A 55,680-nucleotide genomic window follows, 5' to 3' on the forward strand; every position below is an offset into this window, starting at 1 on the left:
AAGCTAGTAAGATCCCTGAAAGATGATCAGGTTGATAGGTTCGAGGTGGAAGCATGGTGACATGTGGAGCTGACGAATACTAATAGATCGAGGACTTAACCATATAATATGAAGCAATGTTATCTAGTTTTGAAAGAATATGCCTTCATAGTTTGGTGATGATGGCAGAGAGGTCACACCCGTTCCCATACCGAACACGGAAGTTAAGCTCTCTAGCGCCGATGGTAGTTGGGACCTTGTCCCTGTGAGAGTAGGACGTCGCCAAGCAACTAAACACGAGTCAAATGACTCGTGTTTTTTCGTGTTTTCTTTTATAATCCATAGTAATTAAAAAAATGTGCTTAAATAATTACTATTTTGATTAAATGCAGGGGAATGTGGCTAGGATAGTGAATAAGCAAAAGAGTTGCAAATTTTATTAATACGTATATAATTAAAGTCAAAGATAGTCAAAGTCAATAAAGGTGGCGGATAAATGAGAAATATATCTGATATCATTGAGCAATATCTAAAGCAAGTTATTGACTTAAGTAATAATAATGTGATTGAAATCAAAAGAAATGAGATTGCGGATCGATTCGAGTGCGTACCATCTCAAATCAATTATGTAATCAATACCCGTTTTACATTAGAAAGAGGATTTGTAGTAGAAAGTAAACGTGGTGGAGGAGGTTACATTCGCATTATAAAAGTCAAACTGCATGATGATATAGACATTATTGATCAAATGCTTCATATGATTGATCATAGCGTTGCACAAGGGAATGCAGAGAGTATGATTATACGTTTATTAGAAGAGGGAATCATAACAGGCCGTGAAGCAAAACTAATGTTAAGTGTACTAGATCGTTCTGTATTATCAATGGATATTCCTTCTCGAGATGAACTTAGGGCTCGAATATTATGCGCAATGTTAAGAACACTGAAATATAAATAAATACAGCTTTTGTAAAAGAATGATAATTAAGATAGGGCAGTTAAATATTGTAGAAGTTTTGAAAAAGAGCATGTACTTTTATCTAAATGGATTAAGGAAAGAGGACAATCTAGTAATGTATGAAAAGTATCATGAGGTAGATCGTTCCTGTTGTAAAGGTGGGGATATTGATGACTTGTCAAAACTGTAATATAAGACCAGCAACTTTACATTATACAAAAGTAATCAACGAGAAGAAGGCGGAAGTTCATCTTTGTGAGCAATGTGCAGAGCAAAGTGGCTATACGTCTTTCTTTCAATCATCACAGTCTAACTTTTCATTTCATGATGTATTTGCTGGTTTATTACACGGTGAATCAACAATGTTTGGAGAAGGAAAAAACGGGTTTTCAAATACAAATACAATAAGATGTCCAGGTTGTAAGATGACATACGAACATTTTACAAAGGTGGGACGCCTTGGTTGTGCTTCTTGTTACGATACATTTAAAGGACACTTAAACCCATTGTTAAAACGACTTCATGGTGGACATACAGAACATTGTGGAAAAATTCCGGAACGAATGGAAGGAAATATCCACTTAAAGAAAGAATTAGATGAACTAAAACTTATTCTGAAACAATATGTACAGAATGAGGAGTTTGAGAAAGCTGCTGAGGTAAGAGATGAAATTCGAGGGCTTGAAACTCAGCTTAGTGAGCATAGAGAGGGGGAGTAGTTCTATGTCACTGGACAAAATTATGAATGAAGCGATTAGTCCATGGATGAAGGGGGATGGCCCTGATTCTGATATTGTTTTAAGTAGTCGAATTCGTTTGGCTCGTAATTTTAAGCAATATCAATTTTCTACTATGCAAAACGAAGAGGAAGCTCAAAAGGTTCAAGAATTATTTAAAAAGAAATTTATAAATAAAGCGGTAGAGCCCTTTGGGAAGTTTGGACTATTAAAAATGAATGAATTAACGCCTCTTCAAAGGAGAGTTTTAGTCGAAAAGCATTTAATTAGTCCAAATCTAGCAGGGACTGAATATGGAGCATGTCTGTTATCAGAAAGCGAACACATTAGTGTGATGCTTAATGAGGAAGACCACATTAGGATTCAGTGCCTATTTCCAGGACTACAGTTATCAAAGGCGCTTCAAAGCGCCAATCAAATAGATAATTGGATTGAGAAAGAGGTTGAATATGCTTTTGATGAATCACTTGGATATATTACGAGTTGTCCTACTAACGTTGGTACAGGATTAAGAGCTTCTGTAATGATTCATTTACCAGGGCTGGTTTTAACAAAAAGAATTAGCCGTATTATACAAGTAATTCAAAAATTAGGTTTAGTAGTAAGAGGAATATACGGTGAAGGTAGCGAAGCGTTAGGTAATATATTTCAAGTATCAAATCAAATGACGCTAGGGAAATCCGAAGAAGATATTATTGCAGATTTAAAGAGTGTCATGCAGCAAATTATACAACAAGAAAAATTGGCCAGAGAATTAATTGTACAAAATTCGAGTATTGAGCTTGAAGATAAGGTTTATCGTTCTTACGGTATACTAGCAAATAGTCGTTTAATTCAATCTGCAGAAGCGGCAACTTGCTTATCGGATGTACGACTTGGTATTGATCTAGGATATATAAAAGGTATATCGAGAAATATTTTGACTGAGCTAATGGTTCTTACGCAACCAGGTATTTTACAACAATACGCAGGAGGACCTTTAGGACCAGAAGAAAGAGATTATCGAAGAGCAACCTTAATCCGTGAGCGATTACGTATTGAAAAAAACTAAGCGCAAGTAGGAGGCGATTTCTATGATGTTTGGAAGATTTACAGAAAGAGCACAGAAAGTATTAGCTTTATCTCAAGAGGAAGCAATTCGCATTGGGCATAATAATATTGGAACAGAACATATTTTACTTGGGCTTGTACGCGAAGGTGAAGGAATTGCAGCAAAAGCGTTAATTGCTCTTGGATTGAGCCCGGAGAAAGTGCAAAAAGAGGTAGAAGCGTTAATTGGACGTGGAACAGAAGCTTCTCAAACTGTACATTATACACCTCGTGCTAAAAAAGTTATTGAATTGTCTATGGATGAAGCGCGTAAGCTAGGACATTCTTACGTTGGAACAGAACATATTTTACTTGGCTTAATCCGTGAAGGTGAAGGTGTAGCGGCACGTGTTTTAAATAATTTAGGCGTCAGCCTTAACAAAGCAAGACAACAAGTGTTACAACTTCTTGGAAGTAACGAGGCAAGTTCAGGTCACCAAGGTGGTTCATCGACAAATGCCAATACACCGACACTAGACAGTTTAGCGCGCGACTTAACAGTTGTTGCACGTGAGAATCGTTTGGATCCTGTTATTGGACGTAGTAAAGAAATTCAACGTGTAATTGAAGTGTTAAGCCGTAGAACAAAAAACAATCCAGTGTTAATTGGAGAGCCTGGTGTAGGTAAAACAGCAATTGCTGAAGGGTTAGCACAGCAAATCGTAAATAATGAAGTTCCTGAAACGTTAAGAGATAAGCGTGTTATGACACTAGATATGGGAACAGTGGTAGCTGGGACGAAATATCGTGGTGAGTTTGAAGATCGTTTAAAGAAAGTAATGGATGAAATACGTCAAGCAGGGAATATTATTCTATTTATTGATGAACTTCATACATTAATCGGTGCAGGTGGAGCAGAAGGTGCAATCGATGCATCAAATATTTTAAAACCATCTTTAGCACGCGGAGAATTACAATGTATTGGTGCGACAACTTTAGATGAGTATCGTAAATATATTGAAAAGGATGCAGCTTTAGAGAGACGTTTCCAGCCAATTCATGTTGATGAGCCGAGTCTAGAAGAATCAACTCAAATCTTGAAAGGTTTACGCGATCGTTATGAGGCCCATCACCGTGTGTCTATTACAGATGATGCAATTGATGCAGCTGTGAAACTTTCCGATCGTTATATTACGGATCGTTTCTTACCAGATAAAGCAATTGATTTAATTGATGAAGCTGCTTCAAAGGTTCGCTTACGTTCTTATACAACACCACCAAACTTAAAAGAGCTTGAAGTGAATCTTGAGGAAATTCGAAAAGAAAAAGATGCGGCTGTACAAAGTCAAGAGTTTGAAAAGGCTGCTTCCTTACGTGATATGGAACAACGCTTACGTGAGAAATTGGAAGATACAAAGCGTCAGTGGAAAGAACAACAAGGAAAAGAAAATTCAGAGGTTACGGTAGAAGATATTGCAAATGTCGTTTCTACATGGACACGTATCCCTGTTTCTAAACTTGCACAAACAGAGACTGATAAATTATTAAACTTAGAATCCATTCTTCATGATCGTGTCATCGGCCAGGATGAAGCGGTAGTGGCTGTAGCGAAAGCTGTTCGTCGTGCAAGAGCAGGACTGAAAGATCCGAAACGTCCAATTGGTTCATTTATTTTCTTAGGACCAACAGGTGTAGGTAAAACAGAATTAGCAAGAGCATTGGCAGAATCTATGTTCGGTGATGAGGATGCAATGATTCGCATTGATATGTCTGAGTATATGGAGAAACATTCAACTTCTCGCTTAGTTGGTTCTCCTCCAGGATATGTTGGGTATGAAGAAGGCGGACAATTAACAGAGAAGGTTCGTCGTAAGCCGTATTCAGTTGTCCTATTAGATGAAGTAGAGAAGGCGCATCCTGATGTATTTAATATTTTACTACAGGTATTGGAAGATGGTCGTTTAACTGATTCTAAAGGACGTACAGTTGACTTCCGTAATACGATTGTTATTATGACGTCTAACGTTGGTGCTGAGGCGTTAAAACGTAACAAACATCTTGGATTTAACGTACAAGATGAAAGTCGTGATTATTCGGATATGAAAGGTAAAGTAATGGATGAGCTGAAAAAGGCATTTCGTCCAGAATTCTTAAACCGTATTGATGAAATTATCGTATTCCATATGCTTGAGAAAAAACATATTCAAGAAATTGTGACTCTTATGGTAAATCAGTTAGTGAATCGCTTAAAAGAACAAGAAATTGAATTGCAATTAACAGAAGGGGCGATTGCAGCTATTGCTGATAAAGGGTTTGATCGTGAATATGGTGCTCGTCCACTACGTAGAGCAATTCAGAAGCATGTAGAAGATAGACTATCGGAAGAACTTTTAAAAGGTGCTATTGAGAAAGGACAAAAAGTTATCTTTGATGTAGAAGGGGAAACATTTGTCATTCATAGTGCTGAAAAGGTAAAATAAGTATAGACAAACTAAGAGGGCTACGAGATAGCCCTCTTTCTTGTACGAGAAGGTCAAATGTTTATAGATGAAAGCGAAGTGAAATATAAAAAGATATGGCTAAAAAGAAAACAAAATTCACATGTCAAGAGTGTGGTTATCAATCACCAAAATATATGGGTAAATGTCCAGGGTGTGGTCAATGGAATTCGCTTGTTGAAGAGATGGAACCCGTTGTATCATCCAGACGCCTAAATTATGCAAATGCAATTCAAACAGAAGTAACAAAACCAAGACGTCTTACAGAAGTAGAAACAAAGTCTGAGGCACGTATTGAAACAAAATTTCAGGAGTTTAACCGTGTACTAGGTGGCGGAATTGTAGATGGATCTTTAGTACTTATTGGTGGGGACCCTGGGATTGGAAAATCAACGTTATTATTACAGATTTCCTCGCAATTAGCAGATGCTTCATATGATGTATTGTATATATCAGGTGAGGAGTCAGCAAAGCAGATTAAACTTCGTGCAGATCGTTTACATGTAAATGGTAGTAATCTATTTGTTGTATCAGAGACAGATTTACAGCGTATTGCAGCACATATTGAAGAGATGAATCCTGCTTTTGTTGTTATTGATTCTATTCAAACGATACATTTACCTGAGGTGACATCAGCTCCTGGTAGCGTGGCGCAAGTACGTGAATGTACAGCAGAATTAATGAAACTTGCAAAAACAAAGGGAATCCCAATTTTCATCGTAGGACATGTGACAAAAGAAGGTGCAATTGCGGGGCCGCGTATGTTAGAACATATGGTCGATGCAGTTCTTTACTTTGAAGGAGATCGACACCATACATATCGTATTTTACGAGCTGTAAAGAATCGTTTTGGTTCTACGAATGAAATGGGTATCTTTGAAATGAAAGAACTTGGCCTTGCAGAAGTCTTAAATCCTTCTGAAATTTTCCTTGAGGAAAGACCAGTTGGAGTTGCAGGTTCAACAGTAGTTGCCTCAATGGAAGGAACAAGACCAGTTTTAGTAGAAATACAGGCATTAATTTCCCCTACTAGTTTTGGAAATCCTCGAAGAATGGCGACAGGAATTGATCATAATCGTGTCTCGCTTATTATGGCGGTACTAGAGAAAAGAACAGGTTTACTATTACAAAATCAAGATGCGTATTTAAAAGTAGCTGGTGGTTTGAAATTAGATGAACCGGCAATTGATTTAGCTGTTGCCTTAAGTATAGCTTCAAGTTTTAGAGATAAATCTACGGCACCAACTGATGCGGTAATAGGAGAAGTTGGATTAACTGGAGAAATAAGAAGAGTATCAAGAATCGAACAACGTGTACAAGAAGCAGCTAAATTAGGATTTCAACGTGCTATCATTCCTAGAAAAAATTTAGGGGGGTGGACAATTCCAGAGGGGATTGAGGTTGTAGGTGTTTCTAATTTAGGAGAAGCGCTTCGTTTGACATTAGGAGGCTAGGCTATGGAAGAAAATAAGCAACGTGTCAAAAGTATAATTAATATTTTACAGCTCGTGGCCCCGGGAACACCACTGCGCGAAGGGATAGATAATGTACTTCGTGCACAAACAGGGGGACTAATTGTTCTTGGGTATAATGAGCAGATTAAAAGCATTGTTGATGGTGGTTTTCATATTAATTGCGCATTCTCTCCTGCTAGTTTATATGAATTAGCAAAAATGGATGGAGCACTTATTTTAAATGAAACTGGAAGTAAAATTTTAATTGCAAACGCACAGTTAGTTCCGGATTCATCTATTGATTCTATTGAAACAGGTATGCGTCACCGAACAGCAGAGCGTGTAGCAAAGCAGACGGGCAGCCTTGTTGTGGCCATTTCACAAAGACGTAATGTAATTACGCTATATCAAGGGAACTTACGTTATACACTAAAAGATATAGGTGTCATTTTAACGAAGGCAAATCAAGCAATTCAAACGCTAGAAAAATATAAGGCTGTATGGAATGACGGCATTACGAATTTGGGTATTCTAGAATTTGAAGAGGTCGTTACAATGTCCGAGGTGGTTCACGTTTTACATAGTGTTGAAATGGTGCTGCGTATAAAAAATGAAATATTGAGCTATATTCATGAGCTAGGAACAGAAGGTAGGTTAATTCGTTTACAGCTTACAGAATTACTAGCTGATTTAGAGGCAGAGGCAGCATTGTTAATTAAAGATTATCACCAGGAGAAAACACAAGACCATCATCAAATCTTGAAAAAGTTACAAGATCTTGCAAATACACAACTTTTAGAGGATAGTGATTTAGTTAAATTACTTGGGTATCCAGGACAAACAAGTTTAGAAGAAAGTGTGACACCTAGAGGGTACCGAATCACAAGCAAGATTTCTCGTGTTCCGCCACTTATTATCGAGAATTTAATTAATCGATTTAAAACATTGCAAGGTGTTTGCCGAGCAACTATTAATGAATTGGATGATGTGGAAGGAATTGGAGAAGTGAGAGCGAAGAAAATACGAGAAGGTCTAAAAAGAATTCAAGAGCATCTCTATATGAGTAGACACAATTAAGAATATTACATTGATTCTATAATATAACGACACTAGAACATTTTTGGTATATGATATGATATATTGGTAAATAAAACTATTTACAAAAAAACACGTCCGCTTTTGCATTCGGCGTTTTGATTAGCGAAACAATGGTTAATAATGAGTAGGAGGTGGTTGGATGTTAAAACGGATTGTACAGCTCTTCTTTTTAGTGATCGGGGGAGCGTTAGGGATTTACTTAATCCCAAAAATTATTAATGTATTAGATATCGGTGCGGTTCCTTTGTTGGAAGGATCGTATGTTCGTGCAATTATTGGTGCAATTATTTTATTTTTAACAACATTTTGGCTTGTAGATTATATTGTTCAACTTATTAAGCATATTGAAGAGGCTCTTGTAAAGGCGCCTGTAGCAGATGTTTTATTTGGTACATTAGGATTAATCTCTGGTCTTATTGTTGCATATTTAATTTTGATACCAATTCGTGAATTTACAATTCCAGTTATTAGTACGGTGTTGCAAGTGTTCTTCACCCTTTTACTTGGATATTTAGGATTCCAAGTAGGATTTAAAAAGAGGAATGAATTGCTAGGATTATTTACATTACCCCAACGCGGAGGTAAGAAGAAAAACAATAGTGAGAATGAAGAGGTAGAGGTCGAAGCAGAAAAATCTACGACTCATTGGAAAATTCTCGATACGAGTGTAATTATTGACGGACGTATTGCAGATATTTGCCAAACAAAGTTTTTAGAAGGAACAATTGTCATTCCGCAATTCGTATTAGAAGAGCTTCAGCATATTGCCGATTCTTCAGATGCTTTAAAGCGTAATCGTGGCCGCAGAGGGCTAGACATTTTAAATCGTATTCAAAAGGAGATGCCAATTCCGGTAGAAATTTATGAAGGCGATTTCGATGATATCCAAGAAGTAGATAGCAAGCTTGTAAAGTTGGCAAAAATCACTGGTGGAACTGTAGTAACAAACGATTTCAATTTAAACAAAGTTTCTGAATTACAAGGGGTTACGGTGTTAAACATTAATGATTTAGCTAATGCGATTAAACCAGTCGTACTCCCTGGTGAAGAATTAAGTGTTTATGTTGTGAAAGATGGTAAAGAACAAAATCAAGGTGTTGCATACTTAGATGATGGTACGATGATTGTAGTAGAAGATGGTAGAGAGTATGTGGGTTCACAACTTGACGTACTTGTTACTAGCGTATTACAAACATCGGCTGGTCGTATGATTTTTGCAAAACGTAAATTGCTAGAAAAAGCATTATAAGTAGAGGATTATTAATATGTATACATTAATTATTCCGGCAGCGGGCCAAGGAAAACGAATGGGTGCTGGTAAAAATAAGTTATTTTTACTTATAGATGAAGTACCAATTATTGTGCACACATTGCGTGCTTTTGAAAAAGATAAAGCGTGCAAAAGTATTATTATGGCAATTAACGAAGAAGAACGCCCGTATTTTGAAGAGTTAATGCAGAAGTACCAGATTGAAAAGCACGTACAATTTATTCAGGGTGGAGCCGAAAGACAAGATAGCGTATATAACGCACTTCAGTATGCGAGTGGTGTCGAATATGTTCTTGTGCATGACGGGGCGCGCCCGTTCGTAACGAATAAAGTGATTCGCGATGTATTAATTGCAGCAGAAAAATATGGAGCTTCCATTTGTGCAGTGCCAGTAAAAGATACTGTTAAGAAAGTAGAGCAGGGTGTTGTTGTAGAAACGGTAGAGCGATCTCAACTTAACGCTGTACAAACACCACAAGGATTCTCTGTTTCTCTTTTGCTAGAAGCTCATAGAAGCGCAAAGCAAAGTTGTTTTCTTGGCACAGATGATGCAAGTCTCGTAGAACGTGTTGGGAAGCAAGTAGGTGTAGTAGAGGGGAGTTACTATAATATTAAAGTGACGACTCCGGAAGATCTATTAATTGCTGAAAGTTTCCTTCGTGTTCAGAAGAAATAACGTTGATGATGTGTTAATAAAGAAAAGCTCGGCAACAGCCGGGCTTTTCTTTATAAGGATAGCGATATAATATAGAGTCATAAAGCTCAGTAGTTTAGCTTAAGGAGGAAGTAAGGATGTTTCGAATTGGACAAGGTTTTGATGTACATGAATTTGCGGAAGGGCGTCCGTTGATTATCGGTGGAATTACAATTCCACACGAGAAAGGATTAATTGGTCATTCAGATGCAGATGTATTGTTACATACGATTGCTGATGCATGTTTAGGTGCGATTGCAGCAGGAGATATCGGAAAGCATTTTCCTGATACAGACCCAGCTTTTAAAGATGCAGATTCAGCTGTATTGTTACAAAAAGTTTGGGAATTTGTGCGTGAACAAGGTTACGAGTTAGGAAATTTAGATTGTACAATTATTGCTCAAAAACCAAAAATGGCACCACATATTGAGAGCATGCGTAAGCGCATTAGTGAACTGTTAGAAACGTCTATCGATAACATTAATGTAAAGGCAACAACAACAGAAAAATTAGGATTTACAGGTAGAGAAGAAGGGATTGCTTCTCAAGCGGTTGTTTTATTACAGAAAAAATAATGGTTTTTAATTCGTAAGATGGATAATCACATTTTTTTGGTGTACAATTATAGAATGTGTTGACATTAAGAATGGAAGGTGTACCAATTATGGAAAAGCAAGTGAGAGTGCGCTACGCGCCAAGTCCAACAGGACACTTACATATCGGAAATGCGCGTACGGCATTATTTAATTATTTATTTGCTCGTCATTTAGATGGCAAATTTATTATTCGTATTGAAGATACTGATGTAAAACGTAACGTGGCTGGTGGAGAAGAAAGCCAATTAAAATACTTGAAATGGCTCGGTATGGACTGGGATGAAGGTGTTGATGTTGGTGGTGAATTTGGACCATATCGCCAAACAGAGCGTTTAGATATTTATAAAAAATTATATGAAGATTTATTAGAGCGTGGTCTAGCTTATAAATGTTATATGACAGAAGAAGAGCTAGAAGCAGAGCGTGAAGGACAAATCGCTCGCGGTGAAACACCTCGTTACGCAGGTAACCACCGTGAATTAACTGAAGAACAAGTGAAAGAATTTGAAGCTGAGGGACGTATTCCAAGTATTCGTTTCCGTGTACCAGCTGATCGTGACTACACATTCAAAGATATTGTAAAAGATGAAGTTGCGTTCCATTCAAATGATTTCGGTGATTTTGTTATTGTGAAAAAAGATGGAATTCCAACTTATAACTTTGCAGTAGCAGTAGATGATCATCTAATGGAAATTACACATGTACTTCGTGGTGATGATCATATTTCAAATACACCGAAACAAATGATGATTTATGAAGCTTTCGGCTGGGATATTCCACAATTCGGTCATATGACTCTAATTGTTAATGAAAGTCGTAAAAAGTTAAGTAAGCGTGATGAATCTATTATTCAATTTATTGAGCAATATAAAGAGCTTGGGTATCTTCCAGAAGCAATCTTTAACTTTATTGCACTACTAGGTTGGTCTCCGGTAGGAGAAGAAGAAATCTTCTCTAAAGATGAGTTTATCAAAATGTTCGATGCAGCTCGTTTATCAAAATCACCTGCATTATTTGATTCTCAAAAACTAAAATGGATGAACAACCAGTATATGAAAAAGCAAGATTTAGATACGGTTGTAGAGTTAAGCTTACCGCATTTAGTGAAAGCTGGACGTGTGGGAGAAACTTTAAGCGAACAAGACCAAGCTTGGATTCGTGATGTAATTGCTTTATACCATGAACAAATGAGTTTTGGAGCTGAAATTGTAGAGCTTTCTGAAATGTTCTTTAAAGATCATGTTGATTATGAAGAAGAAGGACAAGAAGTATTAAATGGTGAACAAGTACCTGAAGTACTTCGTGCATTTGCTGGTCAAATAGAAGCTCTAGAAGCAATGGAGCCAGCAGCAATTAAGGCAGCGATTAAAGCAGTTCAAAAGGAAACAGGACATAAAGGTAAAAATTTATTTATGCCAATCCGTGTTGCAACTACAGGACAAACGCATGGTCCAGAGCTTCCGAATGCTATTGCACTTCTTGGAAAAGAAAAAGTTTTAAATCGTCTTCAAAAAGTAATTGGTTAACATTTTCTAGGTTTAGAAATATAATAAGTATACCTAAAACCTAATAAGGAAAAGCGACGAGAAGGAGAAGTAGAAAATCAGGCTTTTTACAGAGAGAACCACCTTTAGGCTGGGAGTGGTTTATAAGCGGATTTTTGAAATGCCCCTTCGAGTCTTCTGCTGAACAGCGAATTGCTTCGTGGGATGTCTTAGGCCGCAAAGTAAGCAGAAGCGGTGTACACCGTTATCATGGATGAGTTTGAGGCTTTTTTAAGCCTAAACAGAGTGGAACCGCGCTTAAAAGGCGTCTCTGTCAATATGACAGAGACGCCTTTTTTTTTATACCGTGTAAATAGGTATGAATATAGAATTTATCTCCTTATATAAAGAATTAGGGGAGAAGTGATGAGTTAGGGGAGTTAGTTCGTTCGACAAAAAAGCAGCCCATAAAGGGGAGGGAACACCGATGTTTAAGAGGCTTCGGGAAGATATTGAAGTCGTTTTTGAACAGGATCCAGCGGCAAGAGGTTATTTCGAAGTCATTTTAACTTACTCTGGATTACATGCAGTTTGGGCCCATCGAATTGCACATGCTTTTTATAAAAGAAATTTTTTCTTTCTTGCACGTTTTGTTTCACAAGTGAGCCGCTTTTTTACTGGCATTGAGATCCATCCAGGAGCAACTATTGGTCGACGCTTTTTTATAGATCATGGAATGGGAGTTGTAATTGGAGAAACTTGTGAAATTGGTGATAATGTAACGATTTATCAAGGGGTTACATTAGGTGGTACAGGAAAAGAAAAAGGGAAGAGGCACCCAACAATTCAGGATAATGTATTAATTGCGACGGGTGCTAAAGTTCTTGGGTCTATTACTGTGGGAGAGAATTCTAAAATCGGAGCAGGGTCTGTCGTATTAAAAGAAGTTCCTGCACATTCTACAGTTGTAGGTATACCTGGCCGTGTCGTTATTCAAAATGGAGTAAAGATTGGTCAAGAATTAAATCACTCTGACCTTCCAGATCCGATTTTTGATAAATTAAAGGCTATGGAAGTAGAACTTGATAAATTGAAGAAACAATTGGAATTAAAGGTAGAAAGGAAGGATAAAAATGACTATTCACATTTATAATACGTTAACACGTCAAAAAGAAGAGTTTGTTCCATTAGAAGAAAATAAGGTAAAGATGTATGTATGCGGACCTACAGTTTATAACTACATTCATATTGGGAATGCAAGACCTCCTATGGTATTCGATACAGTGCGTCGTTATTTAGAATACAAAGGATACGATGTGCAATATGTATCTAACTTTACGGACGTAGATGATAAATTAATTAAAGCGGCAAATGAATTAGGTGAAGATGTACCAACGATTGCTGATCGTTTTGTTGAAGCGTACTTTGAAGATGTAACAGCACTAGGTTGCAAACACGCAACAGTTCATCCTCGTGTAACAGAAAATATGGATATCATTATTGAATTTATTCAAGAACTTGTGAATAAAGGGTATGCATATGAATCAGAGGGTGATGTGTACTTTAAGACGAAGGAATTCGAAGGTTACGGTAAATTATCACATCAACCAATCGCAGATTTACGTCACGGTGCTCGTATTGAGGTAGGGGAAAAGAAACAAGACCCTCTTGATTTTGCTTTATGGAAAGCTGCGAAAGAAGGAGAAATCTTCTGGGAAAGCCCTTGGGGGCAAGGACGTCCAGGATGGCATATTGAATGCTCAGCAATGGCGCGTAAGTATTTAGGGGATACAATTGACATTCATGCTGGTGGGCAAGACTTGGCGTTCCCGCATCATGAAAATGAAATTGCGCAGTCAGAGGCATTGACTGGAAAAACGTTTGCACGTTACTGGATGCATAATGGATATATTAATATTAACAATGAGAAGATGTCTAAATCGCTGGGTAACTTTATTTTAGTTCACGATATTATTAAGCAATACGACCCGCAGTTAATTAGATTCTTTATGTTATCAGTACACTATCGTCACCCGATTAACTTTAGTGAAGAGTTATTACAAAGTACGAATAATGGACTGGAAAGAATTAAAACAGCTTATGGAAACTTAAAGCATCGTATGGAGAGTAGTACGGATTTAACGGACCATAATGAGAAATGGTTAGCTGAAATAGAGAAATTCCAGACTGCATTTGAAGAGGCAATGAATGATGACTTTAACACTGCAAATGCAATTACCGAATTATACAACGTAGCAAATCATGCAAATCAATATTTACTTGAAGAGCATACATCTAAAGTTGTGATTGAAGCATACGTAAAACAACTGGAAACGTTATTTGATATTTTAGGATTAGAATTATCAAAAGAAGAATTACTGGATGAAGAAATTGAAGAGCTTATCCAAAAGCGCATTGAAGCTCGTAAAAATCGCGATTTCGCATTGTCTGATCAAATTCGTGACGATTTAAAAGAACGTAATATTATTTTAGAAGATACCGCTCAAGGTACAAGATGGAAAAGAGGATAAGGATGATTGATGCAAAGCAATTAAACAGCTTGGCGTTAGCGTATATGGGTGATGCGGTATATGAACAATATATCCGCTATCACCTCCTTCAAAAAGGAAAAGTTCGCCCTAATCAATTACATCGCTTAGGGACGAGCTTTGTTTCAGCAAAAGCACAGGCGAAAGTTGTTTATCATTTATTAGAGACGGCATTTTTGACAGAGGAAGAAGAGGCGGTATTAAGAAGAGGGCGTAATGCAAATTCAGGTACAGTTCCGAAAAATACGGATGTACAAACATATCGACATAGTACAGCCTTTGAAGCACTAATTGGTTATCATCATTTATTAAATAATCGTGAAAGATTAGACGAAATTGTATATAAGGCAATTGCAGTTTTAGAAGAAAAGGAAGGGGGCACATCATCATGACTAGTGAATATATTATCGGACGTAACCCTGTAATTGAAGCGTTAAGATCAGGGAGAGATATTAATAAAATTTGGATCGCAGAAGGTGCTGCCAAAGGACAAGTACAAATTGTACTAGCGTTAGCGAAAGAAAATAAGATTATTTTACAACATGCACCAAAGAAAAAGTTAGATCAATTAGTTGAGGGTAATCATCAAGGTGTAATTGCTCAAGTAGCTGCATATCAGTATGCAGAGTTAGAAGATTTATTCAAAGTGGCAGAAAAACGTAATGAAGATCCGTTCTTCTTGATTTTAGATGAGATTGAAGATCCGCATAATCTAGGTTCTATTATGCGTACTGCTGATGCAACAGGAGCTCATGGAATTATTATTCCGAAGAGAAGAGCTGTGGGACTTACCGCATCAGTTGCGAAAGCATCAACAGGAGCGATTGAATACATTCCTGTTGCGCGCGTAACAAACTTATCTCGTACAATTGATGAATTAAAAGAGCGTGGACTTTGGATTGCTGGTACAGATGCCAAAGGGAAAACGGATTACCGTAATTTAGATGGTACAATGCCGATTGGATTAGTAATTGGTAGTGAAGGAAAAGGTATGAGTCGTATTATTGGTGAAAAGTGTGATTTCTTAATCACTCTACCGATGGTTGGTAAAGTTACATCCTTAAATGCTTCAGTAGCCGCAAGTTTGTTAATGTATGAGGTATATCGTAAACGTCACGAAATTGGTAAATAAAAAATGAACGATATTTTAATCGTTGACGGCTACAACATTATCGGAGCTTGGGGAGATTTGAAGAAACTGCGGGATGTAGATTTACAATCATCAAGAGATGCGCTTATTGATAAGATGGCGGATTATCAAGGTTATACAGGCACAAAAGTGATGATAGTCTTTGATGCCTATACAGTCCATGGTATTGAAAAAAAGATGAAACAATCTCGTGTAGAAGTAATATTCACACGAAAGAATCAAACTGCAGACGAAAAGATAGAGCAACTTGCGATAGAGCTTAGAAATATAAATACACAAATATATGTTGCGACTTCTGATTATACAGAACAATGGGTTATATTTGGGCAAGGTGCCCTTCGAAAATCTGCGCGTGAATTAGAGTTGGAAGTACAAGCGATGGAACAACAAGTAAGAAGGCGTACAAAAGACACGAAAGAACAGCAGCCCGCCATGCGAAAGATATTTAGTAAGGATATTACAGAAAAATTAGAAAAATTAAGAAGAGGAGAGCGTTGAAGCATTGACGCTCTTTATCTTTTTACTGTATAATATTGCTAAATAAATAGCGGTCGGAGGGATCAAGGTGGAAGCAGGCTTCGTAAGTATAGGCGACGTTACATTTCGTGATTTAGAGGATGAGGCAATCGTTGAGTTAGTTCGAAAAGGTAATACTGACGCTCTAGAATATTTAATTCACAAGTATAAGAACTTTGTTCGTGCGAAATCAAGATCTTACTTTTTAGTGGGTGCCGATCGAGAAGACATTGTTCAAGAAGGTATGATAGGGTTGTTTAAAGCAATTCGTGATTATAAAGAGGACAAGCTGTCTTCATTCAAAGCATTTGCTGAACTATGTATCACTCGACAAATTATTACCGCTATTAAAACGGCAACAAGACAAAAACATATTCCTTTAAATTCGTATGTGTCTTTAGATAAGCCGATTTACGATGAGGAATCTGATCGAACGTTATTGGATGTTATTTCTGAAGCGAAGGTGACTGATCCTGAAGAGATGATCATTAGCCAGGAAGAATATACAGACATAGAATCAAAAATATCTGAATTATTAAGCGATTTAGAAAGGAAAGTGCTTTCTTTATATTTAGATGGTCGTTCTTATCAAGAGATTTCAGAACAGTTAAACAGGCATGTGAAATCTATTGATAACGCTTTACAAAGAGTAAAGAGGAAATTGGAACGATATATGGAAATGAGAGAAAGTACAACTTTAAATTCATAAGAAGTAACAAGTGCTGCAGGTGTAAAATAAATCACCTGTTTTCTTTTGTAGAAAGTACAAAATGCATGTCATTGACATTGTCTTTTATTGTATGATACATTTTTAGGGACATAATGTTACAAGGTTGGTGTAACTAATGAGGAAAAAAGTTGTACTCTCATGTGAAGAGTGTAAAAATCGAAACTACTCTACTATGAAAGATACGAGCTCAATAGAGCGACTTGAAATAAAAAAGTTTTGTAAAACATGCAATCAGCATACAGTTCACAAGGAAACAAAATAAATAATTGAAATAATACACTGGAGGTCCCGCAGATGCGTTTAACGAACTTTTTCGGCGATGTAGGTCGCGAAATGAAAAAAGTAAGTTGGCCTAAAAAAGATGAATTACTCCGCTCAACAGCGACTGTTGTTGCTACAGTTGTGTTCTTTGCGATTTTCTTCGCAGTAGTTGATATGGGCATTTCTTCTTTAATTCGGTTAATTCTTGGTTAATTCTTGAATAAGAAGCACTTATCCATGATATAATGTTATTTATAAGAACTGTGTAAAAGCCCGGTGAACGGGTTTTTTCATTTGCGCAAAAAAATGTACGTCAGGGAGGGAAGGACGCTCGTCCTAAATGAATGGAAAAAAGTTGGTATGTTGTCCATACTTATTCTGGATATGAAAATAAAGTAAAAGCAAACCTAGAGAAACGTGTAGAATCAATGGGTATGCAAGATAAAATTTTCCGTGTTGTTGTCCCGGAAGAAGTAGAAGTAGAAATGAAAAACGGAAAAGAAAAATTAATGAAAAGAAAAGTGTTCCCAGGTTATGTATTAGTAGAATTAATCATGACTGATGACTCTTGGTATGTTGTACGTAACACGCCGGGTGTAACTGGGTTCGTTGGTTCTTCTGGTTCTGGATCTAAACCATCACCTCTATTAGAAGAGGAAGTTGTTACCATTATGAAACATATGGGAATGGACAACGAAGTGGTTGATTTCGACTTTGAACTTCATGAGACAGTACGTGTAAATGAGGGGCCATTCGCAGATTATACAGGTGCTATTGAAGAAATTGATGTGGAGAAGAAAAAGGTTAGCGTGCTTGTGGATATGTTTGGTCGCGAGACTCCAGTTGAACTTGACTTCCATCAAATTGAAAAATTATAAAATGAAACTTGAAATGAATTGTAAAAAGTGATAATATCTTTTAAGTCAGTACGTCTTCGTTATCGGAGACGTTTTTTGAAAGATTTTATCCTTACAGATAAAATATGACGTGGGAGGGCAAATCACTGTCCAATTGACCACATCACGGACTTAAGGAGGTGTGTCTCGTGGCTAAAAAGGTAATTAAAATGGTAAAGCTTCAAATTCCTGCAGGTAAAGCTAACCCAGCTCCACCAGTTGGTCCAGCATTAGGACAAGCAGGTGTTAACATCATGGGCTTCTGCAAAGAGTTTAACGCTCGTACAGCAGATCAAGCTGGTCTTATCATCCCTGTTGAAATTACGGTATTTGAGGACCGTTCATTCACTTTCATTACTAAAACTCCTCCTGCTGCTGTTCTTCTTAAGAAAGTAGCTGGTATTGAGTCTGGTTCTGGTGAACCAAACCGTAATAAAGTGGCAACTGTTAAGCGTGATAAAGTACGCGAAATCGCTGAAACTAAAATGCCTGACCTAAACGCTGCTAGCGTAGAAGCTGCAATGCGTATGGTTGAAGGTACTGCACGCAGTATGGGCATCGTTATCGAAGACTAATTCGATTTGTTTTTAAAAAAGGTTGCGGGTCTGGAATTCCAATTCGCAACCTTTATTATCGTAAATGATTATCGTTTTTAAATAAATGGATGGCGCTCATCCTCAGGTTATACCTGAAAACAGGCGTAAACGTGGGAGGTTATTCCGCTAAAACCACATTCGAGGAGGAAATAAAAATGGCTAAAAGAGGTAAAAAGTACGTAGAAGCTGCAAAGCTTGTTGATCGTGCAGCTGCTTACTCTGCAACAGAAGCAGTAGAATTAGTAAAGAAAACAAACACAGCTAAATTTGATGCAACTGTAGAAGCTGCATTCCGTTTAGGTGTTGACCCTAAGAAAGCTGACCAACAAATCCGTGGTGCAGTTGTTCTTCCACACGGTACTGGTAAAGTACAACGTGTATTAGTATTTGCTAAAGGTGAAAAAGCTAAAGAAGCTGAAGCTGCTGGAGCTGACTTCGTAGGCGATACTGATTACATCGGTAAAATCCAACAAGGTTGGTTCGATTTCGATGTAGTAGTAGCAACTCCTGACATGATGGGTGAAGTTGGTAAACTTGGTCGCGTATTAGGACCTAAAGGTTTAATGCCAAACCCTAAAACTGGAACAGTTACTTTCGATGTAACTAAAGCTGTTAACGAAATCAAAGCTGGTAAAGTTGAATACCGCGTTGATAAAGCTGGTAACATCCACGTTCCAATCGGTAAAGTATCTTTCGAAGATGCTAAATTAGTAGAAAACTTCAAAACAATTGCTGACACTTTACAAAAAGTTAAGCCAGCTGCTGCAAAAGGTACTTACATGAAGAACGTAACAGTTGCTTCTACAATGGGACCTGGCGTACGTGTAGACGTTTCTACATTAGCGTAAATTTTGGAAGTTGACTTCATAAAGAAGTTTTAATATAATCATTTATGTTGTGAATTTAATTAGTGTACCGTAGACAGTAGGTGTCAATAGACTTAATTTCCTACCTAGGTGTTAATATACGAAGCGGAATCTTTTTTCTGTGACTATATGCCTCCATGTCTACAAGTTGGGCATGGAGGTTTTTAGTGCACTTTCGGTACATCTTCTATATAATCTACAGGAGGTGTAATAACATGAGCAAAGTAATCGAAACTAAACAACAAGTTGTAACTGAAATCGCGGACAAACTTCGCGCTAGTAAATCTACAATCGTTGTTGACTACCGTGGTTTAACAGTTTCTGAAGCAACAGAATTACGTAAGCAATTACGTGAAGCTGGCGTTGAGTTCAAAGTTTACAAAAACTCTCTAACTCGTCGTGCTGCAGAATCTGCTGAAATGGCTGAGTTAAATGAATTCTTAACAGGACCAAACGCAATCGCGTTCAGTAACGAGGATGTAGTTGCTCCTGCGAAAGTATTAAACGACTTCGCTAAAGATCATGAAGCTTTAGAAATTAAAGCGGGCGTAATCGAAGGTAAACTTGTAACACTTGATGAGGTTAAAGCAATCGCTACTCTTCCATCACGTGAAGGCTTACTTTCTATGCTTCTTAGCGTTCTTCAAGCTCCAATCCGTAACCTTGCACTTGCTACTAAAGCAGTTGCAGACCAAAAGGAAGAGCAAGGCGCTTAATTTTTTAAAAGATAATTACGTATTATCGATAAAACAATACAAACCTATTTAAGGGAGGATATTTACAATGACTAAAGAACAAATCATTGAAGCAGTTAAATCTATGACTGTATTAGAACTTAACGACTTAGTAAAAGCTATCGAGGAAGAATTCGGCGTAACTGCTGCTGCTCCTGTAGCTGTTGCTGGTGGCGCTGGAGAAGCTGCTGCTGAGAAAACTGAATTTGATGTGGAACTAACTAGCGCTGGTGCACAAAAAATCAAAGTTATCAAAGTTGTTCGTGAAATCACTGGTCTTGGCTTAAAAGAAGCTAAAGAATTAGTTGACAACACTCCAAAAGTAATCAAAGAAGCTGCTGCTAAAGAAGAAGCTGAAGAAATCAAAGCTAAACTTGAAGAAGTTGGCGCTGCTGTAGAAGTTAAGTAATTAACTTTTGATGCTTTAAAAAAAGCTCGCTCTCATGCGAGCTTTTTTTTTAACTGTAAAGAAAAGAGGTGGCCATATGGCAGACCATTATTTTTCTAACGACCCTTCTAGTAAAAGTGATCGTAAGCGATGGGAGTTTGCCCTTCGTGGATCTCGATTCACTTTCTTATCTGACCATGGGGTGTTCTCGAAAAACGAAGTGGACTTTGGTTCCCGTCTTTTAATTGAAGCGTTTCAAATGCCAGATATTAAAGGTGATATATTAGACGTAGGTTGCGGATACGGTCCTATTGGTTTGTCGTTAGCGAAAGAGTTTCAAGGTCGTGAAGTTCACATGGTGGATGTGAACGAGAGGGCACTTGGGCTTGCGAAAGAAAACGCCGCTAATAACAAAATCGAGAATATACGTATTTTTCAAAGTAGCGTCTATGAAAATGTAGATGGTAAGTATGCTGCTATTCTATCTAACCCTCCAATTCGTGCGGGTAAAGATATCGTACATGAGATTTTAGAAAAAGCTGTGGAGTATTTAGTTCCAGATGGAGAGCTTTGGATTGTTATTCAAAAGAAACAAGGTGCACCGTCTGCGCTAAAAAAACTAGAAGAAGTATTTTCTGAAGTTGAGGTTGTAGAAAAGAAAAAAGGATATTATATCATAAAATCAAAAAAACGTTGACGGTTATTTTTGGCTATGTTAACATTATACAATGCCAATATATGATTTTCTGCGTTGAGAAAGATGTATATTTTTGTTTCTCTTGGAAAAGATAGTAAAATCAGCAGATTATGAAACAGAATGATGGTTTTCTTATAGAAGCCATTTTTCTTTTTTGAGCAGGTAGAAAGACTCAACGTATTTATCTTTAAGAGAAAGAGACTACGCTAATAGCAGTAGTTGTATTTATTTGTGATTTTGCACAAATTTTTTTGTGCATTTATAATACTCATGATTTGAGGGGTGAAGCAGTTGACAGGTCAACTAGTTCAATACGGACGCCACCGCCAACGAAGAAGTTATGCCCGTATTAGTGAAGTATTAGAGTTACCAAATCTTATCGAAATTCAAACCTCTTCTTATCAGTGGTTTCTTGATGAGGGTTTGCGAGAAATGTTCCAAGACATTTCTCCGATTGAAGACTTTACGGGAAATCTATCGCTTGAATTTATCGACTACAGCTTAGGTGAACCTAAATACTCTGTAGACGAATGCAAAGAGCGTGATGTGACGTATGCAGCACCACTTCGTGTAAAAGTGCGTCTAATCAACAAGGAAACTGGTGAAGTAAAAGAACAAGATGTGTTCATGGGAGATTTCCCACTCATGACAGAGACTGGAACATTCGTAATTAACGGTGCAGAACGTGTTATCGTTTCCCAGTTAGTTCGCTCTCCAAGCGTATACTATAGTGGCAAAGTGGATAAAAACGGAAAACGTGGTTTTACTGCTACTGTAATTCCAAACCGCGGAGCTTGGTTAGAGTATGAGACAGATGCTAAGGATGTTGTATATGTGCGTATTGACCGTACGCGTAAACTTCCTGTAACTGTTTTGTTACGCGCATTAGGGTTTGGCTCTGATCAAGAAATCACCGAGCTTTTAGGTGATAACGAATACTTAAGCAACACATTAGAAAAAGACAACACAGATAGCACAGAAAAAGCATTGCTTGAAATTTATGAGCGTCTACGTCCTGGTGAACCACCAACAGTAGAAAATGCTAAGAGCTTACTTGTGTCTCGTTTCTTCGATCCAAAGCGCTACGATTTAGCAAATGTAGGTCGCTATAAGATCAACAAGAAGTTACACATTAAAAACAGATTGTTTAATCAACGTTTAGCTGAAACATTAGTGGATCCAGAAACTGGTGAAATTTTAGCGGCAGAAGGAACAATCTTAGATCGTCGTACACTTGATCGCATTTTACCTTACTTAGAGAAAAACATTGGATTCAAAACAGCGAAACCAATGGGTGGAGTGGTAGAAGGCGATGTTGAGCTGCAATCTATTAAGATTTATGCTCCTGAGTCGGAAGGCGAACGCGTAATTAATGTAATTGGTAATGCAAACATTACTCGTGATGTGAAACACATCACACCAGGTGATATCCTTGCTTCTATCAGTTACTTCTTCAACCTACTATACAAAGTAGGGGATACAGATGATATTGACCATTTAGGAAACCGTCGTCTGCGTTCTGTTGGAGAACTATTACAAAATCAATTCCGTATCGGTCTTTCTCGTATGGAACGTGTTGTTCGTGAGAGAATGTCGATCCAAGATACAAATGCGATTACACCACAGGCACTAATTAATATTCGTCCTGTTATTGCATCTATTAAAGAGTTCTTCGGAAGTTCTCAGTTATCTCAGTTTATGGACCAAACAAATCCATTAGCAGAGTTAACTCACAAACGAAGACTATCTGCATTAGGACCTGGTGGTTTAACGCGTGAGCGCGCAGGCTTTGAAGTGCGTGACGTTCATTACTCTCACTACGGTCGTATGTGTCCGATTGAAACACCAGAGGGACCAAACATCGGTTTGATTAACTCATTATCTTCGTTCGCGAAAGTAAATGAGTTTGGTTTCATTGAAACACCATACCGTCGTGTTGACCCAGAAACTGGTCTTGTAACAGGGCATGTTGATTACTTAACAGCAGATGAAGAAGATAATTATGTTGTAGCCCAAGCGAATATGAAATTATCTGACGAAGGTGAATTCCTAAGTGAAGATATCGTAGCTCGTTTCCGTGGTGAAAACATTGTCACAAATAGAGAACGCATCGACTACATGGATGTATCTCCAAAACAAGTAGTGTCGGCAGCGACAGCTTGTATTCCGTTCTTAGAAAACGATGACTCTAACCGCGCACTTATGGGAGCGAACATGCAACGTCAGGCGGTTCCGTTAATGAATCCGGAATCTCCGATTGTAGGTACAGGTATGGAGTACGTATCAGCAAAAGACTCAGGTGCTGCAGTAATCTGTAAACATCCTGGTGTTGTTGAGCGCGTAGAAGCACGTGAAGTTTGGGTACGTCGCTATGTAGAAGTTGACGGTCAAACAGTAAAAGGCGACTTAGATCGCTACAAAATGCAAAAATTCATTCGTTCTAACCAAGGAACTTGTTACAACCAACGTCCAATCGTAAGTGTTGGAAATGAAGTTGTAAAAGGTGAAATCCTTGCGGATGGTCCTTCTATGGAATTAGGTGAACTAGCACTTGGACGTAACGTGCTTGTTGGCTTCATGACTTGGGACGGTTATAACTACGAGGATGCGATCATCATGAGTGAGCGCCTTGTAAAAGATGATGTGTACACTTCTATTCATATTGAAGAATATGAATCAGAAGCTCGTGATACGAAACTTGGACCAGAAGAAATTACACGTGACATTCCAAACGTTGGGGAAGACGCATTACGTAACCTTGACGAGCGCGGTATCATTCGCGTTGGTGCTGAAGTAAAAGATGGAGATTTACTTGTTGGTAAAGTAACACCTAAAGGTGTAACAGAATTAACAGCTGAAGAACGTCTATTACATGCTATCTTTGGAGAAAAAGCGCGTGAAGTACGTGATACATCACTACGTGTACCACACGGTGGTGGCGGTATTATCTTAGACGTAAAAGTATTCAACCGTGAAGATGGCGATGAATTGCCACCAGGCGTGAATCAACTTGTACGTGCATATATCGTTCAAAAACGTAAAATTTCTGAAGGTGACAAGATGGCCGGACGTCACGGTAACAAAGGTGTTATTTCTCGTATTTTACCAGAAGAAGATATGCCTTACTTACCAGACGGTACGCCAATCGATATCATGTTAAACCCATTAGGGGTACCATCTCGTATGAATATCGGTCAGGTATTAGAGCTTCATCTTGGTATGGCAGCAAGATACCTTGGCATTCACATTGCAACACCAGTATTCGATGGTGCTCGTGAGGAAGATGTTTGGGGCACAATTGAAGAAGCTGGTATGGCAAATGACGCGAAAACAATCCTGTATGACGGACGTACTGGTGAACCATTCGATAACCGCGTATCTGTTGGTGTCATGTATATGATTAAACTTGCGCACATGGTTGACGATAAACTTCATGCTCGTTCTACTGGACCATACTCACTTGTAACGCAGCAACCTCTTGGAGGTAAAGCTCAGTTCGGTGGACAGCGTTTCGGTGAGATGGAGGTTTGGGCACTTGAAGCTTACGGTGCTGCTTATACTCTTCAAGAAATCTTAACAGTGAAGTCTGATGATGTTGTTGGACGTGTTAAGACTTATGAAGCAATTGTTAAAGGCGAAAATGTTCCAGAACCAGGCGTTCCTGAATCATTCAAAGTATTGATTAAAGAGCTGCAAAGTTTAGGTATGGACGTTAAAATGATGTCTAGCGACGATACAGAAATTGAAATGCGTGATACAGAAGATGACGATGATCATCAATCAGCAGATAAATTGAATGTCGAAGTTGAGACAACTAAGGAATAATTGGGATAACCTGTAGACTAAAAGGGAGGTAGGCCCCTTGATAGATGTAAATAACTTTGAATATATGAAGATTGGACTTGCTTCACCTGACAAGATTCGTTCTTGGTCATACGGTGAAGTTAAGAAACCAGAAACTATTAACTATCGTACGTTAAAGCCTGAAAAAGATGGCTTGTTCTGTGAGCGTATTTTCGGACCACAAAAGGACTGGGAATGTCATTGCGGAAAATACAAACGTGTACGTTATAAAGGTGTAGTTTGTGATCGATGTGGCGTTGAAGTAACGCGTGCAAAAGTACGTCGTGAACGTATGGGTCATATCGAATTAGCTGCTCCTGTATCTCATATTTGGTATTTCAAAGGTATCCCGAGCCGCATGGGACTTGTCTTAGACATGTCCCCTCGCGCGCTTGAAGAAGTAATTTATTTCGCTTCTTATGTTGTAACAGAAAGTGGAGATACACCACTTGATAAGAAGCAATTACTTTCTGAAAAAGAATACCGTGCATATCGTGATCGATATGGTAGCACATTCCAAGCTGCTATGGGTGCAGAAGCAATTAAAAAGCTACTACAAGACATCGATTTAGATAAAGAAGTAGACTTCTTAAAAGAAGAATTAAAAACAGCACAAGGACAACGCCGTACTCGTGCTATTAAACGTCTAGAAGTATTAGAAGCATTCCGTAACTCTGGAAATGAACCGTCTTGGATGATCTTAGATGTTCTACCAGTAATTCCGCCAGAACTACGCCCAATGGTACAGTTAGACGGTGGACGTTTTGCTACTTCTGACTTAAACGACTTATACCGTCGTGTAATTAACCGTAACAATCGTTTAAAACGTCTATTGGACTTAGGTGCACCAAGCATCATCGTTCAAAACGAAAAACGTATGTTACAAGAAGCTGTAGACGCATTAATCGATAATGGTCGTCGTGGCCGTCCAGTTACTGGACCAGGTAACCGTCCATTAAAATCACTATCTCACATGCTTAAAGGTAAACAAGGACGTTTCCGTCAAAACTTATTAGGTAAACGTGTTGACTACTCTGGTCGTTCTGTAATCGTTGTAGGACCGAACTTAAAGATGTATCAATGTGGATTACCAAAAGAAATGGCGCTTGAACTGTTCAAACCTTTCGTAATGAAAGAGTTAGTTGAAAAAGGATTAGCACATAACATTAAGAGTGCGAAACGTAAAATCGAGCGTGTACAACCTGAAGTTTGGGACGTTTTAGAGTCTGTGATTAAAGAACATCCAGTACTTCTAAACCGCGCACCAACACTTCACCGTCTTGGTATCCAGGCGTTTGAACCTACATTAGTAGAAGGTCGCGCAATCCGTCTTCACCCACTTGTATGTACTGCATACAACGCGGACTTTGACGGTGACCAAATGGCCGTTCACGTACCTTTATCATCAGAAGCTCAAGCTGAAGCTCGTCTTCTTATGTTAGCGGCACAAAACATCTTGAACCCGAAAGACGGTAAACCAGTTGTTACTCCATCTCAGGATATGGTATTAGGTAACTATTACTTAACACTTGAGCGTGAAGGTGCAATCGGTGAAGGTATGGTCTTCAAAGATGCAAACGAAGCATTGCTTGCATATCAAAATGGATATGTTCATCTTCATACACGTGTTGCAGTAGCTGCAAGTGCAGTAAACAACGCAACATTTACTGAAGAGCAAAAGAGTATGCTTCTATTAACAACAGTTGGTAAATTAATATTTAACGAAATCTTACCAGAGTCGTTCCCTTATATTAATGAACCAACAAATTCAAACCTTGAAAAAGAAACACCAGCGAAATATTTCGTTGAAAAAGGTGCGAACATTAAAGAAATTATTGCTAGTCGCGAAGAAGTGGCGCCATTTAGCAAGAAAATCCTTGGTAACATCATTGCGGAAGTATTCAAACGTTTCCAAATTACAGAAACGTCTCGCATGCTTGACCGTATGAAAAACTTAGGATTCAAGTACTCTACAAAAGCTGGTATTACAGTTGGGGTATCTGACATTCTTGTATTAGGCGAAAAAGATGAAATTCTCCACGAAGCACAAGCAAAAGTAGATAATGTAATTAAACAATTCCGTCGCGGTTTAATCACGGAAGAAGAACGTTACGATCGCGTTATCTCTATTTGGAGTAATGCAAAAGATGTTATCCAAGGAAAACTGATGAAATCCTTGAATAAACGCAACCCAATCTTCATGATGAGTGACTCAGGTGCCCGTGGTAACGCATCTAACTTTACTCAGCTTGCTGGTATGCGTGGTCTTATGGCCAATCCATCTGGTCGTATCATCGAACTTCCAATCAAATCGAGTTTCCGTGAAGGTTTAACAGTACTTGAGTACTTCATCTCTACGCACGGTGCGCGTAAAGGTCTTGCTGATACAGCACTTAAAACTGCCGATTCTGGTTACTTAACACGTCGTCTTGTTGACGTTGCACAAGATGTAATCGTTCGTGAAGATGATTGTGGAACAGATCGCGGTTTATTAATCGGTGCGATTAAAGAGGGTAATGAAGTTATCGAGTCATTATATGATCGTCTTGTTGGACGTTTTGCAAGAAAAACTGTAAAACATCCTGAAACAGGTGAAGTATTAGTTGCTGAAAATCAATTAATTACTGAAGATATCGCTCATATCGTTGAAAATTCGGGTGTTGAAACTGTAAACATTCGTTCAGCGTTTACGTGTAACACTCGCCACGGTGTATGTAAGAAGTGTTACGGTCGTAACTTAGCAACTGGAACAGACGTAGAAGTAGGAGAAGCGGTAGGTATTATCGCAGCTCAATCTATCGGTGAGCCAGGTACACAGTTAACGATGCGTACATTCCATACAGGTGGGGTTGCCGGAGATGATATCACTCAAGGTTTACCTCGTATCCAAGAGATCTTCGAAGCTCGTAATCCGAAAGGTCAGGCAGTTATCAGTGAAATCGACGGTGTTATCGCAGCGATCAACGACGTTAAAGATCGCCAAGAAGTAGTTGTACAGGGTGAAGTTGAAGCTCGTACGTATGCTATTCCTTACGGTGCTCGTCTGAAAGTAACTCCAGGACAGCCAATTAGCCACGGTAAAGAGTTAACAGAAGGTTCTATTGATCCGAAAGAATTACTAAAAGTAACGGACATTACGGCGGTTCAAGAATACTTATTACGTGAAGTTCAAAAAGTATACCGTATGCAAGGGGTAGAAATTGGTGACAAACACGTAGAAGTAATGGTACGTCAAATGTTACGTAAAGTTCGTGTAAGTGATGCAGGTGAAACAGATGTATTACCAGGAACATTACTAGATATCCATCAGTTCACTGATGCGAATGCTAAGGTCTTACTGCAAGGTAAGCAACCAGCAACAGCTAGACCTGTTCTACTTGGTATTACAAAAGCTTCACTTGAAACAGATTCATTCTTATCTGCAGCATCGTTCCAAGAAACAACTCGTGTCTTAACTGATGCAGCAATTAAGGGTAAACGCGATGAACTTCTAGGATTAAAAGAAAATGTTATTATCGGTAAACTTGTTCCTGCTGGAACAGGTATGAATCGTTATCGCAAAGTGGATCTTGTAAAAACAACACAAGATGACATGAATGTAGAAAACGATGAGGTTTATGTGGAACAGTAAAATTTTCCGGCATAAATTTTGTATAAAAACAATTAATCTTAGTTGACATTGTATGAGTCAAAATGTTACTATAATCAAGGTTGCTCCTGAACGATGCTTTGGAGGATATTTATATGTCTTATCAAAAAGTATCAACTGCTGAAAATGTAGTCGTTGGTCATAAACGCACATTGGAGGCAATCAAAAATGGTACAGTTAAAGAAGTTGTCATCGCAGAGGATGCTGACATGCGGTTAACCCATGCTATCATTCGTGTTGCAATGCAATATAACGTGCCCATAACAAAAGTTGAATCAGTTCGTAAGCTTGGTAAAGCTTCGGGGATTCAAGTGGGAGCTTCAGCAATAGGAATAATAAGTTAAAACTGTTTTTGTGAGGAGAGAGCATTTGCTCTTCCTTGCAAAAACTTTGTTTTCAACTAATAATGAACCACCTGGATATGTGGTCATACAAACATGCGAAGGGAGGATAATCAAATGCCTACTATTAACCAATTAGTGAGAAATGGTCGTACTGATAAAGTATGGAAATCTAAATCACCTGCGTTAAACAAAGGTTTTAACTCTTTAAAGAAAAAATCAACTGATATCTCTGCACCTCAAAAACGTGGTGTATGTACTCGTGTTGGTACAATGACTCCAAAGAAACCTAACTCAGCGTTACGTAAATACGCTCGTGTACGTTTAACAAACGGTATCGAGGTTACAGCTTACATCCCAGGTATCGGTCATAACCTACAAGAGCATAGCGTAGTATTAATTCGCGGTGGTCGTGTAAAGGATTTACCGGGGGTACGTTACCACATCGTTCGTGGTGCGCTTGACACAGCTGGTGTTGACAAACGTATGCAAGGACGTTCTAAATATGGTACTAAGAGACCAAAACCTGCTAAAAAATAATAACTTTAAAATGAAAGGAGGAACTCAATATGCCTCGTAAAGGACCTGTTGCGAAACGTGACGTGTTACCAGATCCAATGTACAATTCGAAGCTAGTAACACGCCTTATCAACAAAATGATGGTTGACGGTAAAAAAGGTAAATCTCAAACAATTCTTTATAATGCGTTCGATATCGTAAACGAACGTACTGGTAAAGAGCCAATGGAAGTATTCGAGCAAGCTCTTAAGAACATCATGCCTGTTCTTGAAGTACGCGCTCGTCGTGTTGGTGGTGCTAACTACCAAGTTCCAGTTGAGGTTCGTCCAGAACGCCGTACAACTTTAGGTCTTCGTTGGTTAGTAAACTACGCTCGTCTTCGTGGTGAAAAAACTATGGAAGAGCGTCTTGCTAACGAAATCTTAGATGCAGCTAACAACGCTGGTGCATCTGTTAAGAAACGTGAAGACACTCATAAAATGGCAGAAGCTAACAAAGCATTTGCTCATTACCGTTGGTAGGATTCAACGTAAAATAAATGTAAGCATAAACCGCTTTATTTGTCGCTTATGGAAGTGTGGAGAGGGAGAATGCCTCTCCCTTTCATCGGGCGCTCGTTTTACATAATGAGAGTACTGGACATACTGACATGTGTAACAATATAAAGTGGCTTTTTTGCTACTTAAAATAAAAAAATCCAATCCATATATGGAAGGAGCAAGACACCAAATGGCAAGAGAGTTCTCTTTAGAAAACACTCGTAATATTGGTATCATGGCTCACATCGATGCTGGTAAAACAACAGCAACTGAGCGTATTCTGTACTACACAGGACGTATTCATAAAATCGGTGAAACTCACGAAGGTGCATCTCAGATGGACTGGATGGAGCAAGAGCAAGAGCGTGGTATCACAATTACTTCTGCTGCAACTACAGCACAATGGAAAGGTCATCGTGTAAACATCATTGATACTCCAGGACACGTAGATTTCACAGTAGAAGTAGAACGTTCTTTACGCGTACTTGATGGCGCTGTAGCAGTACTTGATGCGCAATCTGGTGTAGAACCACAAACAGAAACTGTTTGGCGTCAGGCTACTACTTACGGCGTACCTCGTATCGTATTCGTTAACAAAATGGATAAGATCGGTGCAGATTTCTTATACTCTGTAGGAACAATCCACGATCGTTTACAAGCAAACGCACATCCAATTCAGTTACCAATCGGTGCTGAAGATGAGTTCAATGGTATCATTGACCTTGTTGAAGAGTGTGCTTACATGTACGGTAACGATTTAGGAACAGACATTCAACGTGTTGAAATTCCTGAAGAGCACAAAGAATTAGCTGAAGAATACCGTGGAAAACTTATTGAAGCGGTAGCTGAGCTTGATGAAGAAATGATGATGAAGTACCTAGAAGGTGAAGAAATCACTGTAGAAGAGCTTAAAGCTGGTATCCGTAAGGCTACAACTTCTGTAGAATTCTTCCCAGTAATCTGTGGTTCTGCATTCAAAAACAAAGGTGTTCAAATTCTGTTAGACGCAGTTATCGACTACCTTCCATCTCCACTAGATGTACCTGCTATTAAAGGTACTCTACCGGATACAGATGAAGAAGTAGAACGTAAGTCTAGCGATGAAGAACCATTCGCAGCTTTAGCATTCAAAATCATGACTGACCCTTATGTTGGTAAGTTAACGTTCTTCCGTGTGTACTCTGGTGTGTTAAACTCTGGATCATACGTGAAAAACTCAACTAAAGGTAAGCGTGAGCGTGTAGGTCGTATCCTACAAATGCACGCTAACAGCCGTGAAGAGATTTCAACAGTTTACGCTGGTGATATCGCTGCTGCTGTAGGTTTAAAAGATACTACTACTGGTGATACTCTTTGTGACGAGAAGAGCCTTGTTATCCTTGAGTCTATGGAATTCCCAGAGCCAGTTATCTCTGTAGCTATCGAACCAAAATCTAAAGCTGACCAAGATAAAATGGGTACAGCATTATCTAAGCTTTCTGAAGAAGATCCAACATTCCGTGCTCACACTGACCAAGAAACTGGCCAAACTATCATCGCTGGTATGGGTGAACTTCACCTTGATATCATCGTTGACCGTATGCGTCGTGAATTCAAAGTGGAAGCAAACGTTGGTGCTCCTCAGGTAGCATACCGTGAGACTTTCCGCGCTGCTGCGAAAGTTGAAGGTAAGTTCGCTCGTCAATCTGGTGGTCGTGGACAATTCGGTCACGTTTGGATTGAGTTTGAACCTAACGAAGAAGGTAAAGGATTCGAATTCGAAAACAAGATCGTCGGTGGTGTAGTTCCTCGTGAATACATCCCAGCTGTTGGAGCAGGTCTTGAAGATGCACTTAAAAATGGTGTACTAGCTGGTTATCCACTAGTTGACATTAAAGCTGCATTAGTTGACGGATCTTACCATGATGTCGATTCATCTGAGATGGCGTTCAAAATCGCTGCATCTATGGCACTTAAAGCTGCGGTTTCTAAATGTAGCCCAGTAATTCTTGAGCCAATGATGAAAGTTGAAGTTGTAATTCCTGAAGAGTACATGGGTGACATTATGGGTGACGTAACATCTCGTCGTGGACGTGTAGAAGGTATGGAAGCTCGCGGTAACGCACAAGTTGTTCGCGCTATGGTTCCACTTTCTGAAATGTTCGGTTATGCAACGTCATTACGTTCTAACACTCAAGGACGCGGAACATTCTCTATGGTGTTTGACCACTATGAAGAAGTACCAAAGTCTGTTTCTGAAGAAATTATCAAAAAAAATAAAGGTGAATAATTGATTTTTATCGATTGTTCAAGTATAACTACTTATGTAAGCTTAGAAAGTGGGACGTAAGTTTCACTTTCTAGTCTAAATATAAAATAACCTATATAAACTAAGGAGGAATTTAGAATGGCTAAAGCTAAATTCGAACGTTCTAAACCCCATGTTAACATCGGTACAATCGGCCACGTTGACCATGGTAAAACTACATTAACTGCTGCGATCACTACAGTTCTTGCAAAAGCTGGTGGTGCTGAAGCACGCGGATACGATCAAATCGATGCTGCTCCAGAAGAAAGAGAGCGCGGTATCACAATCTCAACTGCACACGTTGAGTACGAAACTGAAACTCGTCACTATGCACACGTTGACTGCCCAGGTCACGCTGACTATGTTAAAAACATGATCACTGGTGCTGCTCAAATGGACGGCGGTATCTTAGTAGTATCTGCTGCTGATGGCCCAATGCCTCAAACACGTGAGCACATCCTTCTTTCTCGTCAAGTAGGTGTTCCTTACATCGTTGTATTCTTAAACAAATGCGACATGGTAGATGACGAAGAATTATTAGAATTAGTAGAAATGGAAGTTCGCGACCTATTATCTGAATACGGATTCCCAGGCGACGACATTCCTGTAATCAAAGGTTCTGCTCTTAAAGCTCTTCAAGGAGAAGCTGATTGGGAAGCAAAAATCATTGAATTAATGGCTGAAGTTGATGCTTACATCCCAACTCCAGAACGTGAAACTGACAAACCATTCTTAATGCCTGTAGAGGACGTATTCTCTATCACAGGTCGTGGTACAGTTGCTACTGGTCGTGTTGAGCGCGGTATCGTTAAAGTTGGTGACGTAGTAGAAATCATCGGTCTTGCTGAAGAAAATGCTTCTACAACTGTAACTGGTGTAGAGATGTTCCGTAAACTTCTTGACCAAGCTCAAGCTGGAGACAACATCGGTGCTTTACTTCGTGGGGTTGCTCGTGAAGACATCCAACGTGGACAAGTACTTGCAAAAAGCGGTTCTGTAAAAGCTCACGCTAAATTCAAAGCTGAAGTTTTCGTATTATCTAAAGAAGAAGGTGGACGTCACACTCCATTCTTCGCTAACTACCGTCCTCAGTTCTACTTCCGTACAACTGACGTAACTGGTATCATCCAATTACCAGAAGGTACTGAAATGGTAATGCCTGGTGACAACATCGAAATGACTATCGAACTTATCGCTCCAATCGCTATCGAAGAGGGAACTAAATTCTCTATTCGTGAAGGTGGACGTACAGTAGGTTACGGTGTAGTTGCTACTATCGTTGAGTAATCTTAACTGATATAAAAAAACCTAAGGGATTTTCCCTTAGGTTTTTTGTTTGCGTTTATATAAGGGAGAAGAGAGTGTTTTTTTGTTTTGACGAGTTTCTTCTATAGTAATATAAAAACAACAAAAGATAATCCAGAAACTGTAAAATGAATTCTGTTAGATGAAAACTTGAAATTCTTTAAAGTGCCATGTATAATAGCAAAAGTAGAGAAAAGCAGATGCAAACAAAAAGATGCTTGCATCTAGACGAATAACATTGTATAATAGACAATGTTGGTCTTTGACTGCGATGAAGTGGAAGGTTGCTGACACACCCGGCCGCTTTGCCATGGCATGGTGTGGGGAAATTTCCATGGAGAAGGTCTATTTTAGAAATAGGCGAACGAAGGAGGGAAAATAATGGCAAAAGAAAAAATTCGTATCCGTTTAAAAGCTTACGATCACCGTATTCTTGATCAGTCAGCTGAGAAAATTGTAGAAACAGCTAAGCGTTCTGGGGCAACAGTTTCTGGTCCGATCCCATTACCAACTGAAAAAACTGTTTACACAATTCTTCGTGCTGTTCATAAGTACAAAGATTCTCGTGAGCAATTCGAAATGCGCACGCACAAACGTCTAATCGACATCGTGAGTCCTACTCCGCAAACAGTAGATTCATTAATGCGTTTAGACTTACCATCTGGTGTAGATATCGAAATCAAACTATAATTTATATAACTTAAAAATGTAGGAGGTGTAACTCATGACCAAAGGAATCTTAGGAAGAAAGATCGGTATGACTCAAGTATTTGCTGAGAACGGTGAGTTAATCCCAGTAACAGTTATCGCTGCTAATCCAAACGTTGTTCTTCAAAAGAAAACAACTGAAACTGATGGCTACAATGCAATCCAGTTAGGATTTGAAGATAAACGTGAAAAGTTAACTAACAAACCTGAACAAGGCCACACTGCTAAAGCATCTACAACTCCTAAGCGCTTCATTCGCGAAATCCGCGATGCAGACGTGGACGGATTAGAGGTTGGTCAAGAGGTAAAAGTTGACGTATTCGCTACAGGTGAAATCGTTGATGTAACAGGAATTTCTAAAGGTAAAGGTTTCCAAGGTGTTATCAAACGCCACGGACAATCTCGCGGACCTATGTCTCATGGTTCTCGCTATCACCGTCGTCCAGGTTCAATGGGCCCAGTTGCTCCGAACCGTGTATTCAAAGGCAAAAAACTTGCTGGACGTATGGGTGGAGACCAAGTTACTATCCAAAACTTAGAAATCGTTCAAGTTGACACTGAGCGCAACTTATTACTAGTAAAAGGTAACGTTCCAGGTGCTAAGAAATCTCTTGTAGTTGTTCAAGGCGCTGTGAAGGTTAGCAAATAATTCACAATAGGAAGGAGGAATTCCAATGCCAAAAGTTACTGTATATAACCAAACTGGTTCACAGGTTGGTGAAATCGAATTAGCTGAAGCTATTTTCGGTATCGAACCAAATGAAGCTGTACTTTTCGAAGCTGTAATGATGCAACGTGCATCTTTACGTCAAGGTACACACAAAGTAAAAACTCGCTCTGAAGTTCGCGGTGGTGGTCGTAAACCATGGCGTCAAAAAGGAACTGGACGTGCTCGTCAAGGGTCTATCCGCTCTCCTCAATGGCGTGGTGGTGGTACGGTATTCGGACCTACACCAAGAAGCTATGCGTACAAACTTCCTAAGAAAGTTCGTCGTTTAGCAATCAAATCTGCATTAGCTACTAAAGTAGTTGAGAACAACATTGTAGTTCTTGAAGACCTAGTGTTAAATGCACCAAAAACAAAAGATATGCTAGCAGTACTTAAAGGATTAACTGTTGAGAAGAAAGCTCTTATCGTAACTGCTGATGCAAACGAATCTGTAGAGTTATCTGCTCGCAATATCCCTGGAGTAACAGTAATCACTGCTGATGGCGTAAACGTTTTAGACGTGCTTCATCATGATAAGCTAATCATGACAAAAGCGGCAGTGGAAAAAGTAGAGGAGGTGCTTGCATAATGAGAGATCCTCGTGATATCATTAAGCGCCCAGTTATCACTGAACGTTCTATGGAAATGATGGCTGAAAAAAAATACACGTTCGATGTGGACGTTAAATCTAATAAAACAGAAGTTAAAGATGCTCTTGAAGCGATCTTTGGTGTTAAAGTAGAAAAAGTGAACATCATGAACTACAAGCCGAAAGCAAAACGCGTTGGTCGTCACGCTGGTTTTACTAGCCGTCGTCGTAAAGCAATCGTTAAGCTAACTGCTGACAGCAAAGAAATCGAAATCTTCCAAGGCGTTTAATTCTTACTAAAGAAGGAGGGAAATTGAGATGGGAATCAAAAAGTATAATCCAACTACTAACGGTCGTCGTAATATGACTACGAATGATTTCGCTGAAATCACGACTGATAGACCCGAAAAGTCATTACTTGCTCCTTTAAGCAAGAAGGCTGGTCGTAATAACCAAGGTAAAATCACTGTACGTCATCAAGGTGGCGGACATAAGCGTCAATACCGTATTATCGACTTTAAGCGTAACAAAGATGGAATTCCAGGACGCGTTGCTACGATCGAATACGATCCAAACCGCTCTGCGAATATCGCATTAATTAACTACGTTGACGGTGAAAAACGTTACATTCTTGCTCCTAAATCTTTAGAAGTAGGTATGGAAGTTATGTCTGGCCCAGAAGCTGACATTAAAATCGGTAACGCATTACCATTAATCAACATTCCAGTAGGTACTGTTGTTCATAACATCGAGCTTAAGCCTGGTCGTGGCGGACAATTAGTTCGTTCTGCTGGTACATCTGCTCAAGTACTTGGTAAAGAAGGTAAATACGTACTTGTACGTTTAACTTCTGGTGAAGTACGTCTTGTATTATCTGCTTGTCGCGCTTCAATCGGTCAAGTAGGTAACGAACAACACGAACTTATCAAAATCGGTAAAGCAGGTCGCTCTCGCTGGTTAGGTAAACGCCCAACAGTTCGTGGTTCTGTAATGAACCCGGTTGATCACCCACACGGTGGTGGTGAAGGACGTTCTCCAATCGGACGTAAGTCTCCAATGTCTCCATGGGGTAAACCAACTCTTGGATTCAAGACTCGTAAGAAAAACAAAGCGTCTGACAAATTCATCGTTCGTCGTCGTAAAAAATAATGGGATTGTAGTACGGTTCATTTCTAGAACCGTACGCCAATCACGAAGGGAGGCACCAAAATGGCTCGTAGCTTAAAAAAAGGACCATTTGTCGATGATCACTTAATGAGCAAAATGGAAAAATTAGTTGCATCTGAGCAAAAACAAGTTGTTAAAACTTGGTCTCGCCGTTCAACAATCTTCCCTCAGTTCATCGGACACACAATCGCTGTATATGATGGTCGTAAACACGTACCTGTGTACATCACTGAGGATATGGTTGGCCATAAGTTAGGTGAATTCGCACCAACTCGTACGTACAAAGGTCACCTTGCTGACGATAAGAAAACTAGAAGATAATGAGAGGAGGCACTTCAATGCAAGCTAAAGCAGTAGCGAGAACAGTTCGTATTGCTCCTCGTAAAGTTCGTTTAGTAGTAGACTTAATCCGAGGTAAGCAAGTGGGTGAAGCGATTGCTATCCTTAACCACACACCAAAAACTGCTTCTCCAGTTGTAGAAAAAGTTTTAAAATCTGCAATCGCAAATGCAGAGCACAATTATGAGATGGACATTAACAACCTAGTTGTAGAAAAAGTTTTCGTTGACGAAGGTCCAACGTTAAAACGTTTCCGTCCACGTGCAATGGGTCGTGCAAGCCAAATTAACAAACGCACAAGCCACATCACAGTTGTGGTATCAGAAAAGAAGGAGGGATAATCGATGGGTCAAAAGGTTAATCCAATTGGTCTTCGTGTCGGCGTTATCCGTGACTGGGAATCTCGTTGGTTCGCTGAGAAAGATTACGCTACATTATTACATGAAGACATCAAAATCCGTGAGTACATTAATGTACGCTTAAAAGATTCTGCTGTTGCTAAAGTAGAAATCGAACGTGCAGCAAATCGTGTAAATGTTACAATTCACACTGCAAAACCTGGTATGGTAATTGGTAAAGGTGGTACTGAAGTTGAAGCACTTCGTAAAGCTCTTAACCAATTAACAGGCAAGCGTGTACACATCAACATTTTAGAAGTTAAGAGAGCTGATCTTAACGCTAAATTAGTAGGCGAAAACATCGCTCGTCAATTAGAAAACCGTGTATCATTCCGTCGTGCACAAAAGCAAGTTATTCAACGTGCTATGCGTGCAGGTGCTAAAGGTATTAAAACACAGGTTTCTGGTCGTCTTGGCGGAGCTGATATCGCTCGTGCAGAATCTTACAGTGAAGGAACTGTTCCACTTCATACACTTCGCGCTGATATTGACTATGCAGCAGTTGAAGCTGATACAACATACGGTAAATTAGGCGTAAAAGTATGGATCTACCGTGGAGAAGTCCTTCCTACAAAAAAGAAAGCTTCTGAGGAAGGAGGAAAATAATATGTTAATGCCAAAACGCGTAAAATATCGTAGAGAGCATCGTGGTAAAATGCGTGGTCGTGCTAAAGGTGGAACTGAAATTGCTTTCGGTGAATTCGGTTTACAAGCACAAGCTGCTTCATGGATTACAAACCGTCAAATCGAAGCTGCTCGTCGTGCAATGACTCGTTACATGAAACGTGGCGGTAAAGTATGGATTAAAATTTTCCCTTCTAAACCTTACACTGCAAAACCTCTAGAAGTACGTATGGGTTCCGGTAAAGGGGCACCAGAAGGCTGGGTAGCAGTAGTAAAACCTGGGAAAATTATGTTTGAAATCGCGGGTGTATCTGAAGAGGTAGCACGCGAAGCATTACGTCTTGCAGCTCACAAGTTACCTGTGAAATGTAAATTCGTAAAACGTGAAGAAAATGGTGGTGAATCTAATGAAAACTAATGATATTCGTGAATTAACCACTGCCGAAATCGAAACAAAAGTTAAAGCTTTAAAGGAAGAGTTGTTTAATCTTCGCTTCCAACTTGCTACAGGACAATTAGAGAATCCAACTCGCATTCGTGAAGTGCGTAAAGCAATTGCTCGTATGAAAACTGTAGTTCGTGAAAGAGAGATCGGAATTAATCGATAAATTGAGGGGAGGTTTGCATAGTGAGCGAACGTAACCAACGCAAAGTTTATACTGGTCGTGTAGTGTCTGACAAAATGGACAAAACGATTACAGTTTTAGTTGAAACTTACAAAACTCATTCCTTGTACGGAAAACGTGTTAAGTATTCTAAGAAGTACAAAGCCCATGATGAGCAAAACCAAGCGAAACTTGGCGATATCGTTAAAATCATGGAAACTCGCCCGCTTTCTGCTACTAAGCGTTTCCGTTTAGTTGAAATCGTTGAAGAAGCGGTTATTATCTAAATAGACGAATCGGAATTTTTAGTCCGAAGGGAGGTTTCATAACATGATCCAACAAGAATCTCGTTTGAAAGTTGCTGACAACTCTGGTGCACGTGAACTTTTAACAATTAAAGTATTAGGCGGCTCTGGTCGTAAATATGCTAACATTGGTGACATTATCGTTGCTACGGTAAAACAAGCAACACCAGGTGGCGTTGTTAAAAAAGGTGACGTTGTTAAAGCAGTAGTGGTACGTACGAAGAGCGGAGCTCGTCGTACGGACGGTTCTTACATCAAATTTGATGAAAACGCAGCGGTTATCATTAAAGACGATAAGAGCCCACGTGGTACTCGTATCTTCGGACCAGTAGCTCGTGAATTACGTGATAGCAACTTCATGAAGATCGTTTCTTTAGCTCCAGAAGTTCTATAATTTAAGGTATTGCCTTGCTAAGGAGGTGCAGAATTAAGATGCATGTAAAAAAAGGTGATAAAGTACAGGTAATCACTGGTAAAGACAAAGGAAAACAAGGCGTTATCCTTGTGGCTTTCCCAAAGCAAAACCGTGTTATCGTTGAGGGTGTCAATATCGTTAAGAAGCACTCTAAGCCATCTCAATTAAATCCACAAGGTGGAATTATTACTAAAGAAGCACCTATTCACGTTTCTAACGTTATGATTTTAGATCCGAAAACAGGTGAACCTACTCGTGTAGGCTTCAAAGTAGAAGATGGTAAAAAAGTTCGTATTGCAAAAAAATCTGGTGAATTATTAGATAAATAATTTTCTTAAGAAAGGAGGTCACTTCATTGAATCGCCTTAAAGAGAAGTTCCAAAAGGAAATTACTCCTGCTCTAGTGAGCAAGTTTAACTATAAATCTGTAATGCAGGTACCAAAAATCGAAAAGATCGTAATCAACACTGGTGTTGGTGACGCGGTATCTAACTCAAAAGCGTTAGACAACGCAGTAGAAGAATTAACACAAATCACAGGTCAAAAACCTGTTGTAACTCGTGCTAAAAAATCAATCGCTGGTTTCCGTCTTCGTGAAGGTATGCCAATCGGTGCGAAAGTAACTTTACGCGGCGAGCAAATGTATGAGTTCTTCGACAAATTAGTATCAGTTTCTTTACCACGTGTACGTGATTTCCGTGGTGTTTCTAAGAAATCATTCGATGGTCGTGGAAACTATACATTAGGTGTTAAAGAGCAACTTATTTTCCCTGAGATTGATTATGATAAAGTAAGCAAAGTCCGCGGTATGGACATCGTAATCGTTACTACAGCGAAAACTGATGAAGAAGCTCGTGAACTTTTAACACAATTCGGTATGCCATTCCAAAAATAATGGAAGCCAACGCTAAGTAGAGGAGGCGAAAACGTGGCTAAAAAATCTATGATAGCGAAACAAAAGCGTACTCCTAAGTTTAAAGTACAAGAGTATACACGTTGCGAACGCTGCGGTCGTCCGCATTCTGTATACCGCAAATTTAAACTTTGCCGTATTTGTTTCCGTGAACTTGCATATAAAGGTCAAATTCCTGGTGTTAAAAAAGCTAGTTGGTAAAACCCACAAATGGGAAGGAGGTAAAACACATGGTGATGACAGATCCAATTGCAGACATGCTTACTCGCATCCGTAATGCGAACATGGTACGTCATGAGAAATTAGAGGTTCCTGCTTCTAAAATCAAAAAAGAGATCGCTGAACTTTTAAAACGTGAAGGTTTCATTCGTGATGTAGAATACATCGAGGATAACAAACAAGGTATCCTTCGTATTTTCCTGAAATATGGTGCAAACAATGAACGTGTAATCACTGGATTAAAACGTATCAGTAAACCTGGCTTACGCGTTTACGCTAAAGCTGACGAAGTACCACGTGTACTTAACGGATTAGGTATCGCTCTTGTTTCTACATCTAAGGGAGTAATGACAGACAAAGACGCTCGTCAATTACAAACTGGTGGAGAAGTAGTAGCATACGTTTGGTAATATATATTTAAAACGAACGGAGGTGTGACCACATGTCTCGTATTGGTAAAAAGATTCTTGAAATCCCTGCAGGTGTTACTATTACAGTTGCAGAAGACAATACTGTAACAGTAAAAGGCCCTAAAGGTGAATTAACTCGTACTTTCAATGCTGATATGCTTATCAAAATTGAAGAGAATACATTAACAGTTGAGCGTCCATCTGAACAGAAGGAACACCGTGCATTACACGGTACAACTCGTGCTTTAATCGGAAACATGGTTGAAGGTGTAACTGAAGGTTTCGCACGCGGACTTGAATTAGTCGGTGTTGGTTACCGTGCTCAAAAACAAGGTGATAAACTTGTATTAAGCGTAGGTTATTCTCATCCAGTAGAAATGACTCCGGAAGCAGGTCTTGAAGTTGAAGTACCTGCACCAACTAAGATCGTAATTAAAGGTATCGACAAGCAACGTGTTGGCGAATTCGCTGCTAACATCCGTGCTGTACGTGCTCCTGAGCCTTACAAAGGTAAAGGTATTCGTTACGAAGGCGAAGTTGTTCGTCGTAAAGAAGGTAAAACTGCTAAGTAAACCCGTTAGGTGAGAGAAAGGAGTGACAAGAATGATCACTAAAGCTGATAAAAATGCGACTCGTAAGAAAAGACATGCACGTGTACGTGCTAAACTTACTGGTACTGCAGAGCGTCCACGTTTAAACGTGTTCCGTTCTAACCAACATATTTACGCTCAAGTTATTGATGATGTGAATGGTGTAACGTTAGTAAGTGCATCTACTCTTGATAAAGACCTTGCTCTTAACGGTACTAGCAATATTGAAGCTGCTACGAAAGTTGGAGAATCAGTTGCTAAGCGTGCTGTAGAGAAAGGCGTTAAAGAAGTAGTATTTGATCGCGGTGGTTACTTATACCATGGCCGTGTTAAAGCTCTAGCTGAAGCTGCTCGTGAGGCTGGATTACAATTTTAATGGTCAAAGGAGGGAAAATTGATGCATCGCATTGACCCAAGTAAATTAGAACTTGAAGAACGTGTAGTTACGATAAATCGTGTCGCGAAAGTTGTTAAGGGTGGTCGTCGTTTCCGCTTTGCTGCACTAGTTGTAGTTGGCGATAAAAACGGTCATGTTGGATTCGGTACTGGTAAAGCACAAGAGGTACCAGACGCAATCCGTAAAGCTATCGAAGACGCTAAGAAAAACTTAATCGCTGTACCATTAGTTGGTACAACAATTCCACACACAATCAACGGTCATTTTGGCGCTGGTGAAGTATTCTTAAAACCTGCTGCTGAGGGTACTGGTGTTATTGCTGGTGGACCTGTTCGTGCGGTCCTTGAATTAGCTGGTGTACAAGATATTCTTTCGAAATCTCTTGGTTCTAACACACCAATCAACATGATTCGCGCTACTGTGAACGGATTAAGCGAACTTAAGCGCGCTGAAGATGTTGCAAAATTACGCGGTAAATCTGTAGAAGAGCTACTAGGTTAAGGAGGGAAAACAAATGGCGAAAAAGTTAGAAATTACCCTCACTCGTAGTGTAATTGGTCGTCCACAAGATCAACGTGCGACGGTAGAAGCTTTAGGTCTTAAAAAGTTGAATTCAACTGTAGTTAAGGAAGAAACTCCTGCTATTCTTGGTATGATCAACAAAGTTTCTCACCTTGTAACTGTAAAAGAAGCTTAAGGATAACTCATTAATATAAGGAGGTGCCTGGGAATGAAACTTCATGAATTAAAACCTGCAGAAGGTTCTCGTAAAGTACGTAACCGTGTCGGTCGTGGTATCGGTTCTGGTAACGGTAAAACTGCTGGTAAAGGTCATAAAGGACAAAACGCACGTTCTGGCGGCGGTGTTCGTCTTGGCTTCGAAGGTGGTCAAACTCCATTATTCCGTCGTTTACCAAAACGCGGCTTCACAAACATTAACCGTAAAGAGTTTGCTATTGTAAACTTATCAACGTTAAATCGTTTTGAAGATGGTACAGAAGTAACACCTGAATTATTGCTGGAAACTGGCGTTATCAGCAAGTTAAACGACGGTGTTAAAGTTCTTGCAAGCGGAGCAGTAGAGAAAAAACTAACTGTTAAAGCGCACAAGTTCTCTTCAAGTGCTAAAGAAGCAATTGAAGCAGCTGGCGGATCAGTTGAGGTGATCTAATGTTTCGTACAATCTCCAACTTTATGCGCGTTGCTGAGATAAGACGTAAAATATTATTCACTTTAGCGATGTTAATCGTATTCAGGATTGGCACGTTTATCCCCGTGCCATTTACAAATGGAGACGTACTGAAGGCACAAGATCAATTAAATGCTTTAGGTATTCTAAATACATTTGGCGGTGGAGCCTTGAAAAACTTCTCCATCTTTGCGATGGGAATCATGCCGTATATTACAGCATCCATCATCGTGCAATTATTGCAGATGGATGTTGTTCCTAAATTTTCGGAATGGTCGAAGCAAGGTGAAATGGGCCGTCGTAAATTAACGCAATTCACGCGTTACTTTACAATTGTTCTTGCGTTTATTCAGGGGTTTGGTATGTCAATCGGTTTTAACGGTATGGTAGGTGGACAATTAATTTTGAATCCAGGTTGGAGCACTTATTTATACATTGCTACGGTACTGACTGCTGGTACTGCATTTTTAATGTGGTTAGGTGAACAGATTACAGCTAAAGGTGTAGGTAATGGTATTTCCATCCTTATCTTTGGCGGTATTGCCGCAGCGATCCCAAGTGTTATATCTCAAGTGTATCAGCAACAGTTTCAAAATATCGGAGATCAATTGTTCATGAGTATCGTTAAAGTTGCATTGATTTTACTAGCTGTGCTAGCAGTTATTGTGGGTGTTATTTTCATTCAACAGGCTGTTAGAAAGATCCCAATTCAATATGCGAAGCGTGTAACAGGAGGAAATGGTGGTTATGCTGGAGCACAAAACACACATTTACCGCTTAAGGTAAATAGTGCTGGTGTTATTCCAGTAATTTTTGCTGTTTCATTCTTAATTACGCCTCCGACTATTGCACAGTTCTTCCCGAAACATGATGTATCGCAGTGGATTATTGCAAACTTTAACTATTCTCACCCAGTGGGAATGATCATATATGTTGCGCTCATTGTAGCCTTCACATATTTCTATGCATTTGTTCAGGTTAATCCAGAGCAAATGTCAGAGAATCTAAACAAGCAAGGTGGATATGTTCCAGGTATTCGTCCGGGTAAGAATACGGAACAATATCTAACAAAAATCTTGTATCGTTTGACCTTTGTAGGATCAATTTTCCTAGCAGCGATTGCAATCTTACCAGTTATCTTTACGAAATTGGGAAATCTTCCTCCATCTGCACAGATCGGTGGAACGAGTATGTTAATCGTTGTCGGCGTTGCTTTAGAAACAATGAAGCAGCTAGAAAGCCAACTGGTAAAACGCCATTACAAAGGGTTTATCAAGCAGTGAGTAAGTGGGAAGAATTGTCTTCCCTACATGCTCATGTACTCTGAGGGGGAACAAGGATGAACTTAATTTTAATGGGGCTTCCTGGTGCTGGTAAAGGTACACAAGCCGAACAGATTGTTGCCAAGTATAACATCCCTCACATTTCAACAGGAGACATGTTCCGTGCAGCTATGAAGGCTGAAACTGAAATGGGTCTACAAGCAAAATCTTTTATTGATAAAGGTGCACTTGTTCCAGATGAAGTTACAATCGGAATCGTTCGTGAACGTTTAAGTCAAGACGACTGCGTAAGAGGTTTCTTACTAGACGGTTTCCCACGAACTGTTGCACAAGCATCAGCTCTTGAAGAAATTATGAAAGATCTTGGCAAAAAAATCGACTATGTTTTAAACATTAATGTGGATTCAGGGTTGTTATTAAAACGCCTTACAGGCCGTCGCATTTGTAAAGAGTGCGGTGCGACTTACCACTTAGAATTCAATCCACCAGCAAAAGCTGATGTGTGCGATAAATGTGGTGGCGAATTATATCAACGCTCTGATGACAATGAAGAAACTGTAGCAAATCGTTTAGATGTAAATATTAAGCAAACAAAACCTTTGCTTGATTTCTACGAAGAGCTTGGTTACTTACAAAGCATTAATGGTGAGCAAGATATCAATAAAGTATTTGCTGATATCGATGTTCTCATCGGAGGCTTAGCGTAATGATAATCTGCAAAACTCCTCGCGAGATAGAAATCATGCGAGAAGCTGGCAGGATCGTTGCTTTGACTCATCAAGAGTTGAAACAGCACATTACTCCAGGAATTACAACGAAAGAGCTCGATCAAATAGCGGAAAAGACGATTCAAAAATATGGTGCTACGCCATCTTTTAAAGGATACAACGGATTTCCGGGGAGCATATGTGCTTCTGTAAATGAAGAGCTTGTACACGGAATTCCAGGGAAGCGCAAGCTCAAAGAGGGCGATATCATCAGTATCGATATTGGTGCGAAATACAATGGGTACCATGGAGATTCTGCATGGACGTATCCAGTTGGAAACATTTCTGAATCTGTTCAAAAGCTACTTGATGTCACAGAAAAATCGTTGTATCTTGGTCTAGAACAAGTAAAACCAGGCGAGAGATTATCAAATATCTCACATGCGGTTCAAACCCATGCTGAAGAGAATGGATTCTCGATCGTTAGGGAGTATGTTGGTCACGGAATCGGGCAAGACTTACATGAGGACCCTCAAATCCAGCACTATGGTCCACCCAATAGAGGCCCTAGATTAAAGCCGGGAATGGTCATCTGTGTTGAGCCGATGGTGAATCAAGGAAGACGATATGTAAAAACACTATCTGATGACTGGACAGTGGTAACGGTAGATGGTAAATGGTGTGCCCATTTTGAGCACACGATTGCTCTTACAGAAGCAGGATACGAAATCCTTACCACTTTATAAGTAGCTGGCTCTCCGGGATTTCAGAGCAGTGTAAAATGTTACTGATTTGAAGAAGGGAGAACTATTGAATGGCTAAAGATGATGTAATTGAAGTCGAAGGTACCGTTCTTGAAACGTTGCCAAATGCTATGTTCAAAGTAGAATTAGAGAATGGGCATGTCGTATTGGCTCACGTTTCTGGTAAAATCCGTATGAACTTCATTCGTATTTTACCAGGAGACAAAGTTACGGTAGAATTATCTCCGTACGATTTAAATCGTGGTCGTATTACGTACCGTTTTAAATAATATAGCACTCCGTAATCTTTAAGGAGGTTCGAGACATGAAAGTAAGACCGTCAGTTAAACCAATCTGCGAAAAATGTAAAGTTATTCGTAGACGTGGAAAAGTAATGGTTATTTGTGAAAACCCTAAACATAAACAAAAACAAGGTTAATCAGAAGGAGGTGCATTCGTAATGGCACGTATCGCAGGTGTAGATATTCCTCGAGACAAACGCGTTGTTATTTCTTTAACTTACGTATTCGGCATTGGTCGCACAACTGCTGAAAAAATTCTTGCAGAAGCAGGTATTTCTGAAGAAACACGAGTTCGTGATTTAACGGAAGACGAATTAGGACGTATCCGTGATATCATCGATCGTATTAAAGTTGAGGGAGACCTTCGTCGTGAAGTATCTCTTAACATCAAACGTCTAATGGAGATCGGTTCTTACCGTGGTCTTCGTCACCGTCGTGGTTTACCAGTTCGTGGTCAAAACTCTAAAAACAATGCTCGTACACGTAAAGGTCCACGTCGTACAGTAGCAAATAAAAAGAAATAATAAGTAAAGGAGGTTGAACTAACAATGGCACGTAAAACAAACACTCGTAAAAAACGTGTGAAAAAGAATATTGAAGCTGGTATAGCTCATATTCGTTCTACTTTCAACAACACAATCGTAACACTTACAGATACTCACGGTAACGCACTTTCTTGGTCTAGTGCTGGTGCACTTGGTTTCCGTGGATCTCGTAAATCTACTCCATTCGCTGCGCAAATGGCTGCTGAAACTGCTGCTAAAGCTGCAATGGAACACGGTTTAAAAACTTTAGAGGTTACTGTTAAAGGTCCTGGTGCTGGTCGTGAAGCTGCAATTCGTGCTCTTCAAGCTGCAGGTCTAGAAGTAACAGCAATTAGAGATGTTACTCCAGTTCCTCATAATGGATGTCGTCCACCAAAACGTCGTCGTGTGTAATTTTTCTGTATAGAATTTTCCCTTTTGTCTATAATGGATATGATGCATTATCGAGAAATTTCGTACAGAAACATCGCTTGTTGTGCACAATCGGGAACTGCCTAAGGGGGACTTTCGGTTAGACAGGGGTTATACCTTTGTTTAACCGGGGTTTCGACGTTTTGAAGGAGGGTTTAGTTAATGATTGAAATCGAAAAGCCGAAAATCGAAACGGTTGAACTTAACGAAGATGCTAAATATGGTAAATTCGTAATTGAACCGCTTGAGCGTGGATATGGTACTACTTTGGGTAACTCCTTACGTCGTATTCTTTTATCCTCACTCCCTGGTGCCGCTGTTACTGCTATCCAAATCGATGGCGTATTACATGAATTTTCAACAGTTGAGGGCGTAGTAGAAGACGTTACGACGATCATCTTAAACTTGAAAAAGTTAGCTCTTAAAATCTACTCTGAAGAAGAGAAGACGTTGGAAATTGATGTACAGGGCGAAGGTATTGTCACAGCTGCTGATATTACTCACGATAGTGATGTAGAAATCTTAAATCCAGATTTACACATTGCAACGTTAGCAAAAGATGCGCATTTCCGCGTGCGTTTAACTGCAAAGCGTGGCCGTGGGTATACGCCAGCTGATGCAAATAAAAGCGAAGATCAACCAATAGGAGTAATTCCTATTGATTCTATTTATACTCCAGTATCACGTGTGACTTACCAAGTGGAAAAGACACGTGTCGGACAAGTGGCTAATTATGATAAGCTTACGCTTGATGTATGGACGGATGGAAGCATCGGGCCAAAAGAAGCTATCTCTTTAGGTGCCAAAATCTTAACTGAGCATTTAAATATCTTTGTTGGTTTAACTGATGAAGCACAAAATGCTGAGATTATGGTCGAGAAGGAAGAAGATCAAAAAGAGAAAGTTCTTGAGATGACTATCGAAGAACTAGACCTTTCTGTTCGTTCTTATAATTGCCTAAAACGTGCAGGAATTAATACTGTACAAGAGCTTGCGAACAAAACAGAAGAAGATATGATGAAAGTTCGTAACTTAGGACGTAAATCCTTAGAAGAAGTTAAACATAAACTTGAGGAATTAGGTTTAGGTTTACGTAAAGACGACTGAGGATTTAAACCCATCAACAAAGGAGGGAACTACGAATGGCATACAGAAAATTAGGCCGTACAAGTGCGCAACGTAAAGCTATGTTACGTGATTTAGCTACTGATTTAATTATCAACGAGCGCATCCAAACGACAGAAACTCGTGCAAAAGAACTTCGTTCTGTAGTGGAAAAAATGATCACTTTAGGTAAACGCGGAGATCTTCATGCTCGTCGTCAAGCAGCAGCTTTCATTCGCAATGAAGTAGCTAACGCTGAGACTGGTCAAGATGCACTTCAAAAACTATTCGCTGATGTAGCTCCACGCTATGCTGAGCGCCAAGGCGGATACACTCGTATTGCAAAAATTGGTCCACGTCGCGGAGACGCAGCACCAATGGTAATTATCGAGTTAGTATAATGATAATTAAAAGGGCAGGACAGTTCTTTTCAAGAAACTGGTCATGGCCCTTTTTTTTAAATATAAAAATAGGCTAACTGTGCGAAGGAAAGGGTGCCTTATATTGAAAAAAGAGAAACTTCGGATAGAAAATATATCATTTCAATATCCTGGGGCAGCCACTTATGCATTAAAAGATGTTTCATTTTCCTTATATGAGGGAGAATGGGTATCTATTATTGGACAAAACGGTTCAGGAAAGTCTACACTTGCAAAATTATTGAATGGTTTGTTTTTGCCAGAAGCAGGGACTATTACAGTAAATGATACAATGGTTTTATCAGAGGAAACGGTATGGGATGTTCGAAAACAAATTGGAATGGTATTTCAAAATCCAGATAATCAATTTGTTGGAACAACAGTGCAAGATGATGTTGTATTTGGCTTAGAGAATATCGGAATGCCAAGAGAACAAATGATTGAAAGATTAGAACAGGCCTTGCGACTTGTCCGTATGGAAGATTTTCTTAATGATGAGCCTCATTCCTTATCTGGTGGGCAAAAGCAGCGAGTGGCAATAGCAGGCGTTTTAGCACTTCAACCATCTATTTTAATATTAGATGAAGCAACGTCAATGCTAGACCCTCAAGGGAGACGTGAAGTAGTAGAAACGGTTAGACAACTTGTTACTCAAAAAGGTATTACCGTGTTATCGATTACGCACGATTTAGAAGAAGCGGCACAGTCAGATCGTGTCATTATTTTAAATAAGGGAGAAATATTAGAGGAAGGGACTCCAGAAAAAATTTTCAAATCCTCTCATATGCTCCAAGAAATTGGCTTAGATGTACCGTTTTCAGTGAAAATAGCAGAATTATTAAAAAGAAATGAAATTCTCTTGCAAAATACGCATCTTACAATGGAAAGCTTGGTGAACGAACTTTGGAGATTACATTCCAAAAAGTAGAGCATCGTTATCAATATAAAACTCCATTTGAAAGACGCGCACTTTATGATGTAGATGTGTCGTTTCCAAGTGGGGGCTATTATGCCATTATTGGTCATACTGGTTCAGGTAAGTCAACGATGATTCAACATTTAAATGGTTTATTGCAGCCGACAAATGGTACAGTTCAAATTGGTGAACATTTGATTTCGGCAGGAAAGAAAGAAAAAAAGTTAAAGCCACTACGTAAAAAAGTAGGGGTTGTCTTTCAATTCCCAGAACATCAGTTGTTTGAAGAGACTGTGGAGAAAGATATTTGTTTCGGCCCTACTAATTTTGGAGTATCTGTAGACGAAGCAAGGCAAAAGGCTAGAAAGGCAATTGAACTTGTAGGGCTAGAACCGGAACTGTTAACACGTTCTCCGTTCGAATTAAGTGGTGGACAAATGAGACGTGTTGCTATAGCGGGTGTACTGGCGATGGAACCTGAAGTGCTTGTATTAGATGAACCTACAGCAGGACTAGATCCAAAAGGGCAGAACGAACTTATGGAGATGTTTTATAAGCTGCACAAGGAAAAGGGGCTTACAGTTATCCTTGTAACGCATAATATGGAGGATGCTGCTCAGTATGCGGAGCAGATTGTAGTTATGCATAAAGGAACGGTCTTTTTGCAAGGAAGTGCAGAGGAAGTATTTTCACATGCCGATGAACTAGAGAAAATTGGTGTGGATCTTCCTATGTCATTAAAGTATAAACGTGCAATTGAAGAGAAGTTTGGTATTTCAATTTCAAAGGCTACCTTATCTTTAGAGGATCTTACTCATGAAGTTGTGCAGGTGTTACGAAAAGGTGGTCATGAATCATGCAGCAGTTGATTATTGGGAGATATATCCCGGGGAATTCACTTATTCATCAACTTGATCCACGTACGAAGCTGCTGATTGTCTTTTTATATGTATTTGTTGTTTTCTTAGCAAATAATGCGATTTCATATGGATTTTTATTTTTATATGCACTCATTGCTTTATTTTTTGCAAAAGTGCCGATTCGTTATGTACTTTCGGGCTTAAAACCAATTTTATGGATTTTTCTTTTTACATTTTTCCTGCATATTTTTACAAATAAGGAGGGGGATGTACTATTCCAGCTTGGTTGGTTTTCGATATATGAAAAGGGATTAGAGCAAGGGATATACATTTCTGTACGATTCTTCGTTATTATTTTAATGACGACATTATTAACGTTAACGACGACACCTATTGAAATTACAGATGGTTTGGAGACGTTATTAAAGCCGTTGAAGCGTATAAAGGTTCCTGTTCATGAAATCGCATTAATGATGTCAATTTCTCTTCGTTTTATCCCGACATTAATGGATGAAACGAGTAAAATAATGAAAGCACAAGCGTCACGTGGTATTGATTTTGCCGGGGGACCGATAAAAGATAGAATGAAAGCTATTATTTCACTGCTCGTTCCTCTGTTTATCAGTGCTTTTAAGCGTGCAGAGGACTTAGCCATTGCGATGGAAGCTCGTGGATATCAAAGTGGTGAAGGACGTACTAAATTTAGGCAACTACGCTGGAAAAAAAGCGATACAGTAACGATTGTCAGCTTATTTTGTTTAGCTTGTATTTTGGCATGGATGCGATCGTAATGGAGAATAGAGAAATGGATAGAATAAAATGTACGGTTGCATATGATGGCATGCATTTTTGTGGTTATCAAATTCAGCCGAACCATCGTACTGTTCAACAGGAGATAGAAAAAGCATTGCAGAAATTGCATAAGGGAGAACTTGTTCGTGTTCAGGCATCTGGTAGAACAGATTCTACAGTTCATGCAAAAGGACAAGTAATACACTTTGATACTCCTTTGTCTCTTGAAGAGTGGCAATGGATTAATGCTTTAAACACAATGTTGCCAGATGATATTGTTATTAGGCAAGTAGAGAAAAAAACAGAAGAATTTCATGCACGTTACGGTGTTGAGAAAAAAGAATATCGTTATCGTGTATTATTATCAAAGACTGCGGATGTATTCCGTAGAAATTACGTATATCAATATCCATATCCGCTCGAAATCAACTCTATAAGAAAAGCAATTCCTTATTTTATTGGAACACATGATTTCACTTCTTTTTGTTCGGCAAAAACTGACAAAAAAGATAAAGTGCGAACAATTTATGAAATCGAGTTAATTGAACAAAATGATGAAATAATTTTTCGTTTTGTAGGTAATGGATTTTTATATAATATGGTCAGAATTATTGTTGGTACGTTACTTAGCGTAGGGCAAGGAAAGCTTGATCCTGATAGCATTCCAGAGATTTTAGCGAAACAAAATCGTCAGTTTGCTGGAAAGATGGCTCCAGGTCATGGGCTTTACTTATGGGAGGTAAACTATAACAACTAATCCTGGTGTAACATTTGCTTGACATTAGAAACTCAAAAGTATATCATAACATATGGTATTGTTTCTAAAACCACGATTAGCCCCGGAAGGAAATCGTGTTTAAGATAAACAATAGATTTTTTCTATGGAAAAGATAACGAGGAGGGAAACACATGCGTACGACTTTTATGGCAAAAGCTAACGAAGTTGAGCGTAAATGGTATGTGGTTGATGCTGAAGGTCAAACTTTAGGTCGCCTTGCTAGTGAAGTAGCATCCATTTTACGTGGTAAAAACAAACCTACATTTACACCACACGTTGACACGGGTGATCATGTAATTATTATTAACGCTGAGAAAATTCATTTAACAGGTAATAAATTAAACGATAAAATTTACTACCGTCACACTAACCACCCAGGTGGACTTAAGCAAAGAACAGCTCTTGAAATGCGTACAAACTACCCTGTACAAATGTTAGAGCTTGCAATTAAAGGCATGCTTCCAAAAGGACGCTTAGGCCGTCAAGTTTCTAAGAAACTTAACGTGTATGCTGGAGCAGAGCATCCACACCAAGCACAAAAACCAGAAGTTTACGAACTTCGCGGATAATTAATTAAAGGAGGGCTTACTTTGGCACAGGTTCAATACTATGGCACTGGACGTCGTAAGAGTTCAGTAGCGCGCGTACGCCTAGTTCCAGGCGAAGGACGCGTTATCATTAACGGTCGTGATTTTGAAAACTATATCCCATTTGCTGCATTACGTGAAGTAGTGAAACAACCTCTAGTTGCAACAGAAACTTTAGGTAACTACGATGTACTTGTAAACGTAAATGGTGGTGGATACACTGGTCAAGCTGGTGCTATTCGTCACGGTATTTCTCGCGCTTTATTAAAAGCTGATCCAGAATACCGTCTAACACTAAAACGTGCAGGTCTATTAACTCGTGACGCACGTATGAAAGAGCGTAAAAAATACGGTCTTAAAGGCGCACGTCGTGCACCTCAGTTCTCAAAACGTTAATTTTTGCGAACTACAAACCCCAACCATTTTGGTTGGGGTTTTTTTATGTTTCATTCCTCTTTTGCAATTTTTATAGCTTGGAATATTTTAGTGCTACCGCCACGCGTATGCTTCTTCTTTAGAAGTTTAGACTAATACGTATTAGGGAGGTTTATAAGTACTATGAATGTCATTGTCAGCTTACAAGAAAAACAAAAAGAAAAGCAGTTAAAATACGAGCGGAAGATGTTGCGGGAATTATCATTAAAAACATTGCGTTCAAATATTCGTGATGCCTTTCAAATGCAAGAGCTTCATCGTCAGTATGAAGATTACTGTATTGAATTAGGGATAGAATCTTATTTATTAGGAGCGAGATACAGTAAATTTGGTTATTATGGTGAATCGTTTTTTGATGTGAAATATAGAGCTTTAGAAGAAGAACAACAATTAACTGAAACGCTATTTCAATTTTTAACGAGTATGACTATGCGAGAAATAAAGTTGAAAGATGAGGAATTACTTTTTGAATCTTGTCAGCAGTTTATAGGATTGTGGTGGCAAGAAGGGTATGAAAAAGGTGAAAGAAGATATCGATTAAAGCTTCATTAAGACAAGCATAAACTTTCCTCTTGTCCCATATAAGTAATTAGAGGGACTAGCTGGAGGAGGAAAGGTATGAAGAGAATTCGAATTATCTCTTTTGCACTCGCTGCGGTTGTATTGTTTTTTTTAGTTAAACAAGAATTTCAAATTACAAAATCGTGGCGAGCTTGGAATTTACCCTTATCAGGGAAAGTAATTGTATTAGATGCTGGGCATGGTGGACCAGATGGAGGGGCTGTTGGTGGAAAGGATATTATAGAAAAGGATATTACGCTTGAAATTACAAAAAAGGTACAAGACTATTTACAAGAACAAGGTGCACTAGTTATTTTAACGCGTGAGGGAGATTATGATTTAGCTAACAAAGATACAAAGTCATATAGTAGACGTAAAGCAGAGGATTTAAAAAAACGTGTAGAAATCATCAATAAACCTGATGTAGACTTTTTTGCAAGTATTCATTTAAATGCTTTAACTAGTAGTGGATCGAAAGGCGCACAAACGTTCTATTACCGCTCTTCGATTGAAAATGAACGTGCTGCAAAATTTATACAGGCTGAATTGAGAACAAGTTTAGAAAACACGAATCGTTCTGCTAAGACAATTTCGCATGTATATTTATTAAAGTATTCTAAAACACCAGGTGCTTTAATTGAAGCTGGCTTTTTATCGAATGTGAACGAAAGGTATATGTTAAATTCGGAGAAATATCAGCAAAAGGTAGCAGCTGCAATATACCGTGGTATATTACGTTATTTCACGGAAAAAGGAAATCCTCCAGAATAAGGAGGATTTTTTTGAGCTTCTCTCGTTAACGAAGTTTTCGGAAAATATGTTATACTGGAAATGTAAACGCATTTATTTCAAGGATAAGCAGAGATAAATTAAATTAACATTACGTTATTTTTCATACAGGGGGCTGGGCTAATTATGATAACGAAAGAGCAAGTGGTTGAAGCGTTAGAAGGGATTGTAGATCCGTTTTTACATAAAACATTAAAAGAAACAAGTGCAATTAAAGAGGTAACAGTCAAGCCAGAGAAGGAACATGTGAGTGTCAAAATTGCAATCGTAAAAACCGGTACAGCGGAACAAATGCAGTTGCAGTCTGGAATTGTAAAGTTAGTAAAAGAACTTGGGGCAGCAACAGTTGGACTTCGTTTTGCAGAATTTACAGAAGAGGAATTAGCTCAGTTTGCACCGGAACAAGAAGAAGAGCAAAGTGAATCTTTATTGTCACCTAATTCAAAAACAACATTCTTAGCAGTAGCGAGTGGAAAAGGTGGCGTGGGAAAATCAACTGTTTCCGTTAACCTTGCAGTTGCTTTAGCTCGTTTAGGAAAAAAAGTTGGTATTATTGATGCGGACATTTACGGTTTTAGTGTGCCAGACATGATGGGGATAGAAAAACGTCCTATCGTAAGAGGTGACAAGATAATTCCGGTGGAACGTTTAGGTGTAAAGGTAATCTCAATGGGCTTCTTTGTAGAGGATAATGCACCAGTTATTTGGAGAGGACCTATGCTTGGGAAAATGTTAAACCACTTCTTCACAGAAGTAGAATGGGGCGATTTAGATTATTTAGTACTAGATTTGCCACCAGGCACAGGTGATGTTGCGTTAGATGTGCACTCAATGTTGCCATCTTGCAAAGAGATTATTGTAACGACGCCTCATCCAACAGCTGCGTTTGTAGCAGCGCGTGCTGGAGCGATGGCATTGCGCACTGAACATAGTATTCTTGGTGTTGTTGAGAATATGGCATATTTTGAAAGTAAGGTAACTGGTGAGAAAGAATATGTATTTGGAAAAGGCGGGGGAGATAAGTTAGCTACCGAATTACAAACGAATGTTCTTGGTCGCATTCCGCTACAACAACCCGATTGGAATAAAGAAGACTTTGCTCCTTCAGTATATGAAGATACACATACAACGGGCATTATTTATAGTAAAATAGCTGAAACAGTAATTGATAGAACAGCTGTTACACAAAAATAAAGTGAAACTTTAAT

General features: G+C 39.1%; 70 protein-coding genes, 2 rRNA genes and 2 other annotated features. All 72 genes read left to right on the top strand.

The window, feature by feature from the left end; all coding sequences use genetic code 11:
- Nucleotides 1-103 (top strand): 23S ribosomal RNA (locus tag ACS2CR_RS20205); the annotation flags it as partial.
- A gap of 48 nt (nt 104-151) precedes the next feature.
- A 5S ribosomal RNA gene (gene rrf / locus ACS2CR_RS20210) occupies nt 152-267 on the top strand.
- Between the two features lie 208 nt (nt 268-475).
- Nucleotides 476-937, top strand: a complete 462-nt coding sequence (gene ctsR / locus ACS2CR_RS20215) for a transcriptional regulator CtsR (RefSeq protein WP_001244565.1) — start codon at nt 476-478, stop codon at nt 935-937.
- A 170-nt stretch (nt 938-1,107) separates the two neighbouring features.
- The gene (locus ACS2CR_RS20220) at nt 1,108-1,656 is read left to right on the top strand and encodes a UvrB/UvrC motif-containing protein (protein WP_000128398.1); all 549 of its coding nucleotides are present in this window, start codon (nt 1,108-1,110) and stop codon (nt 1,654-1,656) included.
- 4 nt (nt 1,657-1,660) lie between these two features.
- The gene (locus ACS2CR_RS20225) at nt 1,661-2,725 is read left to right on the top strand and encodes a protein arginine kinase (RefSeq protein WP_000050842.1); all 1,065 of its coding nucleotides are present in this window, start codon (nt 1,661-1,663) and stop codon (nt 2,723-2,725) included.
- A 22-nt stretch (nt 2,726-2,747) separates the two neighbouring features.
- Nucleotides 2,748-5,183 (top strand): ATP-dependent protease ATP-binding subunit ClpC, encoded by a 2,436-nt coding sequence (gene clpC, locus ACS2CR_RS20230; RefSeq protein WP_000971187.1) that lies wholly within the window; start codon nt 2,748-2,750, stop codon nt 5,181-5,183.
- A 95-nt stretch (nt 5,184-5,278) separates the two neighbouring features.
- The gene (radA, locus tag ACS2CR_RS20235) at nt 5,279-6,655 is read left to right on the top strand and encodes a DNA repair protein RadA (RefSeq protein ID WP_001085202.1); all 1,377 of its coding nucleotides are present in this window, start codon (nt 5,279-5,281) and stop codon (nt 6,653-6,655) included.
- Between the two features lie 3 nt (nt 6,656-6,658).
- Complete coding sequence (disA, locus tag ACS2CR_RS20240) at nt 6,659-7,732, top strand: DNA integrity scanning diadenylate cyclase DisA (RefSeq protein WP_000392158.1); 1,074 nt, start codon at nt 6,659-6,661, stop codon at nt 7,730-7,732.
- 160 nt (nt 7,733-7,892) lie between these two features.
- A complete protein-coding gene (locus tag ACS2CR_RS20245; protein WP_000919677.1) occupies nt 7,893-9,002 on the top strand; it encodes a PIN/TRAM domain-containing protein in 1,110 nt (369 codons plus the stop codon).
- Between the two features lie 16 nt (nt 9,003-9,018).
- Nucleotides 9,019-9,699 (top strand): 2-C-methyl-D-erythritol 4-phosphate cytidylyltransferase, encoded by a 681-nt coding sequence (ispD, locus tag ACS2CR_RS20250; RefSeq protein ID WP_000288282.1) that lies wholly within the window; start codon nt 9,019-9,021, stop codon nt 9,697-9,699.
- Nucleotides 9,700-9,815: 116 nt separating this feature from the next.
- Complete coding sequence (gene ispF, locus ACS2CR_RS20255) at nt 9,816-10,292, top strand: 2-C-methyl-D-erythritol 2,4-cyclodiphosphate synthase (RefSeq protein WP_000488386.1); 477 nt, start codon at nt 9,816-9,818, stop codon at nt 10,290-10,292.
- A gap of 89 nt (nt 10,293-10,381) precedes the next feature.
- On the top strand, nt 10,382-11,839 hold the full coding sequence (gene gltX / locus ACS2CR_RS20260) for a glutamate--tRNA ligase (protein WP_000415143.1): 1,458 nt from the start codon (nt 10,382-10,384) through the stop codon (nt 11,837-11,839).
- 47 nt (nt 11,840-11,886) lie between these two features.
- Nucleotides 11,887-12,133 (top strand) — a binding site (T-box leader).
- A gap of 151 nt (nt 12,134-12,284) precedes the next feature.
- Nucleotides 12,285-12,950 (top strand): serine O-acetyltransferase, encoded by a 666-nt coding sequence (gene cysE / locus ACS2CR_RS20265; protein WP_000476497.1) that lies wholly within the window; start codon nt 12,285-12,287, stop codon nt 12,948-12,950.
- Complete coding sequence (gene cysS / locus ACS2CR_RS20270) at nt 12,931-14,328, top strand: cysteine--tRNA ligase (protein ID WP_000152276.1); 1,398 nt, start codon at nt 12,931-12,933, stop codon at nt 14,326-14,328. The genes cysE and cysS overlap by 20 nt, the downstream gene beginning before the upstream one ends.
- Nucleotides 14,329-14,330: 2 nt before the next feature.
- A complete protein-coding gene (locus tag ACS2CR_RS20275) occupies nt 14,331-14,738 on the top strand; it encodes a Mini-ribonuclease 3 (protein ID WP_000564261.1) in 408 nt (135 codons plus the stop codon).
- Nucleotides 14,735-15,478 carry a 23S rRNA (guanosine(2251)-2'-O)-methyltransferase RlmB gene (gene rlmB, locus ACS2CR_RS20280; protein WP_000200237.1) on the top strand — a complete coding sequence of 248 codons (744 nt, stop codon included), beginning with the start codon at nt 14,735-14,737 and terminating at the stop codon, nt 15,476-15,478. Before ACS2CR_RS20275 ends, rlmB begins: the two co-directional genes overlap by 4 nt.
- Nucleotides 15,479-15,481: 3 nt before the next feature.
- Nucleotides 15,482-15,994: an NYN domain-containing protein gene (locus ACS2CR_RS20285; RefSeq protein ID WP_000997886.1), complete on the top strand. Its 513-nt coding sequence runs from the start codon at nt 15,482-15,484 to the stop codon at nt 15,992-15,994.
- A 67-nt stretch (nt 15,995-16,061) separates the two neighbouring features.
- Entirely contained in the window at nt 16,062-16,721 is a 660-nt protein-coding gene (locus ACS2CR_RS20290; RefSeq protein WP_000387193.1) for an RNA polymerase sporulation sigma factor SigH, read from the top strand.
- A gap of 136 nt (nt 16,722-16,857) precedes the next feature.
- Nucleotides 16,858-17,004 (top strand): 50S ribosomal protein L33, encoded by a 147-nt coding sequence (rpmG, locus tag ACS2CR_RS20295; protein WP_014481927.1) that lies wholly within the window; start codon nt 16,858-16,860, stop codon nt 17,002-17,004.
- A 32-nt stretch (nt 17,005-17,036) separates the two neighbouring features.
- Nucleotides 17,037-17,216, top strand: coding sequence for a preprotein translocase subunit SecE (gene secE, locus ACS2CR_RS20300; protein WP_001241323.1), 180 nt, complete (start codon nt 17,037-17,039; stop codon nt 17,214-17,216).
- Between the two features lie 131 nt (nt 17,217-17,347).
- The gene (nusG, locus tag ACS2CR_RS20305; RefSeq protein WP_000415794.1) at nt 17,348-17,881 is read left to right on the top strand and encodes a transcription termination/antitermination protein NusG; all 534 of its coding nucleotides are present in this window, start codon (nt 17,348-17,350) and stop codon (nt 17,879-17,881) included.
- A 167-nt stretch (nt 17,882-18,048) separates the two neighbouring features.
- Nucleotides 18,049-18,474 carry a 50S ribosomal protein L11 gene (rplK, locus tag ACS2CR_RS20310; protein WP_001085872.1) on the top strand — a complete coding sequence of 142 codons (426 nt, stop codon included), beginning with the start codon at nt 18,049-18,051 and terminating at the stop codon, nt 18,472-18,474.
- Nucleotides 18,475-18,650: 176 nt separating this feature from the next.
- Nucleotides 18,651-19,343 carry a 50S ribosomal protein L1 gene (gene rplA, locus ACS2CR_RS20315; RefSeq protein WP_001987630.1) on the top strand — a complete coding sequence of 231 codons (693 nt, stop codon included), beginning with the start codon at nt 18,651-18,653 and terminating at the stop codon, nt 19,341-19,343.
- 49 nt (nt 19,344-19,392) lie between these two features.
- Nucleotides 19,393-19,537: a sequence feature (ribosomal protein L10 leader region), on the top strand.
- A gap of 39 nt (nt 19,538-19,576) precedes the next feature.
- Nucleotides 19,577-20,077, top strand: a complete 501-nt coding sequence (rplJ, locus tag ACS2CR_RS20320) for a 50S ribosomal protein L10 (RefSeq protein ID WP_000048716.1) — start codon at nt 19,577-19,579, stop codon at nt 20,075-20,077.
- A gap of 67 nt (nt 20,078-20,144) precedes the next feature.
- Nucleotides 20,145-20,504, top strand: a complete 360-nt coding sequence (gene rplL, locus ACS2CR_RS20325; RefSeq protein WP_000159736.1) for a 50S ribosomal protein L7/L12 — start codon at nt 20,145-20,147, stop codon at nt 20,502-20,504.
- Between the two features lie 76 nt (nt 20,505-20,580).
- Nucleotides 20,581-21,180, top strand: coding sequence for a class I SAM-dependent methyltransferase (locus tag ACS2CR_RS20330; RefSeq protein WP_000763262.1), 600 nt, complete (start codon nt 20,581-20,583; stop codon nt 21,178-21,180).
- 291 nt (nt 21,181-21,471) lie between these two features.
- Nucleotides 21,472-25,005, top strand: coding sequence for a DNA-directed RNA polymerase subunit beta (gene rpoB / locus ACS2CR_RS20335; RefSeq protein WP_000147553.1), 3,534 nt, complete (start codon nt 21,472-21,474; stop codon nt 25,003-25,005).
- A 37-nt stretch (nt 25,006-25,042) separates the two neighbouring features.
- Nucleotides 25,043-28,654 carry a DNA-directed RNA polymerase subunit beta' gene (gene rpoC / locus ACS2CR_RS20340; protein WP_000567939.1) on the top strand — a complete coding sequence of 1,204 codons (3,612 nt, stop codon included), beginning with the start codon at nt 25,043-25,045 and terminating at the stop codon, nt 28,652-28,654.
- 113 nt (nt 28,655-28,767) lie between these two features.
- On the top strand, nt 28,768-29,016 hold the full coding sequence (locus tag ACS2CR_RS20345) for a 50S ribosomal protein L7ae-like protein (protein WP_000121837.1): 249 nt from the start codon (nt 28,768-28,770) through the stop codon (nt 29,014-29,016).
- Nucleotides 29,017-29,130: 114 nt separating this feature from the next.
- Nucleotides 29,131-29,553, top strand: a complete 423-nt coding sequence (gene rpsL / locus ACS2CR_RS20350; RefSeq protein ID WP_001142341.1) for a 30S ribosomal protein S12 — start codon at nt 29,131-29,133, stop codon at nt 29,551-29,553.
- Between the two features lie 29 nt (nt 29,554-29,582).
- Nucleotides 29,583-30,053, top strand: a complete 471-nt coding sequence (rpsG, locus tag ACS2CR_RS20355; protein WP_001137491.1) for a 30S ribosomal protein S7 — start codon at nt 29,583-29,585, stop codon at nt 30,051-30,053.
- A 208-nt stretch (nt 30,054-30,261) separates the two neighbouring features.
- A complete protein-coding gene (fusA, locus tag ACS2CR_RS20360) occupies nt 30,262-32,340 on the top strand; it encodes an elongation factor G (RefSeq protein WP_000090370.1) in 2,079 nt (692 codons plus the stop codon).
- 117 nt (nt 32,341-32,457) lie between these two features.
- Nucleotides 32,458-33,645 carry an elongation factor Tu gene (gene tuf, locus ACS2CR_RS20365; protein ID WP_001029614.1) on the top strand — a complete coding sequence of 396 codons (1,188 nt, stop codon included), beginning with the start codon at nt 32,458-32,460 and terminating at the stop codon, nt 33,643-33,645.
- Between the two features lie 399 nt (nt 33,646-34,044).
- Entirely contained in the window at nt 34,045-34,353 is a 309-nt protein-coding gene (rpsJ, locus tag ACS2CR_RS20370) for a 30S ribosomal protein S10 (RefSeq protein WP_001040596.1), read from the top strand.
- A 34-nt stretch (nt 34,354-34,387) separates the two neighbouring features.
- Entirely contained in the window at nt 34,388-35,020 is a 633-nt protein-coding gene (rplC, locus tag ACS2CR_RS20375; RefSeq protein WP_000160207.1) for a 50S ribosomal protein L3, read from the top strand.
- 25 nt (nt 35,021-35,045) lie between these two features.
- Nucleotides 35,046-35,669: a 50S ribosomal protein L4 gene (gene rplD, locus ACS2CR_RS20380; RefSeq protein WP_001127258.1), complete on the top strand. Its 624-nt coding sequence runs from the start codon at nt 35,046-35,048 to the stop codon at nt 35,667-35,669.
- A complete protein-coding gene (gene rplW / locus ACS2CR_RS20385; RefSeq protein ID WP_001205558.1) occupies nt 35,669-35,959 on the top strand; it encodes a 50S ribosomal protein L23 in 291 nt (96 codons plus the stop codon). The genes rplD and rplW overlap by 1 nt, the downstream gene beginning before the upstream one ends.
- 28 nt (nt 35,960-35,987) lie before the next feature.
- Nucleotides 35,988-36,818, top strand: a complete 831-nt coding sequence (gene rplB / locus ACS2CR_RS20390; protein WP_000511583.1) for a 50S ribosomal protein L2 — start codon at nt 35,988-35,990, stop codon at nt 36,816-36,818.
- A gap of 60 nt (nt 36,819-36,878) precedes the next feature.
- Nucleotides 36,879-37,157, top strand: coding sequence for a 30S ribosomal protein S19 (gene rpsS / locus ACS2CR_RS20395; protein WP_000124454.1), 279 nt, complete (start codon nt 36,879-36,881; stop codon nt 37,155-37,157).
- Between the two features lie 17 nt (nt 37,158-37,174).
- Nucleotides 37,175-37,516, top strand: a complete 342-nt coding sequence (gene rplV, locus ACS2CR_RS20400) for a 50S ribosomal protein L22 (RefSeq protein ID WP_001148024.1) — start codon at nt 37,175-37,177, stop codon at nt 37,514-37,516.
- Between the two features lie 3 nt (nt 37,517-37,519).
- Nucleotides 37,520-38,179 (top strand): 30S ribosomal protein S3, encoded by a 660-nt coding sequence (rpsC, locus tag ACS2CR_RS20405; protein WP_000529956.1) that lies wholly within the window; start codon nt 37,520-37,522, stop codon nt 38,177-38,179.
- A 1-nt stretch (nt 38,180) separates the two neighbouring features.
- On the top strand, nt 38,181-38,615 hold the full coding sequence (gene rplP, locus ACS2CR_RS20410) for a 50S ribosomal protein L16 (protein ID WP_000928969.1): 435 nt from the start codon (nt 38,181-38,183) through the stop codon (nt 38,613-38,615).
- Nucleotides 38,605-38,805 (top strand): 50S ribosomal protein L29, encoded by a 201-nt coding sequence (gene rpmC / locus ACS2CR_RS20415; RefSeq protein WP_000855718.1) that lies wholly within the window; start codon nt 38,605-38,607, stop codon nt 38,803-38,805. Before rplP ends, rpmC begins: the two co-directional genes overlap by 11 nt.
- Nucleotides 38,806-38,825: 20 nt before the next feature.
- Nucleotides 38,826-39,089, top strand: coding sequence for a 30S ribosomal protein S17 (gene rpsQ / locus ACS2CR_RS20420; protein WP_000004106.1), 264 nt, complete (start codon nt 38,826-38,828; stop codon nt 39,087-39,089).
- A 43-nt stretch (nt 39,090-39,132) separates the two neighbouring features.
- Nucleotides 39,133-39,501: a 50S ribosomal protein L14 gene (gene rplN / locus ACS2CR_RS20425; RefSeq protein WP_061129083.1), complete on the top strand. Its 369-nt coding sequence runs from the start codon at nt 39,133-39,135 to the stop codon at nt 39,499-39,501.
- Nucleotides 39,502-39,539: 38 nt separating this feature from the next.
- Nucleotides 39,540-39,851 (top strand): 50S ribosomal protein L24, encoded by a 312-nt coding sequence (gene rplX / locus ACS2CR_RS20430; protein WP_000558200.1) that lies wholly within the window; start codon nt 39,540-39,542, stop codon nt 39,849-39,851.
- Between the two features lie 26 nt (nt 39,852-39,877).
- Nucleotides 39,878-40,417, top strand: coding sequence for a 50S ribosomal protein L5 (gene rplE / locus ACS2CR_RS20435; RefSeq protein WP_001080831.1), 540 nt, complete (start codon nt 39,878-39,880; stop codon nt 40,415-40,417).
- Between the two features lie 33 nt (nt 40,418-40,450).
- Nucleotides 40,451-40,636, top strand: coding sequence for a 30S ribosomal protein S14 (gene rpsN / locus ACS2CR_RS20440; protein WP_001085700.1), 186 nt, complete (start codon nt 40,451-40,453; stop codon nt 40,634-40,636).
- 29 nt (nt 40,637-40,665) lie between these two features.
- Nucleotides 40,666-41,064, top strand: a complete 399-nt coding sequence (rpsH, locus tag ACS2CR_RS20445; RefSeq protein WP_000245511.1) for a 30S ribosomal protein S8 — start codon at nt 40,666-40,668, stop codon at nt 41,062-41,064.
- Nucleotides 41,065-41,096: 32 nt separating this feature from the next.
- Nucleotides 41,097-41,636 (top strand): 50S ribosomal protein L6, encoded by a 540-nt coding sequence (rplF, locus tag ACS2CR_RS20450; protein WP_000086558.1) that lies wholly within the window; start codon nt 41,097-41,099, stop codon nt 41,634-41,636.
- A 31-nt stretch (nt 41,637-41,667) separates the two neighbouring features.
- The gene (gene rplR, locus ACS2CR_RS20455) at nt 41,668-42,030 is read left to right on the top strand and encodes a 50S ribosomal protein L18 (RefSeq protein WP_000628816.1); all 363 of its coding nucleotides are present in this window, start codon (nt 41,668-41,670) and stop codon (nt 42,028-42,030) included.
- Nucleotides 42,031-42,051: 21 nt separating this feature from the next.
- Entirely contained in the window at nt 42,052-42,552 is a 501-nt protein-coding gene (rpsE, locus tag ACS2CR_RS20460) for a 30S ribosomal protein S5 (RefSeq protein ID WP_000554646.1), read from the top strand.
- 13 nt (nt 42,553-42,565) lie between these two features.
- A complete protein-coding gene (gene rpmD, locus ACS2CR_RS20465) occupies nt 42,566-42,748 on the top strand; it encodes a 50S ribosomal protein L30 (protein WP_001085234.1) in 183 nt (60 codons plus the stop codon).
- Between the two features lie 33 nt (nt 42,749-42,781).
- Nucleotides 42,782-43,222 (top strand): 50S ribosomal protein L15, encoded by a 441-nt coding sequence (rplO, locus tag ACS2CR_RS20470; RefSeq protein ID WP_000766081.1) that lies wholly within the window; start codon nt 42,782-42,784, stop codon nt 43,220-43,222.
- Entirely contained in the window at nt 43,222-44,523 is a 1,302-nt protein-coding gene (gene secY, locus ACS2CR_RS20475; RefSeq protein ID WP_000490117.1) for a preprotein translocase subunit SecY, read from the top strand. Before rplO ends, secY begins: the two co-directional genes overlap by 1 nt.
- Nucleotides 44,524-44,579: 56 nt before the next feature.
- A complete protein-coding gene (locus ACS2CR_RS20480) occupies nt 44,580-45,230 on the top strand; it encodes an adenylate kinase (RefSeq protein WP_001048989.1) in 651 nt (216 codons plus the stop codon).
- A complete protein-coding gene (gene map / locus ACS2CR_RS20485; protein ID WP_053513347.1) occupies nt 45,230-45,976 on the top strand; it encodes a type I methionyl aminopeptidase in 747 nt (248 codons plus the stop codon). Before ACS2CR_RS20480 ends, map begins: the two co-directional genes overlap by 1 nt.
- 68 nt (nt 45,977-46,044) lie before the next feature.
- Complete coding sequence (gene infA / locus ACS2CR_RS20490) at nt 46,045-46,263, top strand: translation initiation factor IF-1 (protein WP_001029884.1); 219 nt, start codon at nt 46,045-46,047, stop codon at nt 46,261-46,263.
- A gap of 35 nt (nt 46,264-46,298) precedes the next feature.
- A complete protein-coding gene (gene rpmJ, locus ACS2CR_RS20495; protein WP_000868344.1) occupies nt 46,299-46,412 on the top strand; it encodes a 50S ribosomal protein L36 in 114 nt (37 codons plus the stop codon).
- Between the two features lie 21 nt (nt 46,413-46,433).
- Nucleotides 46,434-46,799 carry a 30S ribosomal protein S13 gene (rpsM, locus tag ACS2CR_RS20500; protein ID WP_000090788.1) on the top strand — a complete coding sequence of 122 codons (366 nt, stop codon included), beginning with the start codon at nt 46,434-46,436 and terminating at the stop codon, nt 46,797-46,799.
- Between the two features lie 24 nt (nt 46,800-46,823).
- A complete protein-coding gene (gene rpsK, locus ACS2CR_RS20505) occupies nt 46,824-47,213 on the top strand; it encodes a 30S ribosomal protein S11 (RefSeq protein WP_000101798.1) in 390 nt (129 codons plus the stop codon).
- 180 nt (nt 47,214-47,393) lie between these two features.
- Entirely contained in the window at nt 47,394-48,338 is a 945-nt protein-coding gene (locus ACS2CR_RS20510; protein WP_000569643.1) for a DNA-directed RNA polymerase subunit alpha, read from the top strand.
- Between the two features lie 35 nt (nt 48,339-48,373).
- Nucleotides 48,374-48,736, top strand: coding sequence for a 50S ribosomal protein L17 (gene rplQ, locus ACS2CR_RS20515; RefSeq protein WP_000331490.1), 363 nt, complete (start codon nt 48,374-48,376; stop codon nt 48,734-48,736).
- Nucleotides 48,737-48,839: 103 nt separating this feature from the next.
- Nucleotides 48,840-49,682, top strand: a complete 843-nt coding sequence (locus ACS2CR_RS20520) for an energy-coupling factor ABC transporter ATP-binding protein (RefSeq protein ID WP_000711759.1) — start codon at nt 48,840-48,842, stop codon at nt 49,680-49,682.
- Complete coding sequence (locus ACS2CR_RS20525) at nt 49,658-50,539, top strand: energy-coupling factor ABC transporter ATP-binding protein (protein WP_074594005.1); 882 nt, start codon at nt 49,658-49,660, stop codon at nt 50,537-50,539. The genes ACS2CR_RS20520 and ACS2CR_RS20525 overlap by 25 nt, the downstream gene beginning before the upstream one ends.
- Nucleotides 50,527-51,321: an energy-coupling factor transporter transmembrane component T family protein gene (locus ACS2CR_RS20530; protein WP_153602621.1), complete on the top strand. Its 795-nt coding sequence runs from the start codon at nt 50,527-50,529 to the stop codon at nt 51,319-51,321. The genes ACS2CR_RS20525 and ACS2CR_RS20530 overlap by 13 nt, the downstream gene beginning before the upstream one ends.
- Before the next feature lie 14 nt (nt 51,322-51,335).
- Entirely contained in the window at nt 51,336-52,079 is a 744-nt protein-coding gene (gene truA / locus ACS2CR_RS20535) for a tRNA pseudouridine(38-40) synthase TruA (RefSeq protein WP_002098927.1), read from the top strand.
- Between the two features lie 152 nt (nt 52,080-52,231).
- Nucleotides 52,232-52,669 (top strand): 50S ribosomal protein L13, encoded by a 438-nt coding sequence (gene rplM / locus ACS2CR_RS20540; RefSeq protein ID WP_001260793.1) that lies wholly within the window; start codon nt 52,232-52,234, stop codon nt 52,667-52,669.
- Nucleotides 52,670-52,690: 21 nt separating this feature from the next.
- Nucleotides 52,691-53,083 (top strand): 30S ribosomal protein S9, encoded by a 393-nt coding sequence (gene rpsI, locus ACS2CR_RS20545; protein ID WP_000079986.1) that lies wholly within the window; start codon nt 52,691-52,693, stop codon nt 53,081-53,083.
- A gap of 162 nt (nt 53,084-53,245) precedes the next feature.
- Nucleotides 53,246-53,674 carry a DUF2521 family protein gene (locus ACS2CR_RS20550; RefSeq protein WP_001101005.1) on the top strand — a complete coding sequence of 143 codons (429 nt, stop codon included), beginning with the start codon at nt 53,246-53,248 and terminating at the stop codon, nt 53,672-53,674.
- Nucleotides 53,675-53,740: 66 nt separating this feature from the next.
- The gene (gene cwlD, locus ACS2CR_RS20555; RefSeq protein ID WP_000822439.1) at nt 53,741-54,454 is read left to right on the top strand and encodes an N-acetylmuramoyl-L-alanine amidase CwlD; all 714 of its coding nucleotides are present in this window, start codon (nt 53,741-53,743) and stop codon (nt 54,452-54,454) included.
- A 144-nt stretch (nt 54,455-54,598) separates the two neighbouring features.
- Nucleotides 54,599-55,666 carry an Mrp/NBP35 family ATP-binding protein gene (locus ACS2CR_RS20560; protein ID WP_000628846.1) on the top strand — a complete coding sequence of 356 codons (1,068 nt, stop codon included), beginning with the start codon at nt 54,599-54,601 and terminating at the stop codon, nt 55,664-55,666.
- The last annotated feature ends 14 nt before the right edge of the window (nt 55,667-55,680 follow it).

Origin of the sequence: Bacillus cereus group sp. BceL291 (genome assembly GCF_051776705.1) — a bacterium.
GTDB classification, from domain to species: domain Bacteria; phylum Bacillota; class Bacilli; order Bacillales; family Bacillaceae_G; genus Bacillus_A; species Bacillus_A cereus.

Excerpts from the sequence above, each read along its gene's own strand:
- ctsR (WP_001244565.1), top strand. The coding sequence starts at position 476 with ATGAGAAATATATCTGATATCATTGAGCAATATCTAAAGCAAGTTATT.
- ACS2CR_RS20220 (WP_000128398.1), top strand. The coding sequence starts at position 1,108 with ATGACTTGTCAAAACTGTAATATAAGACCAGCAACTTTACATTATACA.
- ACS2CR_RS20225 (WP_000050842.1), top strand. The coding sequence starts at position 1,661 with ATGTCACTGGACAAAATTATGAATGAAGCGATTAGTCCATGGATGAAG.
- clpC (WP_000971187.1), top strand. The coding sequence starts at position 2,748 with ATGATGTTTGGAAGATTTACAGAAAGAGCACAGAAAGTATTAGCTTTA.
- radA (WP_001085202.1), top strand. The coding sequence starts at position 5,279 with ATGGCTAAAAAGAAAACAAAATTCACATGTCAAGAGTGTGGTTATCAA.
- disA (WP_000392158.1), top strand. The coding sequence starts at position 6,659 with ATGGAAGAAAATAAGCAACGTGTCAAAAGTATAATTAATATTTTACAG.
- ACS2CR_RS20245 (WP_000919677.1), top strand. The coding sequence starts at position 7,893 with ATGTTAAAACGGATTGTACAGCTCTTCTTTTTAGTGATCGGGGGAGCG.
- ispD (WP_000288282.1), top strand. The coding sequence starts at position 9,019 with ATGTATACATTAATTATTCCGGCAGCGGGCCAAGGAAAACGAATGGGT.
- ispF (WP_000488386.1), top strand. The coding sequence starts at position 9,816 with ATGTTTCGAATTGGACAAGGTTTTGATGTACATGAATTTGCGGAAGGG.
- gltX (WP_000415143.1), top strand. The coding sequence starts at position 10,382 with ATGGAAAAGCAAGTGAGAGTGCGCTACGCGCCAAGTCCAACAGGACAC.
- cysE (WP_000476497.1), top strand. The coding sequence starts at position 12,285 with ATGTTTAAGAGGCTTCGGGAAGATATTGAAGTCGTTTTTGAACAGGAT.
- cysS (WP_000152276.1), top strand. The coding sequence starts at position 12,931 with ATGACTATTCACATTTATAATACGTTAACACGTCAAAAAGAAGAGTTT.
- ACS2CR_RS20275 (WP_000564261.1), top strand. The coding sequence starts at position 14,331 with ATGATTGATGCAAAGCAATTAAACAGCTTGGCGTTAGCGTATATGGGT.
- rlmB (WP_000200237.1), top strand. The coding sequence starts at position 14,735 with ATGACTAGTGAATATATTATCGGACGTAACCCTGTAATTGAAGCGTTA.
- ACS2CR_RS20285 (WP_000997886.1), top strand. The coding sequence starts at position 15,482 with ATGAACGATATTTTAATCGTTGACGGCTACAACATTATCGGAGCTTGG.
- rpmG (WP_014481927.1), top strand. The coding sequence starts at position 16,858 with ATGAGGAAAAAAGTTGTACTCTCATGTGAAGAGTGTAAAAATCGAAAC.
- secE (WP_001241323.1), top strand. The coding sequence starts at position 17,037 with ATGCGTTTAACGAACTTTTTCGGCGATGTAGGTCGCGAAATGAAAAAA.
- nusG (WP_000415794.1), top strand. The coding sequence starts at position 17,348 with ATGGAAAAAAGTTGGTATGTTGTCCATACTTATTCTGGATATGAAAAT.
- rplA (WP_001987630.1), top strand. The coding sequence starts at position 18,651 with ATGGCTAAAAGAGGTAAAAAGTACGTAGAAGCTGCAAAGCTTGTTGAT.
- rplJ (WP_000048716.1), top strand. The coding sequence starts at position 19,577 with ATGAGCAAAGTAATCGAAACTAAACAACAAGTTGTAACTGAAATCGCG.
- rplL (WP_000159736.1), top strand. The coding sequence starts at position 20,145 with ATGACTAAAGAACAAATCATTGAAGCAGTTAAATCTATGACTGTATTA.
- ACS2CR_RS20330 (WP_000763262.1), top strand. The coding sequence starts at position 20,581 with ATGGCAGACCATTATTTTTCTAACGACCCTTCTAGTAAAAGTGATCGT.
- ACS2CR_RS20345 (WP_000121837.1), top strand. The coding sequence starts at position 28,768 with ATGTCTTATCAAAAAGTATCAACTGCTGAAAATGTAGTCGTTGGTCAT.
- rpsL (WP_001142341.1), top strand. The coding sequence starts at position 29,131 with ATGCCTACTATTAACCAATTAGTGAGAAATGGTCGTACTGATAAAGTA.
- rpsG (WP_001137491.1), top strand. The coding sequence starts at position 29,583 with ATGCCTCGTAAAGGACCTGTTGCGAAACGTGACGTGTTACCAGATCCA.
- fusA (WP_000090370.1), top strand. The coding sequence starts at position 30,262 with ATGGCAAGAGAGTTCTCTTTAGAAAACACTCGTAATATTGGTATCATG.
- tuf (WP_001029614.1), top strand. The coding sequence starts at position 32,458 with ATGGCTAAAGCTAAATTCGAACGTTCTAAACCCCATGTTAACATCGGT.
- rpsJ (WP_001040596.1), top strand. The coding sequence starts at position 34,045 with ATGGCAAAAGAAAAAATTCGTATCCGTTTAAAAGCTTACGATCACCGT.
- rplC (WP_000160207.1), top strand. The coding sequence starts at position 34,388 with ATGACCAAAGGAATCTTAGGAAGAAAGATCGGTATGACTCAAGTATTT.
- rplD (WP_001127258.1), top strand. The coding sequence starts at position 35,046 with ATGCCAAAAGTTACTGTATATAACCAAACTGGTTCACAGGTTGGTGAA.
- rplW (WP_001205558.1), top strand. The coding sequence starts at position 35,669 with ATGAGAGATCCTCGTGATATCATTAAGCGCCCAGTTATCACTGAACGT.
- rplB (WP_000511583.1), top strand. The coding sequence starts at position 35,988 with ATGGGAATCAAAAAGTATAATCCAACTACTAACGGTCGTCGTAATATG.
- rpsS (WP_000124454.1), top strand. The coding sequence starts at position 36,879 with ATGGCTCGTAGCTTAAAAAAAGGACCATTTGTCGATGATCACTTAATG.
- rplV (WP_001148024.1), top strand. The coding sequence starts at position 37,175 with ATGCAAGCTAAAGCAGTAGCGAGAACAGTTCGTATTGCTCCTCGTAAA.
- rpsC (WP_000529956.1), top strand. The coding sequence starts at position 37,520 with ATGGGTCAAAAGGTTAATCCAATTGGTCTTCGTGTCGGCGTTATCCGT.
- rplP (WP_000928969.1), top strand. The coding sequence starts at position 38,181 with ATGTTAATGCCAAAACGCGTAAAATATCGTAGAGAGCATCGTGGTAAA.
- rpmC (WP_000855718.1), top strand. The coding sequence starts at position 38,605 with ATGAAAACTAATGATATTCGTGAATTAACCACTGCCGAAATCGAAACA.
- rplN (WP_061129083.1), top strand. The coding sequence starts at position 39,133 with ATGATCCAACAAGAATCTCGTTTGAAAGTTGCTGACAACTCTGGTGCA.
- rplX (WP_000558200.1), top strand. The coding sequence starts at position 39,540 with ATGCATGTAAAAAAAGGTGATAAAGTACAGGTAATCACTGGTAAAGAC.
- rpsH (WP_000245511.1), top strand. The coding sequence starts at position 40,666 with ATGGTGATGACAGATCCAATTGCAGACATGCTTACTCGCATCCGTAAT.
- rplF (WP_000086558.1), top strand. The coding sequence starts at position 41,097 with ATGTCTCGTATTGGTAAAAAGATTCTTGAAATCCCTGCAGGTGTTACT.
- rplR (WP_000628816.1), top strand. The coding sequence starts at position 41,668 with ATGATCACTAAAGCTGATAAAAATGCGACTCGTAAGAAAAGACATGCA.
- rpsE (WP_000554646.1), top strand. The coding sequence starts at position 42,052 with ATGCATCGCATTGACCCAAGTAAATTAGAACTTGAAGAACGTGTAGTT.
- rpmD (WP_001085234.1), top strand. The coding sequence starts at position 42,566 with ATGGCGAAAAAGTTAGAAATTACCCTCACTCGTAGTGTAATTGGTCGT.
- rplO (WP_000766081.1), top strand. The coding sequence starts at position 42,782 with ATGAAACTTCATGAATTAAAACCTGCAGAAGGTTCTCGTAAAGTACGT.
- secY (WP_000490117.1), top strand. The coding sequence starts at position 43,222 with ATGTTTCGTACAATCTCCAACTTTATGCGCGTTGCTGAGATAAGACGT.
- ACS2CR_RS20480 (WP_001048989.1), top strand. The coding sequence starts at position 44,580 with ATGAACTTAATTTTAATGGGGCTTCCTGGTGCTGGTAAAGGTACACAA.
- map (WP_053513347.1), top strand. The coding sequence starts at position 45,230 with ATGATAATCTGCAAAACTCCTCGCGAGATAGAAATCATGCGAGAAGCT.
- infA (WP_001029884.1), top strand. The coding sequence starts at position 46,045 with ATGGCTAAAGATGATGTAATTGAAGTCGAAGGTACCGTTCTTGAAACG.
- rpmJ (WP_000868344.1), top strand. The coding sequence starts at position 46,299 with ATGAAAGTAAGACCGTCAGTTAAACCAATCTGCGAAAAATGTAAAGTT.
- rpsM (WP_000090788.1), top strand. The coding sequence starts at position 46,434 with ATGGCACGTATCGCAGGTGTAGATATTCCTCGAGACAAACGCGTTGTT.
- rpsK (WP_000101798.1), top strand. The coding sequence starts at position 46,824 with ATGGCACGTAAAACAAACACTCGTAAAAAACGTGTGAAAAAGAATATT.
- ACS2CR_RS20510 (WP_000569643.1), top strand. The coding sequence starts at position 47,394 with ATGATTGAAATCGAAAAGCCGAAAATCGAAACGGTTGAACTTAACGAA.
- rplQ (WP_000331490.1), top strand. The coding sequence starts at position 48,374 with ATGGCATACAGAAAATTAGGCCGTACAAGTGCGCAACGTAAAGCTATG.
- ACS2CR_RS20530 (WP_153602621.1), top strand. The coding sequence starts at position 50,527 with ATGCAGCAGTTGATTATTGGGAGATATATCCCGGGGAATTCACTTATT.
- truA (WP_002098927.1), top strand. The coding sequence starts at position 51,336 with ATGGATAGAATAAAATGTACGGTTGCATATGATGGCATGCATTTTTGT.
- rplM (WP_001260793.1), top strand. The coding sequence starts at position 52,232 with ATGCGTACGACTTTTATGGCAAAAGCTAACGAAGTTGAGCGTAAATGG.
- ACS2CR_RS20550 (WP_001101005.1), top strand. The coding sequence starts at position 53,246 with ATGAATGTCATTGTCAGCTTACAAGAAAAACAAAAAGAAAAGCAGTTA.
- cwlD (WP_000822439.1), top strand. The coding sequence starts at position 53,741 with ATGAAGAGAATTCGAATTATCTCTTTTGCACTCGCTGCGGTTGTATTG.
- ACS2CR_RS20560 (WP_000628846.1), top strand. The coding sequence starts at position 54,599 with ATGATAACGAAAGAGCAAGTGGTTGAAGCGTTAGAAGGGATTGTAGAT.